Annotated in this window: 57 protein-coding genes and 1 pseudogene (1 of these 58 only partly in view); 25 read left to right on the top strand and 33 right to left on the bottom strand. The window is 71.0% G+C overall.

Translation table 11 applies throughout. From position 1 onward, the window contains the following. Positions 1–89: the beginning of an aspartate-semialdehyde dehydrogenase gene (locus MFF64_RS26225; protein ID WP_099904596.1), read on the bottom strand. 946 nt of this gene lie to the left of the window's left edge; the window shows 89 of its 1,035 coding nt (coding positions 1–89); the start codon lies at positions 87–89; its stop codon lies off the left edge, out of view. A gap of 440 nt (positions 90–529) precedes the next feature. On the opposite strand from MFF64_RS26225, the gene MFF64_RS26220 reads away from it, so the two are divergent. Both MFF64_RS26220 and MFF64_RS26215 read left to right on the top strand, forming a co-directional pair. After that, a complete protein-coding gene (locus tag MFF64_RS26220) occupies positions 530–1,426 on the top strand; it encodes a hypothetical protein (RefSeq protein ID WP_099904594.1) in 897 nt (298 codons plus the stop codon). A 97-nt stretch (positions 1,427–1,523) separates the two neighbouring features. Next, positions 1,524–1,937 carry a hypothetical protein gene (locus MFF64_RS26215; RefSeq protein ID WP_099904592.1) on the top strand — a complete coding sequence of 138 codons (414 nt, stop codon included), beginning with the start codon at positions 1,524–1,526 and terminating at the stop codon, positions 1,935–1,937. A 169-nt stretch (positions 1,938–2,106) separates the two neighbouring features. Here MFF64_RS26215 and MFF64_RS26210 read toward each other — a convergent pair whose 3' ends face one another. The 3 genes from MFF64_RS26210 to MFF64_RS26200 form a co-directional block, all read right to left on the bottom strand. Beyond that, on the bottom strand, positions 2,107–2,685 hold the full coding sequence (locus tag MFF64_RS26210; protein ID WP_099904590.1) for an LOG family protein: 579 nt from the start codon (positions 2,683–2,685) through the stop codon (positions 2,107–2,109). Positions 2,686–2,716: 31 nt separating this feature from the next. Beyond that, positions 2,717–3,823 carry a 3-isopropylmalate dehydrogenase gene (leuB, locus tag MFF64_RS26205; RefSeq protein ID WP_238192788.1) on the bottom strand — a complete coding sequence of 369 codons (1,107 nt, stop codon included), beginning with the start codon at positions 3,821–3,823 and terminating at the stop codon, positions 2,717–2,719. Positions 3,824–3,902: 79 nt separating this feature from the next. Then, entirely contained in the window at positions 3,903–4,844 is a 942-nt protein-coding gene (locus tag MFF64_RS26200; protein ID WP_099902497.1) for a polyprenyl synthetase family protein, read from the bottom strand. Between the two features lie 134 nt (positions 4,845–4,978). Between MFF64_RS26200 and mtgA the strand changes: the two genes are divergently transcribed. Beyond that, positions 4,979–5,698 (top strand): monofunctional biosynthetic peptidoglycan transglycosylase, encoded by a 720-nt coding sequence (mtgA, locus tag MFF64_RS26195; RefSeq protein WP_425324363.1) that lies wholly within the window; start codon positions 4,979–4,981, stop codon positions 5,696–5,698. A 963-nt stretch (positions 5,699–6,661) separates the two neighbouring features. On the opposite strand, the gene MFF64_RS37890 is transcribed toward mtgA, so the two are convergent. Beyond that, positions 6,662–6,796 carry a hypothetical protein gene (locus MFF64_RS37890; protein WP_269153918.1) on the bottom strand — a complete coding sequence of 45 codons (135 nt, stop codon included), beginning with the start codon at positions 6,794–6,796 and terminating at the stop codon, positions 6,662–6,664. Positions 6,797–6,888: 92 nt separating this feature from the next. Beyond that, a complete protein-coding gene (locus tag MFF64_RS26190; RefSeq protein WP_238192787.1) occupies positions 6,889–7,125 on the bottom strand; it encodes a hypothetical protein in 237 nt (78 codons plus the stop codon). 260 nt (positions 7,126–7,385) lie between these two features. Between MFF64_RS26190 and MFF64_RS26185 the strand changes: the two genes are divergently transcribed. Continuing rightward, complete coding sequence (locus MFF64_RS26185; protein ID WP_099906412.1) at positions 7,386–7,604, top strand: DUF6894 family protein; 219 nt, start codon at positions 7,386–7,388, stop codon at positions 7,602–7,604. Positions 7,605–8,056: 452 nt separating this feature from the next. Here MFF64_RS26185 and glyS read toward each other — a convergent pair whose 3' ends face one another. Together glyS and MFF64_RS26175 are read right to left on the bottom strand one after the other, a co-directional pair. After that, positions 8,057–10,171: a glycine--tRNA ligase subunit beta gene (gene glyS / locus MFF64_RS26180; RefSeq protein WP_099906399.1), complete on the bottom strand. Its 2,115-nt coding sequence runs from the start codon at positions 10,169–10,171 to the stop codon at positions 8,057–8,059. Positions 10,172–10,254: 83 nt separating this feature from the next. Next, the gene (locus MFF64_RS26175; protein ID WP_099906401.1) at positions 10,255–11,229 is read right to left on the bottom strand and encodes a glycine--tRNA ligase subunit alpha; all 975 of its coding nucleotides are present in this window, start codon (positions 11,227–11,229) and stop codon (positions 10,255–10,257) included. Positions 11,230–11,419: 190 nt separating this feature from the next. On the opposite strand from MFF64_RS26175, the gene MFF64_RS26170 reads away from it, so the two are divergent. After that, complete coding sequence (locus MFF64_RS26170; RefSeq protein WP_238192786.1) at positions 11,420–11,635, top strand: hypothetical protein; 216 nt, start codon at positions 11,420–11,422, stop codon at positions 11,633–11,635. A gap of 210 nt (positions 11,636–11,845) precedes the next feature. Here MFF64_RS26170 and MFF64_RS26165 read toward each other — a convergent pair whose 3' ends face one another. The 3 genes from MFF64_RS26165 to MFF64_RS26155 all read right to left on the bottom strand — a co-directional run bounded on the left by MFF64_RS26165 (position 11,846) and on the right by MFF64_RS26155 (position 13,694). Next, positions 11,846–12,730 (bottom strand): SDR family oxidoreductase, encoded by an 885-nt coding sequence (locus MFF64_RS26165; protein ID WP_099906403.1) that lies wholly within the window; start codon positions 12,728–12,730, stop codon positions 11,846–11,848. A 100-nt stretch (positions 12,731–12,830) separates the two neighbouring features. Next, on the bottom strand, positions 12,831–13,028 hold the full coding sequence (gene yacG / locus MFF64_RS26160; RefSeq protein WP_099906405.1) for a DNA gyrase inhibitor YacG: 198 nt from the start codon (positions 13,026–13,028) through the stop codon (positions 12,831–12,833). An 18-nt stretch (positions 13,029–13,046) separates the two neighbouring features. After that, complete coding sequence (locus MFF64_RS26155) at positions 13,047–13,694, bottom strand: Maf-like protein (RefSeq protein ID WP_099906408.1); 648 nt, start codon at positions 13,692–13,694, stop codon at positions 13,047–13,049. On the opposite strand from MFF64_RS26155, the gene MFF64_RS26150 reads away from it, so the two are divergent. Together MFF64_RS26150 and MFF64_RS26145 are read left to right on the top strand one after the other, a co-directional pair. Further along, positions 13,693–13,926 (top strand): hypothetical protein, encoded by a 234-nt coding sequence (locus tag MFF64_RS26150; protein WP_099906410.1) that lies wholly within the window; start codon positions 13,693–13,695, stop codon positions 13,924–13,926. The two genes, MFF64_RS26155 and MFF64_RS26150, sit on opposite strands and share 2 nt — an antisense overlap. A gap of 88 nt (positions 13,927–14,014) precedes the next feature. After that, entirely contained in the window at positions 14,015–14,911 is an 897-nt protein-coding gene (locus tag MFF64_RS26145; RefSeq protein ID WP_238192785.1) for a GGDEF domain-containing protein, read from the top strand. Between the two features lie 132 nt (positions 14,912–15,043). On the opposite strand, the gene MFF64_RS26140 is transcribed toward MFF64_RS26145, so the two are convergent. The 3 genes from MFF64_RS26140 to MFF64_RS26130 all read right to left on the bottom strand — a co-directional run bounded on the left by MFF64_RS26140 (position 15,044) and on the right by MFF64_RS26130 (position 18,529). Then, positions 15,044–16,426: an MFS transporter gene (locus MFF64_RS26140; RefSeq protein ID WP_238192784.1), complete on the bottom strand. Its 1,383-nt coding sequence runs from the start codon at positions 16,424–16,426 to the stop codon at positions 15,044–15,046. Positions 16,427–16,615: 189 nt separating this feature from the next. Beyond that, positions 16,616–17,485 (bottom strand): shikimate dehydrogenase, encoded by an 870-nt coding sequence (locus tag MFF64_RS26135; RefSeq protein WP_099907399.1) that lies wholly within the window; start codon positions 17,483–17,485, stop codon positions 16,616–16,618. A 111-nt stretch (positions 17,486–17,596) separates the two neighbouring features. Then, complete coding sequence (locus MFF64_RS26130) at positions 17,597–18,529, bottom strand: LysR family transcriptional regulator (RefSeq protein ID WP_099907401.1); 933 nt, start codon at positions 18,527–18,529, stop codon at positions 17,597–17,599. Positions 18,530–18,680: 151 nt separating this feature from the next. Between MFF64_RS26130 and MFF64_RS26125 the strand changes: the two genes are divergently transcribed. Further along, on the top strand, positions 18,681–19,907 hold the full coding sequence (locus MFF64_RS26125; RefSeq protein ID WP_099907402.1) for a glycosyltransferase family 4 protein: 1,227 nt from the start codon (positions 18,681–18,683) through the stop codon (positions 19,905–19,907). Positions 19,908–20,067: 160 nt separating this feature from the next. Further along, the gene (locus MFF64_RS26120) at positions 20,068–21,444 is read left to right on the top strand and encodes an HD-GYP domain-containing protein (protein WP_099907412.1); all 1,377 of its coding nucleotides are present in this window, start codon (positions 20,068–20,070) and stop codon (positions 21,442–21,444) included. A gap of 136 nt (positions 21,445–21,580) precedes the next feature. Here the strand turns inward: MFF64_RS26120 and MFF64_RS26115 are convergent, their stop codons facing one another. Beyond that, the gene (locus MFF64_RS26115; RefSeq protein ID WP_099907404.1) at positions 21,581–21,943 is read right to left on the bottom strand and encodes a hypothetical protein; all 363 of its coding nucleotides are present in this window, start codon (positions 21,941–21,943) and stop codon (positions 21,581–21,583) included. Positions 21,944–22,039: 96 nt separating this feature from the next. Between MFF64_RS26115 and MFF64_RS26110 the strand changes: the two genes are divergently transcribed. Next, positions 22,040–22,972 (top strand): LysR family transcriptional regulator, encoded by a 933-nt coding sequence (locus MFF64_RS26110; RefSeq protein ID WP_099907406.1) that lies wholly within the window; start codon positions 22,040–22,042, stop codon positions 22,970–22,972. Positions 22,973–23,084: 112 nt separating this feature from the next. Then, the gene (locus MFF64_RS26105) at positions 23,085–24,248 is read left to right on the top strand and encodes a dimethylmenaquinone methyltransferase (protein WP_099907408.1); all 1,164 of its coding nucleotides are present in this window, start codon (positions 23,085–23,087) and stop codon (positions 24,246–24,248) included. A 68-nt stretch (positions 24,249–24,316) separates the two neighbouring features. On the opposite strand, the gene MFF64_RS26100 is transcribed toward MFF64_RS26105, so the two are convergent. The 3 genes from MFF64_RS26100 to MFF64_RS26090 all read right to left on the bottom strand — a co-directional run bounded on the left by MFF64_RS26100 (position 24,317) and on the right by MFF64_RS26090 (position 26,602). Then, positions 24,317–24,547 carry a hypothetical protein gene (locus tag MFF64_RS26100; protein WP_099907410.1) on the bottom strand — a complete coding sequence of 77 codons (231 nt, stop codon included), beginning with the start codon at positions 24,545–24,547 and terminating at the stop codon, positions 24,317–24,319. 147 nt (positions 24,548–24,694) lie between these two features. Beyond that, a complete protein-coding gene (locus MFF64_RS26095; RefSeq protein WP_238192782.1) occupies positions 24,695–25,771 on the bottom strand; it encodes an AraC-like ligand-binding domain-containing protein in 1,077 nt (358 codons plus the stop codon). A gap of 126 nt (positions 25,772–25,897) precedes the next feature. Next, positions 25,898–26,602 (bottom strand): spermidine synthase, encoded by a 705-nt coding sequence (locus MFF64_RS26090; protein WP_238192781.1) that lies wholly within the window; start codon positions 26,600–26,602, stop codon positions 25,898–25,900. Between the two features lie 286 nt (positions 26,603–26,888). On the opposite strand from MFF64_RS26090, the gene MFF64_RS26085 reads away from it, so the two are divergent. The 4 genes from MFF64_RS26085 (at position 26,889) to MFF64_RS26070 (ending at position 29,043) form a co-directional block, all read left to right on the top strand. Beyond that, positions 26,889–27,092, top strand: coding sequence for a hypothetical protein (locus tag MFF64_RS26085; RefSeq protein ID WP_099955438.1), 204 nt, complete (start codon positions 26,889–26,891; stop codon positions 27,090–27,092). A gap of 392 nt (positions 27,093–27,484) precedes the next feature. Next, positions 27,485–27,682 (top strand): hypothetical protein, encoded by a 198-nt coding sequence (locus tag MFF64_RS26080; RefSeq protein WP_099903353.1) that lies wholly within the window; start codon positions 27,485–27,487, stop codon positions 27,680–27,682. 97 nt (positions 27,683–27,779) lie between these two features. After that, a complete protein-coding gene (locus tag MFF64_RS26075) occupies positions 27,780–28,616 on the top strand; it encodes an alpha/beta fold hydrolase (RefSeq protein WP_099903355.1) in 837 nt (278 codons plus the stop codon). Positions 28,617–28,644: 28 nt separating this feature from the next. Further along, positions 28,645–29,043 (top strand): nuclear transport factor 2 family protein, encoded by a 399-nt coding sequence (locus MFF64_RS26070; RefSeq protein WP_099903357.1) that lies wholly within the window; start codon positions 28,645–28,647, stop codon positions 29,041–29,043. Positions 29,044–29,063: 20 nt separating this feature from the next. On the opposite strand, the gene MFF64_RS26065 is transcribed toward MFF64_RS26070, so the two are convergent. After that, positions 29,064–30,005 (bottom strand): LysR family transcriptional regulator, encoded by a 942-nt coding sequence (locus MFF64_RS26065; protein ID WP_099903359.1) that lies wholly within the window; start codon positions 30,003–30,005, stop codon positions 29,064–29,066. Between the two features lie 95 nt (positions 30,006–30,100). Between MFF64_RS26065 and MFF64_RS26060 the strand changes: the two genes are divergently transcribed. Beyond that, a complete protein-coding gene (locus MFF64_RS26060; RefSeq protein WP_238192780.1) occupies positions 30,101–31,087 on the top strand; it encodes an aldo/keto reductase in 987 nt (328 codons plus the stop codon). A 140-nt stretch (positions 31,088–31,227) separates the two neighbouring features. Here the strand turns inward: MFF64_RS26060 and MFF64_RS26055 are convergent, their stop codons facing one another. The 3 genes and pseudogenes from MFF64_RS26055 to MFF64_RS26045 form a co-directional block, all read right to left on the bottom strand. Next, a complete protein-coding gene (locus MFF64_RS26055; protein ID WP_238192779.1) occupies positions 31,228–31,977 on the bottom strand; it encodes a YdcF family protein in 750 nt (249 codons plus the stop codon). A gap of 176 nt (positions 31,978–32,153) precedes the next feature. After that, a pseudogene (locus MFF64_RS26050) lies at positions 32,154–32,463 on the bottom strand (helicase-related protein); the annotation flags it as partial. Then, positions 32,448–32,672, bottom strand: a complete 225-nt coding sequence (locus MFF64_RS26045) for a DUF342 domain-containing protein (protein ID WP_165795506.1) — start codon at positions 32,670–32,672, stop codon at positions 32,448–32,450. The pseudogene MFF64_RS26050 and the gene MFF64_RS26045, both read right to left, overlap by 16 nt. A 161-nt stretch (positions 32,673–32,833) precedes the next feature. Here MFF64_RS26045 and MFF64_RS26040 point away from each other — a divergent pair, with 161 nt between their 5' ends. Next, positions 32,834–34,255, top strand: coding sequence for a phospholipase D-like domain-containing protein (locus MFF64_RS26040; RefSeq protein WP_238192778.1), 1,422 nt, complete (start codon positions 32,834–32,836; stop codon positions 34,253–34,255). On the opposite strand, the gene MFF64_RS26035 is transcribed toward MFF64_RS26040, so the two are convergent. After that, positions 34,209–35,234, bottom strand: a complete 1,026-nt coding sequence (locus tag MFF64_RS26035) for a lysylphosphatidylglycerol synthase transmembrane domain-containing protein (protein WP_238192777.1) — start codon at positions 35,232–35,234, stop codon at positions 34,209–34,211. The genes MFF64_RS26040 and MFF64_RS26035 overlap by 47 nt on opposite strands. Further along, on the bottom strand, positions 35,231–35,992 hold the full coding sequence (locus tag MFF64_RS26030) for an endonuclease/exonuclease/phosphatase family protein (protein ID WP_099899331.1): 762 nt from the start codon (positions 35,990–35,992) through the stop codon (positions 35,231–35,233). Before MFF64_RS26030 ends, MFF64_RS26035 begins: the two co-directional genes overlap by 4 nt. Positions 35,993–36,167: 175 nt before the next feature. Here MFF64_RS26030 and MFF64_RS26025 point away from each other — a divergent pair, with 175 nt between their 5' ends. Both MFF64_RS26025 and MFF64_RS26020 read left to right on the top strand, forming a co-directional pair. Continuing rightward, entirely contained in the window at positions 36,168–37,250 is a 1,083-nt protein-coding gene (locus MFF64_RS26025; protein ID WP_099899333.1) for a CgeB family protein, read from the top strand. A 6-nt stretch (positions 37,251–37,256) separates the two neighbouring features. After that, positions 37,257–38,051, top strand: a complete 795-nt coding sequence (locus MFF64_RS26020) for a nucleotidyltransferase family protein (protein ID WP_099899335.1) — start codon at positions 37,257–37,259, stop codon at positions 38,049–38,051. 2 nt (positions 38,052–38,053) lie between these two features. Here MFF64_RS26020 and MFF64_RS26015 read toward each other — a convergent pair whose 3' ends face one another. Further along, the gene (locus MFF64_RS26015; protein ID WP_099899337.1) at positions 38,054–38,848 is read right to left on the bottom strand and encodes an SDR family NAD(P)-dependent oxidoreductase; all 795 of its coding nucleotides are present in this window, start codon (positions 38,846–38,848) and stop codon (positions 38,054–38,056) included. 106 nt (positions 38,849–38,954) lie between these two features. Between MFF64_RS26015 and MFF64_RS26010 the strand changes: the two genes are divergently transcribed. Beyond that, complete coding sequence (locus MFF64_RS26010) at positions 38,955–39,851, top strand: LysR substrate-binding domain-containing protein (protein WP_099899339.1); 897 nt, start codon at positions 38,955–38,957, stop codon at positions 39,849–39,851. 306 nt (positions 39,852–40,157) lie between these two features. Here the strand turns inward: MFF64_RS26010 and gcvA are convergent, their stop codons facing one another. Further along, positions 40,158–41,084 (bottom strand): transcriptional regulator GcvA, encoded by a 927-nt coding sequence (gcvA, locus tag MFF64_RS26005; RefSeq protein WP_099899341.1) that lies wholly within the window; start codon positions 41,082–41,084, stop codon positions 40,158–40,160. A 129-nt stretch (positions 41,085–41,213) separates the two neighbouring features. On the opposite strand from gcvA, the gene MFF64_RS26000 reads away from it, so the two are divergent. The 3 genes from MFF64_RS26000 to MFF64_RS25990 all read left to right on the top strand — a co-directional run bounded on the left by MFF64_RS26000 (position 41,214) and on the right by MFF64_RS25990 (position 43,824). After that, positions 41,214–41,444 carry a DUF1127 domain-containing protein gene (locus MFF64_RS26000; protein ID WP_099899344.1) on the top strand — a complete coding sequence of 77 codons (231 nt, stop codon included), beginning with the start codon at positions 41,214–41,216 and terminating at the stop codon, positions 41,442–41,444. An 88-nt stretch (positions 41,445–41,532) separates the two neighbouring features. After that, positions 41,533–42,480, top strand: a complete 948-nt coding sequence (locus MFF64_RS25995; RefSeq protein WP_099899346.1) for a DMT family transporter — start codon at positions 41,533–41,535, stop codon at positions 42,478–42,480. A gap of 198 nt (positions 42,481–42,678) precedes the next feature. Continuing rightward, the gene (locus MFF64_RS25990; protein ID WP_238192776.1) at positions 42,679–43,824 is read left to right on the top strand and encodes a GGDEF domain-containing protein; all 1,146 of its coding nucleotides are present in this window, start codon (positions 42,679–42,681) and stop codon (positions 43,822–43,824) included. A gap of 63 nt (positions 43,825–43,887) precedes the next feature. Here MFF64_RS25990 and MFF64_RS25985 read toward each other — a convergent pair whose 3' ends face one another. From MFF64_RS25985 to MFF64_RS25955, 7 genes are all read right to left on the bottom strand, one after another. Then, positions 43,888–44,769, bottom strand: a complete 882-nt coding sequence (locus MFF64_RS25985) for an AraC family transcriptional regulator (RefSeq protein WP_238192775.1) — start codon at positions 44,767–44,769, stop codon at positions 43,888–43,890. 189 nt (positions 44,770–44,958) lie between these two features. Then, positions 44,959–45,795 (bottom strand): ABC transporter ATP-binding protein, encoded by an 837-nt coding sequence (locus MFF64_RS25980; RefSeq protein WP_099900111.1) that lies wholly within the window; start codon positions 45,793–45,795, stop codon positions 44,959–44,961. 222 nt (positions 45,796–46,017) lie between these two features. After that, positions 46,018–47,289, bottom strand: a complete 1,272-nt coding sequence (locus tag MFF64_RS25975; RefSeq protein ID WP_238192774.1) for an ABC transporter substrate-binding protein — start codon at positions 47,287–47,289, stop codon at positions 46,018–46,020. Between the two features lie 51 nt (positions 47,290–47,340). Continuing rightward, positions 47,341–48,414 (bottom strand): branched-chain amino acid ABC transporter permease, encoded by a 1,074-nt coding sequence (locus tag MFF64_RS25970; RefSeq protein ID WP_099900115.1) that lies wholly within the window; start codon positions 48,412–48,414, stop codon positions 47,341–47,343. After that, entirely contained in the window at positions 48,414–49,307 is an 894-nt protein-coding gene (locus tag MFF64_RS25965) for a branched-chain amino acid ABC transporter permease (RefSeq protein ID WP_099900117.1), read from the bottom strand. The genes MFF64_RS25970 and MFF64_RS25965 overlap by 1 nt, the downstream gene beginning before the upstream one ends. A 27-nt stretch (positions 49,308–49,334) precedes the next feature. After that, positions 49,335–51,266 (bottom strand): long-chain fatty acid--CoA ligase, encoded by a 1,932-nt coding sequence (locus MFF64_RS25960; protein WP_238192773.1) that lies wholly within the window; start codon positions 51,264–51,266, stop codon positions 49,335–49,337. Continuing rightward, positions 51,266–52,075, bottom strand: a complete 810-nt coding sequence (locus tag MFF64_RS25955) for an ABC transporter ATP-binding protein (protein WP_099903449.1) — start codon at positions 52,073–52,075, stop codon at positions 51,266–51,268. The genes MFF64_RS25960 and MFF64_RS25955 overlap by 1 nt, the downstream gene beginning before the upstream one ends. A 193-nt stretch (positions 52,076–52,268) precedes the next feature. Between MFF64_RS25955 and MFF64_RS25950 the strand changes: the two genes are divergently transcribed. Both MFF64_RS25950 and MFF64_RS25945 read left to right on the top strand, forming a co-directional pair. Beyond that, positions 52,269–52,922: a TetR/AcrR family transcriptional regulator gene (locus MFF64_RS25950; RefSeq protein ID WP_099903451.1), complete on the top strand. Its 654-nt coding sequence runs from the start codon at positions 52,269–52,271 to the stop codon at positions 52,920–52,922. 186 nt (positions 52,923–53,108) lie between these two features. Continuing rightward, the coding region (locus tag MFF64_RS25945) for a cache domain-containing protein (RefSeq protein WP_238192772.1) at positions 53,109–54,297 on the top strand (1,189 nt) is incomplete at its 3' end.

Raw genomic sequence — 54,297 nt, 5'->3', positions numbered from 1 at the left:
TCGGCCGGGAAGGCGCGCTCGGCCAGGATGTCGAGCATCTCGCGGCCCACATTGCCGGTGGCTCCGACGACGGCAACCTTGTAACCCATCTCAATCGCTCCAGTTCGGACTAACTCCTCCCCGGACGATCTCAGGCGGGCTCTCAAGGAGCCCGGCCTCCGTCCGCCACGGACGGGGAGGGATCCGAGGACGACGCGAGGCTTCAGCCGGCGGCGGTAATCGCCGTCGTGGCTTTGCGTTTCGTCGTGGTCGACACAGGCCGCATGGCGCGGTCAGTCCTCGGAAAAGGCGACACCCGAGATGGGGTGCGCGAGCGCGGGAAGCAACAGCCCGAACGCGCCTTGCTGTCAAGGGGCAGGCCAGGGGAGAGATCGCGAGCCGGCGACAGATTCCGCGTCGCGTCACTCGTTAGCACCTCGTTCACCCTGACTCGGTCCCGCAGGGGACAAGCCGGGGCAAATCAACGAAATCGCTAAAATGCGATGCGATTCCGGTGGCGACGTCCACGCGCGACCGGAGGAGCGCCCCCGTGCGGCAGAGGCCGGACTTCGACGATGCCGCCCTGGTGCGGGCCGCCCGGATTCTCGCCAGGGATCATGCCCTGGCGCAGGAGATCGGCCCGGTCGAGCCGCTGGTGCCGCGGCCGCTCCCGCGCGCTGCCCCGCGGCGGTCCTGGCGCCGGCGCGTCGCCGGGCGCACCGTCGGCGCCGCGGCGGTGATCGCGCTGCTCAGCGTGCTCGCCAGCGAGCGGCGCCTCGCCGACCCGCCGCTCGCCGACCAAGCCGCCTTCGTGCCGCGCTACGCCGCGCCCGCGGTGGCACCGCCCGTGTGGAGCGAGGTTGCCGCCGACCGCTACCGCCTCGGCGAAGCGACCGGCAGCGCCCGGACGCAGCCCGGCCTGCGGGAGGACACCCTAACCGCCGGCGCCTTCGCGGTGCAGGAGGCGCCGTTCCTGCGCCTCGTCGCCGTCGAGACGGCGGAGCCGGACGGGGAGGGGAGCCTGTTCGTCACCCTGGCGCGGCGGGCAGCGGAGGCCGGCGGCCTCTCGGTGGTGCGCACCGGGGAGCGCGGGCAGCTCGCGACGCGGTTCGGCGCGCTCGACACCGTCGACGCGACCCTCGCCGATGCGGAGGGACGGCGAGCCTGCACGGCGTTCCGCCTTGGGGCATCCTTGCGGCTCGAAGGCTGGTTCTGCGCGCCGCTCGGACAATTGCCCGAGCCGCAGGCCTTGGCCTGCACGGTGGAGCGCCTTAGCCCCGTGCCAGGGGCGGGGCTCTCCCCGGCGATCGCCGCGATGCTCGCTCAAGCCCGGACGGCGTCCTGCCCGCCGGAGGAGCCCACCACCACCGCGGCGGTGCCGACCCCCCGCAAGCCGGCCCGGACGAATGCGGCGAGAGTGCGGCATTCGCGACCAGCTTCGCCGTGAGCGGGAACCTCGGCCGCGCTCGCACGTCTATTTCCACAACGGCGTCGTTTCTTAACGAGTGCGGCGCTACCCTGGCGACGTTCATCAAAGGTGCGTCATGCGCTTCCAGACTCTCGCCCTGACCGGGCTTCTTTCCCTCGCGACCCTGGGCGCCGGCACCGCCGCCTCGCAGGCGCAGGACAGCTACGTCATCCGCAGCTACCGGGACGGCCAGGGCCTGGCGATCCGCGTGCGCCCGCGCAGCTGGCTCGATGCCGGCAATGTGGTCGAGGCCAATTCGGGTGCGGTGAGCAACCCGGCCACCAACCCGCACTTCATTACCGCCTCCTACCTGAACTCGCCGCCCTACATCGCCAACCGCGAGCGCTTCGGCGGCGCCGGCATCCTGCCCGACCCGATCACCAACGGCCCGTTCATCGGTGCCCGCCGCAGCGCCGTCACGGTGGATCTGTCGGCGGTCGACTACCTCGACCCGACCTCGCCGCTGTCGCGGGCGCGCTACGGGTACTGAGCGGACCGGATCAGCTGGATGTGCGACGGGCCCCGCGAGGGGCCCGTTTCGTTTGCGGAGCGTACGATCTTGTCGATGCTCCACGTCGGATTTTTAAACCGCCCCCGTTTCCCGGACGACTGGAACGAAGTGAAAGGAGATCCGGTAAACGGGGGTGGATGAGAAGTGCTTACCGCTCCTCCGACTTCACCCACTTGATGACCCGGGGCGGCTCGTAGGCCCGGATACGCGCCACGAGGTCCGCCGGCTCGGTGCCGACGATCAGCATCGCCCGGTGCGGCTCGCGCACGAAGCCCTCGGCCACGACGCTGTCGAGGAAGCTCAGCAGCCCGTCGAAGAAGCCGCCGGCGTTGAACACCGCGAGGGGCTTCCTGTGGTAGCCGAGCTGGGCCCAGGTCCAGACCTCGAACATCTCCTCGAAGGTGCCCAAACCCCCGGGGAGCGCCACGAAGCCGTCGGCGAGGTCGGCCATCAGGGCCTTGCGCTCGTGCATCGAGGCGACGACGCGCAAATCGGTCAGCCCGAGATGCGCGGTCTCCTTCTCGACGAGGGCCTTCGGCATGATGCCGGTCACCCGGCCGCCAGCGGCGAGCGCGCCGTCCGCGACCGCGCCCATCAGCCCGACCTTGCCGCCGCCGTAGACCAGCTCGATCCCGTCCTGAGCGAAGTGGCGCCCGAGCGCGGTCGCCGCCTCGCGGTAGAGCGGGCGAGCCCCGTCGCTGGAGCCGCAGAACACGCACAGGCGCATGGTTCGTCTCCCCGAGTTCAACCCGTCCGACTCAGTTCGCTCCGGCCTGCAGCTCGCGCACGATCGCGTCACCCATCTCGGCGGTGCCGACCGCGTTCGCGCCCGGCGCGGCGATGTCGCGGGTACGGGTGCCGCTGGCGAGGGTGCGGGTGATGGCGCTCTCGAGCTGGTCGGCGGCCTTGAGGAGGCCGAAGGAGTAGCGGAGCGCCATCGCCAGCGAGCCGATCATGGCGATCGGGTTGGCGAGGTTCTGGCCGGCGATGTCCGGGGCGGAACCGTGGACCGGCTCGTAGAGGGCGCGCCGGGTGCCGTTCTCGACCGCGCCGAGGGAGGCGGAGGGCAGCATCCCGAGGGAGCCGGTCAGCATCGCGGCCACGTCCGACAGGATGTCGCCGAACAGGTTGTCGGTGACGAGCACGTCGTACTGCTTGGGGTTGCGCACCAGCTGCATGGCGCAGTTGTCGGCCAGCACGTGCTCCAGGCCGACATCGGAGTACTGCTCGGCATGGAGGCGGGTGACGGTCTCCTTCCACAGCACGCCGGACTTCATCACGTTGTGCTTCTCGGCCGAGGCGACCTTGTTGCGGCGCTTGCGGGCGAGGTCGAAGGCGACCGCCGCGATGCGCTCGATCTCGCCGGTGGTGTAGACCTGCGTGTCGACCGCGCGCTTCTGGCCGTCCTCCAGCGTCACGATCTCCTTCGGCTCGCCGAAATAGACGCCGCCGGTGAGCTCGCGCACGATGACGATGTCGAGGCCCTCGACCAGCTCGCGCTTGAGCGCCGAGGCGTCGGCCAGCGCCGGGTAGCAGATCGCCGGACGGAGGTTGGCGAACAGGCCGAGGTCCTTGCGCAGGCGCAGCAGACCCGCTTCGGGGCGCTTGGCGTAAGACACGCCGGCCCATTTCGGCCCGCCCACGGCGCCGAACAGAACCGCGTCGGCGGCCTTGGCGCGGTTCATCGCGGCTTCCGAGAGCGGCACGCCGTGGGCGTCGATGGCCGCGCCGCCGACGAGGTCGGTCTCGGTCTCGAACTGGGCGATGCCGGCGCGGGTGAACCAGGCCAGCACCTTGGAGACTTCCTGCGCCACCTCGGGGCCGATGCCGTCGCCGGGCAGGAGCAGGATCTTGTACGTGGCCATGGCGTGACCTTCTTCGTCTGGGATTCCGGGTGGGCAGAGGGACAGTCCCTCTGCCGGGATCGGGGCGGAGCCCCTGGGATCAGGACTTGCGCGCGACGGTGAAGCGGGCGGCCTCGCACAGGGTGGCGGCGGCGTCGCCCCAGGGCTTGAGCGCGCTCTCGCATTCGGCGACCAGGCGCTCGCACTCGGCGCGGGCGCCGTCGAGGCCGAGGCGGTCGACGAGGGTGGCCTTGCCGGCCTCCTTGTCCTTGCCGGTGCGCTTGCCCATCGCCTCGGAGGAGGCCTCACGGTCGAGGATGTCGTCGGCGACCTGGAACGCCTGGCCCAGCGCCCGGCCGTAGGCCAGGAGCGCGCGGCGCTCGTCCTTCGATGCGCCGCCGACCAGCGCCCCGGCATCGACCGAGAAGGCCAGGATGGCGCCGGTCTTCATCGCCTGGAGCTGGAGCGTGGCATCCACGTCGAGGTTGGCCGGGCCGAAGCGCCCCTCCGCCCCGAGGTCGAGGAGCTGGCCGCCGACCATGCCGCCGAGGCCCGAGGCCCGGGCGAGGCCAAGCACCAGCTCGGAGCGGATCAGCGGATCGGCCTGCCAGGCCGGATCGGCGACGATCTCGAAGGCGAGGGTCTGGAGGGCGTCGCCGACCAGGATCGCGGTGGCCTCGTCGTATTTCTTGTGCACGGTCGGCTGGCCGCGGCGCAGGTCGTCGTCGTCCATCGCCGGCAGGTCGTCGTGGACGAGCGAGTAGCAATGCACCAGCTCGACGCCGGCCCCGGCGGCCATCGCGCCCTCGAACGGTCCGCCGAGCATCCGGGCGGTCTCGATGGCGAGGAACGGGCGCAGGCGCTTGCCGCCGTTGAGCACGGCGTGGCGCATCGCCTCCATCAGCCGGGGCGGCCGGGCGATCTCGCCAGGCTGTACGCTGTCGCCGAGGCGCTCGGCGAGGAAGCCTTCGACGCTCTTGGCGACGGCCGAGAGCCGCGCCGTGAAATCGCCTGCCTGCGGGTATCCTGTGGTGCCGGCCATCGTATTTTCCTGGGGACGGCCCGGCGTCGTGTCCTGCGGGGCCCGCGTTGACGTCATGGTGGCCTCGCAGACGGGCACGCCGAGAGGAGGGTCGAATTCAGGAGCCGCGCGTCACGGCGGACAGCCACGGAGGCGTGCCGCAACCGCTGCGCGGGCTGGTCCCGGCGAGCGCACCGCCAGCCCGGGCCCGGGGGCGGCGGATCTTGCGCGCCGTGCTCCTGGTGCCCGTCATGGCGGTCGCCCTCGTCCTGGTCCTGGCGCTCGTCTATCGCGCGCTGACCCCGCCCTCAACCCTGATGCTCGGCCGCTGGGCCACGCTGCAGCCGGTCACCCGCGAGGTCGTGCCGCTGGAGGCGATGTCTCCGGCCCTGGTCCAGGGCGTCGTCGCTTCCGAGGACCAGCGCTTCTGCCTGCATGGCGGCGTCGACTGGGATGCCCTGTGGAGCGTGGTCGACGATGAGGACGGCCCGAGCCGCGGCGCCTCGACGGTAACGATGCAGACGGTGAAGAACGTCTTCCTGTGGCCGGGCCGCTCCTACCTGCGCAAGGCGCTGGAGATCCCGCTGGCGCTGATGGTCGACCTCGTCTGGGGCAAGCGCCGGACGATGGAGATCTACCTCAACGTCGCCGAGTGGGGGGAGGGGATCTTTGGCGCCGAGGCCGCCGCCCGGCACTGGTTCGGCAAGTCGGCCCGCGACCTCACCAAGGGCGAGGCCGCTTTGCTCGTCGCCTCCCTGCCGAACCCGATCGCCCGCAACCCGCGCCGGCCGACCCGGGCGCTGCGGGCGCTCGCCGGGCGGATCCAGGGGCGGACTGCGGGGATCGGGGCGTTGAGCCAGTGCGTGCGGCCGTGAGGCGATCGTCCTCAAGACCCTGAGAATACGGCGCGCTTCCCCTCTTCCGTGTGGGCGTGCGGATCGGAGGGCGCGGTAGCACCCGGTCGGGGACTGGCGCTCGAGCGCTGCCGGGCGATCGACAACGGCGTACGCGCGCACGAAGCGCTCGGCCGGGCGGTGCCGGCCAGCCGCTGGCGCTGGGCCCGACCCTCACGGACGGGCGCGTCGAGATGGTGTTCATCAACCGGCGGTCGGGACGGATCGACCTGACCCGATCCGGCTACCGGGTGCAACCGGTCACCCTTGTCTCCGAACACCCGTCGCCCTTGTTCCCGGTCGGTCCCGTGGGAGAGGGACCGGGGGTTGGGTCCAGGGTTCCCGGTCAAGCTCGAACCGTCGTGCTGACAGCGGAATCGTTCGGAGCCTTGTCCGGACCTGCCGCCGCCCTCGCGCGATCTCCGATCACCCCTCCTTCTTTCCCGGACGGGAGCGGGGATCCGGCGCTTCATTTCACAGAAAAATTAGGAGTAATTCGTATAATGCGACGGTCGCAGTCGCTATCTTTAATAAATATCAATTCTATCCCTGTTTCGTCTCCCCTTCAGCTTTGTGGGCACTGAAAGGGGCCCGGCTCATGGCGATCTTGATGGATGGCAAAGGGCCATGCGACACGTGCCGGTGCAGTCTGGCGCCATTGTATGATATAATCTGAGATTCGATGAACGATTATAGTCTAATCCGCAGGGGTCTTGCTGCCTGTGTCGAGTTGGGTTCGGAGGATGACGCGTCCGTCGGATGCATCGTCGCGACGCAGAAATTGTCGCTTTCACGCCGAGCACGCGCGGGACGTCGTGGATGCTTTTCACGAACCGGTGAATGACTCCGTCATGGCTGGTACTCGTATCGCCAAGACACTCGGGGGCGCCTGTCCGACGCCAGCAACGGCGGGGCGCTGTAAGAGCCACCCCGCCGCCCGGCCGCTCAGATCAGCATCGTGTTGAGCGCGACCGTCAGGGCCGCGCCGACGACGGCGAAGCCGAGCAGCGTGACGCTGCTGACCTGATCGACGGAATCGACGTCGTGGCCGGTGCGGTGCTCGGGGGAGTTGGCGTTCATGGGGCTCTCCTGCTGGGGAATTCCCAAGCCAACGTCCCTCGGGGGCGCCGGATCGATCGATCCTGGGCCGCGTTTTGCCGCAGGAGCCGCGATCACCCGACCTGCGACGGGCCGCCATCGTGCCCGTGGCTGGTGCCGATCACGCAGAGGGCCAGGCCGGCGATGCCGCCGAGGGTGCCGATCGGGGTCTGGAAGCGCCAGGAGGCGTAGTAGCCGGCGCTGCCGATCACCACGCCGAGGAGGGTGAGCACGATGCTGCGGGCGGAGGCCGCCGGCTTCTCCGGATGTCCCCGTTTCTCGGGATGCGCTCGGGCGGAATCGTGCTGCATCGTCGGCCTGCCTTCACCGCACCGTGGACCGTCGCCCGCGGGCGGCGGGAGCAGGGGGGCGGCCGCCCTCTCCCTTCGGAGGAACGCGGCAGGCGCGGAATCGCTCACGCTTAGCGCGCAACTCGCCTTTTCCCTGACATGCCAGGCTGGAACCGGGCTGGTAACGTCCGGGGATCGCACCGCTCACAACCGACCGGGCGCGGGCCGATCGGCGACGCCCGAGCCGCGCCCGTCCCCGTTCCCCGACCGTGGTCAGCCTCATGACGCAGCGCTACTTCTTCAACCTGGTCGGCCCGGCGCGTGCGATCGAGGACCCGACGGGCGTCGAGGCCGATACGCCGGACCAGGCTGAGGCCGAAGCGCGGGCGGTCATCGCCGAGATGCGGGCGAGCGGCGACCTCCCGCTTCTCGGGGAGGATTGGCACCTCGAGATCCGCGACGGGACCGGCCGGCTGGTGCGATCAATTTCCCTCGCCTGAGGCGCGGGAGCCCGCCTGTTGCAGAACCTGCCGCACATGGGCGCGGATCTGAGCGCCCACATGTGCATCACCCTCATGTGCGTCACCCTGGATACGTGCCTCGTCCCGGCCGCCCGCATGCGGCGCGGAAGTGTCCGGCGTCAGGGGAGCCGCCTGCTCCTTGGGTCGAACCTTACCGCCGAGCGACATCGTGGCTGTCTCCTGCCTGGGTCCCCGGTCCGGCTGCTAGGCATCCGCGCGAGAGGGAACGGCCGGCCGCAGCACCTCGCGGTGCGCTGCGACACGGCCCGTCACTCCCTGCCGACGCCCCGCGCCGAACTTGTCCTGTTGATGAGAATCGAACCGGCTCAGGTGTACCGGTTCTCGGCGCCGACAAACAATGAAAAAGTCGTTAAACCGTTCCCTGGCGAAGTGCTGAGACTCTTCTGCAACGCATCTTATGTTAATGAATCTCAGCGGCCCTCGCCGCCGATGCGGGAGAAATCGGCCACCTCCCGGGTCGCCGCCCGCAGGGCATTGAGCAAGGCGAGGCGATTGGCGCGAAGACCCGCCTCGTCGGCATTCACCGTCACCTTGTCGAAGAAGGCATCGACGGGCGCGCGCAGGGCCGAGAGCGCCCGCATCGCGCCCTCGAAATCCTCGGCCGCGACTGCCTTGCCCGCCTCGGCGCCGTTACTCCGCAGTGCCTCCGCGAGGGCCGATTCCTCGGGCAGGCTCAAGAGGGCTGGGTCCGGCGCCGCATCGTAGGCGCGGCCGTCCTTCTTCTCCTCGATGCGCAGGATGTTGGCGGCACGGCGATAGCCGGCGAGCAGGTTCTTGCCGTCCTCGGTGTCGAGGAAGCGGCCGAGCGCCTCGACCCGGCGCACCACCATCAGCAGGTCGTCCTGGCCGGGCAGGGCGAAGACGGCGTCGATGAGGTCGTGGCGCGCGCCCTGGTCGCGCAGGTAAACCTTCAGGCGGTCGGCGAAGAACGCCAGCAGGTCGCCCGCGAAAGCGTCCGACTTCTGCCCGTGGCCGGCCGCAGCGGCGGCGATCTGTGCCCGCAGGGGCAGTCGCGCCTCGCTGGCGAGAATCAGCCGGATCACCCCGAGCGCCGCGCGGCGCAGGGCATAAGGGTCCTTGCTCCCCGTCGGCGTCTCGCCGATCGCCCAGAAGCCCACCAGCGTGTCGAGCTTGTCGGCGAGCGCCACCGCCACCGAGACCGGCTCGGACGGCACCCGGTCGCCGGGGCCGAGCGGCTTGTAGTGCTCCTCGATCGCGGCGGCGACTGCTGGATCCTCGCCCTGCTCGGCCGCGTAGTAGCGGCCCATCAGGCCCTGCAATTCGGGAAACTCGCCGACCATCTCGGTGACGAGGTCGGCCTTGGCGAGACGGGCCGCCCGCTCGGCGAGGTCGGGGTCGGCCCCGACCACCGGCGCCAGGGCCCGGGCGAGGCCGGCGATGCGCTCGACCCGCGCGGCCTGCGTGCCGAGCTTCTCGTGGAACACGATGCTCTCGAGTTTGCTCAGCCGGTCCTCCAGCCGCACCTTGCGGTCGGTCTCCCAGAAGAAGGCCGCGTCGGAGAGCCGCGCGCGCACCACCCGCTCGTTGCCGGCGACGATCGCCGCGCCGCCGTCGGAGGCGACGAGGTTCGAGACCAGGATGAAGGCGTTGGCCAGGCGCTCGCGCCCGTCCGGGCCGGGGGCCCCGCGCAGCACGAAGCACTTCTGGTTCGCCCGGATCGTGGCGCGGATCACCTCCGGGGGGATCGCGAGGAAGCGCTCGTCGAAGGCGCCCATCAGGGTCACCGGCCACTCGACGAGGCCCGCGACCTCCTCCAGCAGGCCCTCGTCCTCGACGAGGTCGAGGCCGCGCGCGAAGGCGAGGTCGCGGGCGTCGTGCAGGATGATGTCCTTGCGCCGCTCGGAATCGAGCACCACGAAGGCCCGCTCGAGGGCCGGCAGGTAATCGGCGAAGCGGCGCACCTCGATGGCTTTCGGCGCCAGGAAGCGGTGGCCGCGCGTCATCAGCCCGGCCTCGATCCCGTCGACGGAGAACGGCACCACCTCGGGCGTCTCGGTCTCGGGGCCGAAGCTCGCGACGATCGAGTGCAGCGGCCGCACCCAACGCAAGCTACCGGGCTCGCGGGAGGCGGCGCCCCAGCGCATCGATTTCGGCCAGGGGAAGCTCCTGACGATCGCCGGTAGGATCTCGGCCAGGACCTCGATCGTCTCGCGGCCGGGCCGCTCGATCACCGCGACGTAGAACTCGCCCTTCTTCGGGTCGGAGACGATTCTGGCCTCGTCGAGGCTCGCGAGACCGGCGCTCTTCAGGAAGCCCTGCACCGCGCCCTCGGGGGCGCCGACACGGGGGCCTTTGCGCTCCTCGCGCACGTCCTGGCCGCGGGGCGGCAGGCCGGCGACGTGGAGGGCGAGGCGGCGGGGCGTCGCGAAGGCCTTGGCGCCCTCGTAGAGGAAGCCGCGCTCGACCAGCGCGTCGGTGACGAGCTTGCGCAGATCCTCGGCGGCGCGCCGCTGCATGCGGGCGGGGATTTCCTCGGAGAAGAGTTCGAGCAGCAGGTCGGGCATCGGGCGGCCTCAAGGCTCTGCTTCAGCGGAGCCCAGGATCGAGAAAGGGCGTGGCGGGGGTGTAGCGCCGGGCGGCGCGGATGTCAGGCGGTCGGCGCGTCGCCGGCGAGGCCGCCCGCCTCGGTGCGCCGCCAGGCCTCGCCGCAGGCCTTGGCGAGCTCGCGCACCCGCAGGATGTAGCTCTGGCGCTCGGTCACCGAGATCACCCCGCGCGCGTCGAGCAGGTTGAAGACGTGGCTGGCCTTGATGCACTGGTCGTAGGCTGGCTGCGCCATGCGGTGGCGGGTGTCGTTGCCGCGTCGGTCGGCTTCGCCGCCCGGCCCGGGCTCGCCGGCCTGGAGGTAGGCCCGGCAGGCGGCCTCGGCGTCGCGGAACTGCCGGAACAGCATCTCGGTGTCGGCGGCCTCGAAGTTGTGGCGCGAATATTCCTGCTCGGCCTGCAGGAAGACGTCGCCGTAGGTGACCTTCTCGTCGCCCTCGCGGCCGTTGAAGTTGAGGTCGTAGACGTTCTCCACGCCCTGGACGTACATCGCCAGGCGCTCGAGGCCGTAGGTCAGCTCGCCTGCGACCGGGGCGCATTCGAAGCCGGCGACCTGCTGGAAGTAGGTGAACTGGCTCACCTCCATCCCGTCGCACCAGCATTCCCAGCCGAGCCCCCAGGCGCCGAGCGTCGGGCTCTCCCAGTCGTCCTCGACGAAGCGGATGTCGTGCAGGCCGAGATCGACCCCGATCGCCTTCAACGAATCGAGGTAGAGTTCCTGGAGGTTCGGCGGGTTCGGCTTCAGGATCACCTGGAACTGGTAATAGTGCTGCAGCCGGTTCGGGTTCTCGCCGTAGCGCCCGTCCTTCGGCCGGCGCGAGGGCTGGACGTAGGCGGCCTTCCAGGGCTTGGGGCCCAGCGCCCGCAGGGTGGTGGCCGGATGGAACGTGCCCGCCCCGACCTCCATGTCGTAGGGCTGCAGGATCACGCAGCCTTGCGCGGCCCAGAACCGCTGGAGCGTCAGGATCAGCCCCTGGAACGAGCGGGTCGGCTGGAGGTCGGCGTCGGTGGCGGTCATCTGCTCGCGGTATCCGCTCGGGCTGTGCATGGCGCGGACCCTTAGAACCGGCGCCTGCTGAGTCAAGCGCGGGTGCGCCGCCGCACCCGCCCACCGGGGCGCCGGAACCAGATCACGGCCAAGCTCGTTGACAGTACAGATCAGAGCATCACGACGCCCACTGGGGCGCAAGACTTGCGGGAGACTGTCCGTGACCCACCGCCTGACCTTGGTCGCCGCCGCCGCGCTCCTGTCCCTGGTCGCGACCCCGCTGGTGGTGCGGGCGGGTTCGGACGCGCCGAAGGCCGAGCCGGCGCCCGTCGCCGTCGAAGCTGCCCGGCCTGCCGCCGCCGAGGCGTCGGCCCCCGCCTGCCGGTCGGTGCGGGTGGTCTATGCGGGCTATGGGGCGCCGGCCTGCGGGCGGTAAGGATTGCCCTGTCGTCTCGTTATTCCGGGGCCGCGCGGCGGAGCCCAGGATCCAGAACCGCTGAGGGTTCAGGATGAAGCAAGGGACATTTTGCTTCGTTCCGCATCACCTGCACTTCTGGATCCCGGGCTCTCGCTCGCGGCGAGCCCCGGGATGACTCTGTGTGTTGGTAATCGTCAGCTCATCTTACAGAGATCGGAAGCCCAGGGCTCACAGCACCGGCATAGCCCCCGCCACCGTCACCAGCGCCCCGGAGGTGTAGCTGCTCTCGTCCGAGGCCAGCATGACGTAGGCCGAGGCGAGCTCCGCCGGCTGGCCCGGGCGACCGAACGGGACTTGGCTGCCGAACGACTTCACCGAATCCTCCTCCATCCCGGACGGGATGAACGGCGTCCAGATCGGGCCCGGGAGCACCCCGTTCACCCGCACGCCCTTCTCGGCCAGCAACTGCGCGAGGCTCAGCACCAGGTTGCTCAAGGCGCCCTTGGTGGCGCTGTAGGCGAGCAGCGACGGCATCGGGTGCTTGGAGTTCACGGATGATGTGAAGATCACCGAGGCACCGGGCTTGAGATGCGCCATCGCCGCCTTGGTCACATAGAAGGACCCGAAGACGTTGGTGCGGAAATGGTCCTCGAACACCTGATCGTCGATCGCGTCGAGATCCTGGTTCGGCTGCTGGAAGGCGCCGTTGTTCACCACCACGTCGAGACGGCCGAAGGCCTCGATGGTGCGGGCGACGATCTCGCGACCGTAAGACCGCTCCTTGAGGTCGCCCGGCAGCAGCAGGGCGCGGCGCCCGGCCTTCTCCACCCATTGCGCGACGGCCTCGGCGTCGCCCTGCTCGGAGGGCAGGTAGGAGATCGCCACGTCGGCGCCCTCGCGGGCATACGCGATGGCGACCGCGCGGCCGATGCCGGAATCGCCCCCGGTGATCAGGGCCGCCCGGCCGGTGAGCTTGCCGGAGCCCTTGTAGCTCGCCTCGCCGTGGTCGGGCTCCGGTCTCATCCGGCCGGTGAGGCCGGGGAAGCTCTGCGGCTGGCCCTCGAAGGGCGGGCGGGGATGCTTGGTGAGCGGGTTCGGAAAATCGGACGACATGAGGGACGGCCTCCGGCTGTCGGGGGTCAGGCCGCCGTCAACCGGGGAGGCCCCCGGCCGTTCCCTGCTCTCCCTCGGGATCTCCCTCGCGCCTCCTCCCTCACTCCTCCCGCGAGCCGTCATCCTGGCCCAGGGCATCCTCCTCACGACCGGGGATGGCGTAGCGCCCGCTGAGCCAGCGCTGCAGATCCACGTCGGCGCAGCGCTTGGAGCAGAACGGCTTGAATTCCGGCACCGCCGGCTTGCCGCAGATCGGGCAGGGGGCAGGTGCCGGGGTGTCGTCGTCGGGCGTCGTCACGCGCGCCTCCTGTCGCCGTCAGGCCGCGTCGCGCCAGGCGCCGCGGACCGGGTAACCCTCGCCCTCGAGCAGCCCGACCGTCTCGTAGAGCGGCAGGCCGACCACGGCGCTGTAGGAGCCGACGAGCTTGACCACGAAGGAGCCGGCGAGCCCCTGGATCGCGTAGCCCCCGGCCTTGCCGCGCCACTCGCCGCTGGCGAGGTAGGCGTCGATCTCCCGGGCCGACAGGCGCTTGAACCGTACCCGGGTCTCGACCAGGCGCTCCCGCGGCCGGTCCTTCGGGCCGACGACGCAGACCGCGGTGTAGACCCGGTGGGCCCGGCCGGAGAGCAGCCGCAGGCAGGCCGCCGCCTCGTCGGTCACCTCGGCCTTCGGCAGGATGCGCCGGCCCACCGCCACCACGGTGTCGGCCGCCACCACGTAGCCCTGGCGCAGCTCCTCGGTGCCGCGCGCCGCCGCCACCGCCACGTCGAGCTTGGCCCGGGCGAGCCGGCGCACCAGGTCGCGGGGCTTCTCGGATTTCAGCGGCGCCTCGTCGAGGTCGGCCGGCAGCAGGGCGTCCGGCTCCAGCCCCGCCTGCTGCAGCAGGGCGAGGCGCCGGGGCGAGGCCGAGGCGAGGACGAGCTTCGGGCGCGCGGCCTGCGGGATCGGGGAGGTCTCGGTCATGAAGCGCCGTGTCTCGGAGGGGATGCCATGCCCGATGCCCTATCTGGCCGATGAAATCCAGCATCGCGGGTTCGAGCTGCGGCGCAGCGGCGTCGCCGGGTCCTGCGGGATGCGGGCCGGCGCCGCGGCGCTTTCCGGTATTCGCCAGGCCTGTTTCGAGGATGATCGGGATGGCCTCATCCGGTCGGGCGTCGGTGACTCGAAGGGTGCCAACGTCCGTGCCAGTTTTTAACAACGTTTTATGCTTTGTGCCTTACGTTGGGTCACAGAGATGTCCTCGTTGGCCGGGCGCGAGCGCGGCCGGATCCCCGCAAGGTCCGATGCGTGTCGTCCTCGTCGAGCCCGGCTCGATCCTCCGCAAGACTGTCACCCGCCTCCTCGAGGATGGCGGGCACCGGGTCGATGGCTTCTCCGATTCGGAGCGGGTGCTCGCCCATGTCGCGGCCCACGAGGACGTGGCCTGCGTCATCACCAGCCTCGAGGTCGCCCCGCTCTGCGGCCTGGAACTGTGCTGGAGCCTGCGCTCGCTCGCCGGCACGACGCGGCCGCTCGCGGTGATCGCGATGTCGGCGGACCGGGCCGGACGGCGCCTCGGCGAGGTGCTCGACAGTGGCGCCGACGATTTCATCGTGAAGCCGCCGGAGGCGATCGCGCTGCATGCCCGCCTGCGGGTGGTCGAGCGCGCCCTGACCCTTCAGCGCCGGCTGATCCACGAGGCCGACACCGATTCGTTGACCCAGCTCCTCAGCCGCGGCGGCTTCACGCGCCGGGCGCGGGCCTGCCTCGCGACGCTCGGACTCCACGATCCGCTCACCGCCCTGATGATCGACATCGACCGCTTCAAGGCGATCAACGACCGGCACGGCCATGACGGCGGCGACCGGGTGATCCGCGCCGTCGCCGACGTGCTCAAGGAGACGGGAGCGCTCTCTGGCCGGATCGGCGGCGAGGAATTCGCCGTGCTGATGCCCAGCCACGGCCTCGGCAGCGCCGGGGTGGTGGCGGAGCGGATCCGCAAGGGCTGCGCCCGCCTGCGGGTGCCGGGCCGCCACGGCCCGATCCCCGTGACCTGCAGTCTCGGGCTCACCGCCTGGGTCGCGGGCGACACGCTCGAGACCCTGCTCGCCCGTGCCGACGGGGCGCTCTACGCCGCGAAGGCGGGCGGGCGCGACCAGGTGGTGTCGGCGGCGGGGAGGCAGCTCGAGCGGGTGAGCTGAGGCATCGCCTCGATCCGAACATGGATCGTCGGCCGCGCCTCGCCCTCCGGAATGGAGCGAGCCGGACACGATCGCGCCCGGCCCCCCTCGCCATGCCGGGTCGGCCCGGGGAAGTCCGGGCCGATCCCATCCTCAGGCCATCGCCTCGTTGCGCAACCGGTCGTAATCCGGCTTCGGCAGCGGCACCGCGCGGGGCTGGCCGAGATCCTTCATCGGGATGCGGTAGGTCTCCCGGGCGCTGAAGGCCGCGACCGCCGCCACTGCGGTGATCGCCAGCGTGATGGCGCCGATGGTGAGCGGGATGTTGGCCGAGCCGGGTGGCGCCACGGTGGCGAACAGGGCCGGCAGCATCGCGGTCACGGCGGTGCCGAGGTTCTGCGAGATCGCCATCGCGGAGACCCGGGTGCGGGTCGGGAACAGCTCGGGGTAGAAGCTCGGGAAGACCGCATTGTAGCCCTGGTAGACCACGCCCCACATCAGCAGCGACATCACGATCGCCAGCGGCACGTTGGCGATGCTGATCGCGTAGAGGTAGCCGAAGGACAGCAGGCCCGAGCCCAGCGCCCCGACGATGATCGGCGGGCGCCGGCCGATCTTGTCCGACAGGTTGCCGACGAACGGGATCACGATCACCGCCAGGATGTTCCCGAGCACCGGGATCCAGAGGTAGACGTCCTTGTGGAAGCCGACACCGTAGGCCGCCTGGACCGCGTAGGCCGCGCCGAAGATCGTGGTGACCACCGGGATCACGTTCATCAGCGCCATGCACACCACCCGCAGCATGTCGGGCCAGGAGGTCGAGAACGCCTCGACGATCGGCGCGCGGGCGACCTCGCCCTGCTTCTCCTCCTCGGCGAAGGCCGGGGTCTCGTCGACCTCGCGGCGGATGATGTAGCCGGCGATGATGACGAGGAAGCTCAGGAGGAACGGGATGCGCCAGCCCCAGGAGTTGAAGGCCTCGGTCGGCATGTAGTGGGCGAGCGGCAGGAACACCGCGGCGGCGAGGATCTGGCCGGCCTGGACGCCCTGCAGGGTGAAGCTGGCGAAGAAGCCGCGGCGGCCGAACGGCGCGTGCTCCATCGTCATCGAACTCGCGCCCGAGATCTCGCCGGCGACGGCGAAGCCCTGGATCAGGCGCAGGATGACGAGCAGGATCGGGGCGAGGATGCCGACCTGGTTGTAGGTGGGCAGGAGGCCGACCGCGATGGTCGAGAAGCCCATCAGGAACATGCACACGATGAGCACGTGCTTGCGCCCGTGGGTGTCGCCCCAGTGGCCGAGCACGAAGGCGCCGATCGGCCGGCTGACATAGCCGACGCCGTAGGTGGCGAGCGAGGCCACGATCGCCACGGTCGGGTTGTTGGATGGGAAGAACAGCTGCGGGAAGATCAGCGAGGCCGCCGTCGCGTAGATGAAGAAGTCGTAATACTCCAGCGCCGATCCGATCCAGCCGCTCGCGGCGGCTTTCTTCGATTGCTGTCGGTCGTGGACGTGGTCGCCTGGTATCGCACTCATCGGGTGTTCCTCCATTGTTTGACAGGATCCGTGCCGCCTTCGGGATCCGGGCGGCATCGCGTCGTCCCGGGTATTCTTCGAGTGTAGCGAGACGAATGGCGTAAAGTAATCTTCAATCAAAACCTGGTGCGCGCAATTCCATATTGGGCCCCGAAAAGCAAGGGTAAGGCCGAGCTTGCGTGCGCACTATCAGGCGGCGAGGGGCGCCACCGCGCGGTCGAAGGCCCGCTCCATCGCGCAGGCCGGTGCCTCGCGGCCCGTGAACAGCGCGAAGGCGTCGAGAGCCTGGTGGATGGCGAGCTCGCGCCCGGTCATGGTGCGGGCGCCGATCCGGGCCGCCTCCGTCAGCAATGGCGTCCAGAGCGGGGAATAGACCGCGTCCGTCACCCACATCCCGGGGCGGAGCCGATCGAGGGGGACCGGGGTGCCGCGGTCCGGCAGCATGCCGACCGGCGTGCCGTTGACGATGCCCTTCGCGCCCTCGACCGCCTCCTCGACCCGGCGGCACACCCGCAACCGCGCGTTGCCGGCACATGGGCCTTCGAGGGCGGCCGCCACCGCCTCGGCCTTGGCCGGGTCGGCATCGACCAGCCGGACCTCGAGGCCGGGAAAGCCGGCGAGCGCCACCGCGACCGCCTTGCCGACGCCACCGGCGCCGATCAGCGCCACCGGACCCTCAGGCGTCGACCCGAAGGCCTGCTTCAGGGCGCGGGCGAAGCCCGTCATGTCGGTGTTGTGCCCGAAGAGCCGCCCGTCCCGGACCACGATCGTGTTGACGGCGCCGACGGCGCGCGCGCCCGGCGATAGCTCGTCGAGGAGCGGCAGGACCGTCTCCTTGTAGGGATACGTGACGTTGACGCCTGAGAAGCCGATCGGGGTGAGGGCGGCCAGCAGGCCGCGCAAGCGTGCGGCATCGGTCCCCGGGACGTCGATGAGCTGGTAATGGGCCCGCAGGCCGACCGCCTCGGCCGCGGCCTCGTGCATCGCCGGCGAGGCGGAATGGGCGATCGGCGATCCGATCAGCCCGAGCAGGATGGGTCTGGCATGTCCATGAGCCATGATCCGACGGCCCTTGTTCGTTGCGCCCGCTCGTGGCGGGCTCTTCCTGGACCGCAAATTACTCCCGTCGCGCCCGCATCCTGAGTACCAATTTGCGCGAGGATCGTAACATCATGTTACGGTATGCCGGGCCGTACGGCCCGGAAGGCTGACCTGTCCCGGCCGCGCCATCTCCTGGCGCAGGTCGCGCACGAAGCTCGCGGCGAACATGCTGAGCGCGGTTCCGGCCTTCATGGCGATCCAGGTCTCGAAGACCGGCGCCTCGTCGATCGGCAGCACGCGGATGCCCGGGAAGGCGTCGTACGCGATGGTGAACTGGTCGATCACCGCGATGCCGAGGCCGGCCCGCACCAGCGAGCACACCGTCGAGCCGAATCGGGCGCGGATCGTGATCCCGTAGGACAGGCCGCGCTCGCGGAAGATGTCGGACATGATCCGGCCGTAGGGATCGTTCGGGTCGATGCCGATCAGCGGATGGCGGACGATCTCATCGGCCGAGATCGAGGATCGCGATGCCAGCGGATGGTCGAGCGGCACGATGCAGAACAGGCCGCCGCGGGCGAGGGGCTCGAAGGTCAGAGCCGGATGGTCGAAGCGGTAGCTCATCGCCACCACCTCGCCCTTGCCGAGGAGCAGGTAGTCGATCGCCTCCTCGAGCTTGAGGATGTTGATGTCGATGACGAGGTGGGGATAGGCCGCGCGCACCCGCTCGATCGCCCGCGGCACCATCACGTGCGAGATCGACGGCACCGAGCCGATCAGCAGGTCCTGCCCCGCCCCCCCTTGCGTGCGCTCGAGGACGAAGCGCAGGTCCTCGACCTTGTCGAACACGGCGTTGATCTGCTCGAAGACGTGGCGCGCCTGCTCGGAAGGCACCAGGCGCCCGGCCCGCCGGTCGAACAGGCGGAAGCCGAGCGACGTCTCGGTGTACTTCATCAGCCGGCTGATGCCCGGCGCCGAGACGTTGAGGAGCCGGGCCGCACCCGCGATGGTCCCGGTCACCATCACGGCGCGGGCGACCTCGATCTGGCGCAGCGTCAGCATCCGATGTCCTTCGCGTGGGTCGGCCTCGGCTCAGATGTGCGAGAATGCCGGCCCGAGGCAAATGCCACGCGGGCTCGTTCCATGGCGGCCTTGGTCGGTGCTACACACGGGATGGCGCAGTCCACCCGCCCGAGGACCGACCCGAGACTCCATGCGCGTCCTCTTCGTCCACCAGAACTTCCCCGGTCAGTACCGCCACGTCGCCCCGGCTCTCGCCGCGCGGCCCGGTACCGAGGTCGTGGCGCTCGGCATCAATCCCGCGCCCGCCCTGCCGGGGGTGCGCCATCTCCGCTACGCGGTCGCCGGCCGCTCCAGCCCCGGGATCCATCCGCTGGCGGCAAATTTCGAGACCGCGACCCTGCGGGCCGAGGCCGCGGCGCGGGCAGCGCTCGCGCTCAAGGCCGAAGGCTTCGTGCCGGACGTGATCTGCGGCCATTCGGGCTGGGGCGAGACCCTGTTCCTCAAGGATGTCTGGCCGCAGGCCCGGCTCCTGACCTTCGCGGAGTTCTACTATAGTGCGTCCGGAGCCGATTCCGGCTTCGATCCCGAATTTCCGGCGCCAGAGGACGACGCCTTCCGCACCCGCGCCCGCAATGCCGGGCAGCTCGTCGCGTTCGAGGCCTCGGACCGGCTCGTCAGCCCCACCGCCTGGCAGGCGAGCCGCATCCCGGCCGCGTTCCGCGACCGGATCAGCGTCATCCACGACGGCATCAACACGGATCTCCTGCGGCCCGACCCGGGCGCCCGCATCACGCTGGGCCGCGACCGGCTGTCCCTCGGCGCTCGCGACGAGATCGTCACCTTCGTCAACCGCAACCTCGAACCCTATCGCGGCTATCACAGCTTCATGCGGGCGCTGCCCGAGATCCTGCGCCGGCGGCCGAAGGCCCGGGCAGTGATCGTCGGCGGCAGCGACACGAGCTACGGCGCCAGGCCCCCCGCCGGACGGACCTGGCGCGAGATCTTCCTCGACGAGGTCCGGCCGGAGCTCGACCTGTCCCGGGTCCACTTCGTCGGCAAGATTCCCTACCGCGACTACGTCGACCTGCTGCGGGTCTCGGCGGTCCACGTCTACCTGACCTACCCGTTCGTCCTGTCCTGGTCGATGCTGGAGGCGATGGCACTCGGCGCCTGCATCGTCGGCTCGGCGACGCCGCCGGTCGAGGAGGTGATCCGCCACGGCGAGAACGGGCTCCTGGTCGACTTCTTCTCGGGAACCCAGATCGCCGAGGCGGTGGTCTCGGTCCTGTCCGATCCCGGAGCCGTCGCCCCCTTGCGGGCTGCGGCGCGGCAGACCGCGCTCGCCTATGATCTCAAGCGGGTCTGCCTGCCGGCACACTTGCGCCTGATCGAAGCGGTCGCTGCCGGTGGCGGCTGACGCAGGTGCGCGACGGGGACCCGCGGCACCGCCGGACCTCACCCGCCATTTGCCGAGAACGCGAATCAGTGGCACGCCAATGCTTCGCGCGCTTGGAAAATGTTAGTGTTATGGCGCCCATCTGTCTGGAGGAGAGGAGGGGCCTTTGACGACGCCGAGTCTGCACATCGTCGGGGAAACGCCGGCGGGGGGCATCCCGCTGTCCGAACTCCTCGGGGCCCTGAGCCACGCCCTCGATCTTACCGAGGGCCAGCCGCCCGGCCACTGCGTCCGCGCCACCTGGATCGGCATGCATGTCGGCCGGGAGATGGGCCTGGATGCCGACCGGCTCTGGGAACTCTACTACACGGTGATGCTGAAGGACCTCGGCTGCTCCAGCAACGCGGCGCGGATCTGCGAGCTGTACCTATCCGACGACCTCGGCTTCAAGCGCGACTTCAAGACGGTGAGCGACAGCCTGCCCCAGGTGCTGGGCTTCGTCTTCTCGCATACCGGGCTCAAGGCGGGCCTGGCCGAGCGCTTCCGGGCGGTCCTCAACATCCTGCAGAATGGCGGCGAGATCGTCGATGACCTGATCCAGACCCGCTGCCAGCGCGGGGCCGAGATCGCCGCCCGGCTGCGCTTCCCGCCGAGCGTCTGCGCGGCGATCCACGCCCTCGACGAGCACTGGAACGGCAAGGGCCGGCCCGACCGTCGCGTCGGGCCCGAGATTCCGCTCTACGCCCGCGTCGCGCTGCTCGCGCAGGTCGTCGACGTCTTCCATACCAGCGCCGGGCCGGCGGCGGCGCTCGCCGAGGCGCGGGCCCGGGCCGGCACCTGGTTCGATCCCGCCGCGGTCACGGCCCTTGAACGGGCGACGGAAATGCCGGGCTTCTGGGACGTCCTGGCCTCCGGGACGGTCGCGGACGCCGTCGCGGCCCTGGAGCCGGCGCGCGCCGGCCACATCGTCGACGAGGAGTACCTCGACGACATCGCCCGCGCCTTCGCGCAGGTGATCGACGCCAAGAGCCCGTTCACCTCCGGCCATTCCGAGCGGGTCGCGGTCTATGCCGACCTGATCGCGGCCGAACTCGGCTACGATCCACAAGCCCGGCGCTGGTTGCGCCGGGCGGCTTTGCTGCACGATGTCGGCAAGCTCGGGGTCTCGAACGCGATCCTCGACAAGAACGGCAAGCTCGACGAGGCCGAGTGGCGCGACATGCGCAACCACGCTCTCCTGTCGGAGACGATCCTCGCCCGGGTCGCCGCCTTCCACGCCATCGCCCGGATCGGCGGCGCCCATCACGAGCGCCTCGACGGCAAGGGCTATCCCCGCGGCCTGAAGGGCGACGCCATCGCGCCGGAGACGCGGATCGTCTCGGTGGCGGACGTGTTCGACGCGCTCACCGCGAACCGTCCCTACCGCGCCGCGATGCCGGTCCCGAAGGCGCTCGGCATCATGCGCGAAGAGGTCGGCACCGCCTTCGACCCGGCCTGCTTCGCGGCGCTGGAGCGGGTGATCGCCGGGCTCGACGGCGACCTGTCCCGGGCGGCCTGACGGCCGCCCGCGGAGGCTTATACCCTCGCGCCGTCGCATCGCCGTGTCGATGCGACGGCGACCGGCGCATCAGCGCCGGCGCCCGTTCGGGCTTGCCTGGCCCCTTCGAACGCGTCCGTTCGAAGGGGCGGCGGTCTTACTCGATCGAGGCCGTCGCTTCGACGATCTCCCGCGCCCGGACCGGGATCACCGTGACGGCGTCGCCGGTGCGGGTGATGGTGACGGCCCGGGCCGCGGCGCCGGCCTCGCGCGGTGTCGAGACCGTGACGCTCTGCCCGGAGGCCAGCACCGCCTCGAACCGGGCGGCGGGGGCGGCGGCGCGGGGCGCCAGGGTCACGGTCACCCGGTAGCCCGCGGGCTCGGGCGTATAGTAGGCCACCCCGGCGAGCGTGCCGAGATCGAGGCTGGCCGCCCCGGCCGGGCGCAGTTCCCCGGCGGAGGCCGCGCCGGCGGCGAGCGTCCCGGCGACCGCCAGGATGAGGGTGCGAAGGGTCGTCATGATCGTCGTCCTGTCCGTGGCGGGGTCCAGCGGCCCCGCATCCATGGACGTGATATGCGCTGCGGTGCAGCATGGATCAAACAGATCGCATCGATAATGGCTATTGATCATATCGATCTCTCCCGGGTCGATCTCAACCTCCTGGTGGCCCTCGACGCGCTGCTCGCCGAGCGCAGCGTGACCCGGGCGGCGGCGCGCATCGGCATCGGCCAGTCGGCGATGAGCAGCGCGCTCGGGCGCCTGCGGACCCTGTTCGACGACGAGCTTCTCACCCGTGCCCCCGAGGGAATGCGTCCGACGCCGCGGGCGCTCGCCCTCGCCGAGCCGCTGCGGATCGTGCTGCGCCAGGTCCAGGTCCTGGTGCGCCGCGACGAGGCTTTCGATCCCCGCACGGTGGCGCGCACCTTCACGATCAGCCTGCCCGACAGCACCGAGGTCCTGCTCGGCACGCGGCTGCTCGCCTATCTCCGCCAGGAGGCGCCGGGGGTCAGCCTGCTGCTGCGCTCCGTCGACCGGGCGCATGTCCTCCAGGAGATCGACGCAGACCGGCTCGACCTCGCCATCGACCTGTCGTTCCGCGGGCAGATGCACCACAAGCAGCGCCTGCTCTACCGCGACAGCTACGTCTGCCTGTTCAACGCCGCCCTGGTGGGGCTGACGCCGCCGATCTCGCTCGACGACTACCTGCGCTTCCCCCACGTGCTGACGAGCCTGCGCGAGACCGCCCACGGGGTGGTGGACGATGCGCTGGCCAGGATCGGCCGCAGCCGCACCCTCGCGGTCACCTCGCCGCGCTTCCTGGCGGTGCCGTTCCTGGTGCGCAGCGCGCCGGTGCTCACCACCATGCATGCCCGCCTGGCGCATCTCTTCGCCGAGACCCTCGGGCTGACGGTGAGCCCGACCCCGGTGCCCCTCGACGACGTGGCGGTCGGCATGCTCTGGCACGCCTCCTACGACGACGACCCGGCTCATCGCTGGCTGCGCGACCTGCTGCGGCGCCTGGCGAGTGAAGCGCCGGCGACTCGCTGACTTCGGCGAGGCGCCGGTCGTTTCCTGGCACCCAGGCCCTGCCGGTGCGGCGCGCGAGCCGCTATGCTGGCGGGATTCACCTTCGACCCGAACCGACCCTGGACCTTTTCCCGTGCGCCTGACCCAGATCACCCACCACGACCTCGACGGCTACGGCGCCGCGACCCTCGTCGCGGCCTATGCCGAGCCGGCCCGGATCGTGCACGTGCCGCGCTACGGCGATGTCGGCCCGGTCGTCGACGACGAATTGAAGCGCCTCGGCAAGACCAAGGCGGCGGAGATGGTGCTGATCACCGATCTCGGCATCGAGGAGCCGACGATCGCCTTCCTGCGCCGCTTCGCCGCCATGAACCGCAAGCGCGACCCGGAGGCGCCGCACCGGCTGGTGGTGCTCGACCACCACACCTCCTCGATCGACCAGATGCGCCGCCAGGGCCTGGAGCCGAAGGCCGAGGCGGACAACCCGCGCCTGTCGCGCTTCGATCTCGGCGACCCCTCCGTCACCGTCCTGGTCGACGAGGCGTCGAGCGCGACGAAGATGGTCCAGACCCACCGCGCCCTGTTCGCTACCCGCGAGGCCGACCCGGCCCGCGCCGAGGACCTGGCGCTCCTCGTCGCCTCCGTCGACGCCCTCGACCTCTGGCGCAAGGACGATCCGCATTTCCCCGGCGGCTTCGCCCTCGACGAGATCTTCTGGGACAATGTCGGCACCCTGGTGCCGGTCGGGCATCCGGCGCACGACCCGTTCGTGGCCCGCCTGCTCATCGAGGCGACCGCGCGCTTGCGCGCCGGCGCCACCCCGGCCGAGCTGGAGCGCGCCGTGCCGGCGATCCGCGGCGCCATCGTCGACGAGCTGATGCGCGACGAGCCCGGCGACGATGCGAGCCTGACCACCCGGCAGCGGATGGCCCGGGCGCTCGCCCGCTCCGACGCGCTGTTCCACGCGCTCCCGGACGGCACGCTCCTGTCCTTCGCCCTCGATGCCGGCACCTTCCAGCGGGTCTCGGACCTGGTGATGGCGAGCGGGCGCGCGAAGCGCCTGGTCAACGTGCAGCGCGCCGGCACCCTGTCGTTCCGCTCGATCGACGGCACCGCCCTCGATGGCGCCCGCCTCTTCCGCGGCGGCGGCCACCAGGACGCCGCCGGCGGCAAGCTCCCGAGCGGCACCGCCTTCTCCCTCGCCGACGCCGTGGCCCAGGTCGAGCCGGTGCTGACCCCGCAAAAGAGCGCGGCCGCCGACAGCCCGTTCGCGGCGTTGAAGAACTGGAAGGGATAGCGCGGGGGGCCGGCTCTCTCGCCCGCGCCTCGCGCTGTCCCCGGGCAGCCCTGCGGCGCCCGGGCGCCTCAGGAGCTCGTCCGCCCGTCGCCGAGAACGACGATCCGGCCGGCTTTGTCGGTCTCCACCCCATCGGGCCTTTGGGACGCCGTCCCCCGGCCGAACGTCTGGGCCCAGGTCAGCGTGATGACCTCGGCTCCCGCATCGCGCGCGTCCTGGCTCTCCCGGGACGCACGGCGGCGCCCGGCCCCGATCCAGCGCCTGACGAGAGGCTCGCCGGCGCGCGGCATCCCCGGCATGCCGACGGATCTCCATCGCCGCCCGCTCCCTCGCCGCACCCGCCTGCCTCCCCTTCAACGAAGATGGGGCAGCATGTCGGGCGCGGACGGCGCCGGGACGATCGCCATCCGTCTCAATTGCTTCAGCCGGCGTCCCAATCGGCCGGGTCAGGCGTCGAGCGTCAGGACCCAGTCGTAGAAGCCGTCCCAGCCGCCGGCCGTCCGATTCGGCGGTGGGCGCCGCTCGGGCGACGCGCCCTCGGCCCGCGCCGCGGCCTTCACGTCGGCGGGGCTCGCGTCGAACTCGGCGCGAAAGGCGGTGGTGAAGCTCGCCGGGCTGCCGTAGCCGTAGCGATAGGCGATCTCGGAGACCCGCGCGGCGTGCCCGCTCCCCTCGGCGAGATCCCGGTAGGCGCGGGCGAGCCGGCGGCGGCGGATATACTCGACCACGCCGCCCAAGGGCGCGAACAGGCGGTAGAGCGCGCTGCGCGAGACGCCGAAGCGGCGGCAGATCTGCTCCACGCTCAGGTCGGCGGACCCGATCTCGGCGTCGATGTGGCTGCGGATGGCGAGGAGAACCGGCGCGCGCTCCGAGAGCCGCTCGGTCGGGCCGGTCCCAGTGATCGTGCGCGCCGCCGCGGACAGGAGGCAGGCCGTGGCCTGCGCGGCGACGCGCGCCTCCGCGGGGCTGAAATGCGGCACGTTCCGGCCGAGCGAGCGCAGATGGTCGCTGACCAGCGCCCCGAACGGGTCGGAGCCGCGCAGGACCGTCCCGTGCGCCTCGCCCAGCCGGGCCCCGCCTTCCGGGAACAGGCCGCGCGGGATGATGACGGTAATGGCGCGGTAATCGGTCGAATCCAGGGAGAGGGGCTGCGCCAGGTCGAGCAGGGCGACGTCCCCGGGACCGATCGGCACCTCCTCCCCGGCGACCCGGATCGTCGCCCGCCCGTCCATCCGGAGCTGCGCCGCCACGTGGTCGACGCCCATGCGGGCGACGAGGCCGCGCGACCGCTCGTTGCGCAGCTCCGAAGCCGCGGTCAAGCCGATGATCGCGTTGCCGAGGTGATAGACCTCCGACCGGCCGCGGAAATCCGGGGTGTCCTCCTTGCGGATCTCGACGTCCCAGAACGGCGCCACGGCCTCGCGCCAGGCCGAGATCTTGCGCGGCCCGAAAGTCGAGCCTTCCAGACTCAGGTTGGGGCCGCGCAGGGTCATCTCAGGCTCGAAGCTGGGGTGGCGCGCCACCCCTGGTGGCATCAGGCTCGCATGCCGACCAAGCTCGTGCAAATCGATTTGTCGCGAGGGATCGGTCCCCCCTCGGCCCGTCGGTGCGGCACCCGCCGGACCACCGGCGCGGAGGCCGCCCGGCCGCTACCGCCAGCCCGCGCCTACGCCCGCAGCCGCCCCGTCCGTCCTCTCCCCGATCCAGACCACGTGCCGCCCGCCGCTCCCGGCCGAGCGGACCTTGTGCTCCTCGACCGCGAAGCCGCCGCGCTGCAGGCGGGACTTGAACTTGCGGTCGGGGCTCTCCGACCACACGCCGAGCAGCCCGCCCGGCCGCAAGGCCCGGTGGGCGCGGCCGAGGCCCGCGACGTCGTAGAGACGGTCGTTGGTGCGCTGGACCAGCCCCTCCGGTCCGTTGTCGACGTCGAGCAGGATGGCGTCGTAGCCGCCGGGACTCGCCGCGATGAGGTGGTGGACGTCGGTCTCGTGCAGGGCCACCCGGGGATCGTCGAGGCTGCCGGCGAACAGGTGCGCGAGCGGTCCCCGGGCCCAGGCGGCGACGGCCGGAATCAGCTCGGCGACGACGATCTCGGCGCCCGGCCCGAGCTCGCCCAGGGCCGCCCGCAGGGTGAAGCCCATGCCGAGCCCGCCGATCAGCACCCGCGGCGCCTGTCGGTCGCGCAGGCGCGCGCAGGCGAGGCTGGCGAGCGCCCGCTCCGAGCCGCTGCGGCGGCTGTTCATCAGCTCGATCGAGTCGACCACGATCGCGAACTCGTCGCCCCGGCGCATCAGCCGCAAGGACGCGGTCTCGCCGGGGATGGCGCTGGTGTCGAGGTGAACCCAGGGAATCAAGAATCGAACTCCATCGGGACCGCGCCGTGCCGGGGGGAGTGGCGACGGTCCGCGATCAGGGACAGGACAAGGGGGACGCAACACGGGCGGGAGCCGTTCCGGGGCGGAACCGCCGGGCATCGGCCGGCGGCCGCCACGGCCTGCCGGAACCGTGCCGGCTATCGCACGCGCAAGGGAGCTACGTCGAGGGAGCCACGTCGAGGGAGCCGCCGAGGGCAGCATGAGCGGGGGACGCGGGCGGGAGGACGTCTGTCCTCGGTGGGCGTTCCGTGCCATAGTTCCGAGGATGAGCGACAACGAATTCTATCCCTTCACCATCGAGGTGGCCCCGCTGAGCAGCCCGAAAGGAAAATTCGGCTGGGCGATCCGCAAGCACGGCAAGCTGCTCGAGCGGTCGGACCGGCCGCACGACAGCGAGGAGCGGGCCTATGCCAGCGCCACCGCCGCCGTGGAGCGCGCCTTCCGCCCGGCCGATCCGCGCCGACGCTGAGCGGCGCCGGTCGCGGCACGATCGGGTCGGCCTTCGTCGAACTCCCGCCCCCGCCCCCGTCGAGCCGGCCCGCGGTTCGGCGGAGGGCTCCTGCCTCGATCGCCGCACGCGATTGCCGCCACGGCCCGCCCGTCGTCCGCACGGAGGGCTCCGCGCCGATAATCAAATGTGAAGAGGAATCCGCCTTGCCGGCGGCGGCAAAACCGTTCATCATCGAACAAACGATCATTGGTTGATTTTCCTGGACCTCGTCGCCCGACAGCTTGGCCCGACAGCTTGGGCAACGGGTCCGAAATATCCTTCCGATATGATCGCGAAATCTGTCCAGCGGCACCGATCGCGGGCAGAAGCGCCTCCGGCGGGTCCGCCAATCCCGCATGAGAGGATCGGCCATGGCCAAGATGTTCATCACCGGCTCGGCCCGCAGCCCGTCGAACGAGGAGTTCAAGGCGCGCGTCGCGCGTCTGGCGGAGATGCCGGCCCACACGGCGTCGCCCGTGGCGGCGCGCAGGAACAAGCCCCCGAAATCCTCGTTCACGCAGCCGCCGCTCAAGCCGTCGTCGGACGGGGCTGCGGAGGAGATGGACTGAGCGCGTCCGTCCGCTTCCGCCCCGTGCCGAAGCGCTGATATGTTAGGCCCTGCTCGCCGGCGCGTCGCGCGCCGGCCCCGCGGCAGGAGAGCCCCCGATGAGCTTCGTGACCACCGGCGACGGCGTTCAGATCTTCACCAAGGATTGGGGGCCGCGCGAGGCGCAGGCCATCGTGTTCCATCACGGCTGGCCGCTCTCCTCCGACGACTGGGACGCGCAGATGCTGTTCTTCTTAGCGAACGGCTACCGGGTCGTGGCGCATGACCGGCGCGGCCACGGCCGCTCGTCGCAAGTCGCTGACGGGCACGACATGGACCATTACGCGGCGGATGCGGCGGCGGTGGTGCACCAACTCGGCCTCATCAATGCGATCCATATCGGCCATTCGACCGGCGGCGGCGAGGTCGCCCGCTACGTCGCGCGCCACGGCGAGCCGCAGGGGCGGGTCGCCAAGGCGATCCTCGTCAGCGCCGTGCCGCCCCTGATGCTCAAGACCGAGGCCAATCCGGGCGGCCTGCCGATCGAGGTCTTCGACGGGTTTCGCGCCGCGCTGGCGGCCAACCGGGCGCAGTTCTTCCTCGATGTCCCGACCGGGCCGTTCTACGGCTTCAACCGGCCGGGCGCGCAGGTCCAGGAGGGCGTGATCCGCAACTGGTGGCGCCAGGGGATGATGGGCGGCGCCAAGGCGCATTACGACGGCATCAAGGCCTTCTCCGAGACCGACCAGACCGAGGACCTGCGGGCGATCTCGGTGCCGACCCTCGTGCTGCACGGCGAGGACGACCAGATCGTCCCGATCGAGGCCGCCGGCCGCAAATCGGTGACGCTTCTGCGCAACGGCACGCTCAAGACCTATCCGGGCTACAGCCACGGCATGCTGACGGTGAATGCCGAGGCGCTCAACGCCGACCTTCTCGCCTTCGTGAAGGCGTGAACCCCGCCCGCGGAAAGACGACGAAGCCATGCCGGACACGGAAACGGGCTCCGCCGCGGGCGAACCCGACTACGACTGCCTGCTGCGATCGAACCTCGCGCGCGTCTTCAACGAGCGTGATGCCGCGACGCGGGCGGCTGCCCTCGCTGACCTCTTCGTCGACGACCCGGTGATGTTCGAGCCGACGGGCATCGTCCGGGGCCGGGCGGCCATCTCGGCGGTGGCGGGCGGGCTTCTGGAGCAGTTCGGGCCGGATTTCCGGTTCGTCCCGGAGGGCGATGCTCTCGGCCATCACGGCCTCGGGACCTTGCACTGGAGGGCCGGACCGGAGGGCGGCCCCGTCGCGGTGACCGGGATAGACGCGGCCGAGATCGTCGACGGGCGGATCGCGCGGCTCTGGGTCCTGCTGGACCCGCCGCACCCGTAGCGGCCCCGGCAGCCTTCCGGTCACGGGCGGGCGGGAGGCGGTGACCCCGGACCGGGTCCGGGCGACGCGGGCCGTCCCGCCTCCCGCACCACCTCGAGGAAGGCCCTGAGCGGCGCCGGCACCTGCCGACGGCCCGGATAGTAGAGGTGGAAGCCCGGGAAGGGCGGGCACCACGGTGCCAGGAGCCGCACCAGGCGGCCGGCGGCGATGTCGTCGGCCACGTAGCCCTCGAAGACGAGGCCGATCCCGAGCCCGTCGAGGGCGGCGAGCCGGATCAGGTCCTGGTCGCCGAGGATCAGCGGGCCGTCGACCGCGATGGGCGCCGGGATCCCGTCGCGCTCCAGCTCCCAGGGAAAAAGGCTCCCGCCGGGAAAGCGCTGGCGCAGGCAGGCATGGTCCGCGAGATCTGCCGGCGCGTCCGGACTGCCCCTGTGCGCCAGGTAGGCGGGCGCGGCGACGACGGCGAAGCGCTGCGGCCCGCTCAACGGCACGGCCACCATGTCGAGAGCGAGGCGTTCGCCGAAGCGCACCCCGGCATCGAAGCCCTCGCCGACGATGTCGGTGAGGGCGTCGTCGCTCGCCACCTCGACGCGGATCTCCGGATACAGGGAGAGGAAGCGGGCGAGGAGCGGCATCAGCACCAGCCGGCAGGCGCTGCGCGGTGCGTTGAGCCGCAAGGTCCCGGCGGGCCGCGCGGCGGCGGCTGAGGCCGTCGCCATGGCGGCGGCGATGTCGTCGAGGGCGGGCTTGAGCCGCAGCAGCAGGGCGGCGCCGGCCTCGGTCGGGGCGACGCTGCGGGTGGTGCGGTTGAGGAGCCGCACGCCCATGCGCGCCTCCAGCCCGCGCAGGGCGTGGCTCAGCGCCGAGGGCGACAGGCCGAGCTCGGCCGCGGCGCGCCGGAAGCTGCGGTGCCGGGCCACCGCCGCGAAGGCCGCGAGGTCGGGGAGGTCGTCGCGGACCATTGGTGAGCTTGGTTCATCAGTTCATGCGGGACGGCGCAGCTTATCCGGCGGGCGCCGGAACGCCAGATCCGGGCCGTCCGCTCAGGAGTGCTTCGATGCAGCGACGTTCCCTCGGCCGCTCCGGCCTCACCGTCTCCGCCCCCGGCCTCGGCTGCATGGGCTTCTCGGAATTCTACGGCCCGACCGACGAGGCGACGGCGCCCACCGCCCTCGAGGAAGCGCTGGTCCTCGGCTACGACTTCCTCGACACCGCCGACATGTACGGCCAGGGCCGCAACGAGGAGCTGATCGGGCGGGTGCTGAAGGGGCGCCGCGACCGGGTCGTGGTGGCGACGAAGTTCGGCATCGTGCGCGAGGGAGGCACGCGGCGAATCGACAACAGCCCGGCCTACCTCGAAGCCGCCTGCGAGGCCTCGCTGCGCCGCCTCGGCATCGAGACCATCGACCTCTATTACTGCCACCGCCGCGACCCGTCGGTGCCGGTGCCCGAGATGGTCGGCGCGATGGCGCGCCTCGTCGAGGCCGGCAAGGTGCGGGCGCTCGGCCTGTCGGAGGTCTCCCCCGAGACCCTGCGGGCGGCCCATGCGGTCCACCCGATCGCCGCGGTGCAGACCGAGTATTCCCTGTGGAGCCGGGAGCCCGAAGCCGGCCTGCTCGCGGCCTGCCGGGACCTCGATGTCGCCCTCGTCGCCTACTCGCCGCTCGGCCGCGGCTTCCTGACCGGGGCGGTCGATGTCGACAGCCTCGCGCCGGACGACTTTCGCCGCGGTAACCCGCGCTTCCAGGGCGAGGCGCTGGCGCAGAACCGCCGGCTCGCGGAGGCCCTGGGCGCCTTCGCGCGCGAGCGCGGCGCCACGCCCGGCCAGGTCGCGCTGGCCTGGCTGCTGGCCCGCAGCCCGCACGTGATCCCGATCCCGGGCACCCGCCGGCCCGAACGCCTGGCGGAGAACGCAGCCGCCGCCGACCTCGCCCTCACCCCCGCCGACATCGCGGCCCTCGACGCACTGTTCGCCCCGGGCACGGCGGCGGGCGCACGCTACGCCCCGGGCGGCATGGCGGGCATCGAGAGCGCGGCCGGGTAGGGACGACCCTCACGCCGGCAGGCACGCCCGGGCAACCCGGAGGTCGTCGCCGCCGAGGATGCCGGCCACCTCCTCGAGCGTGAACCGGTCTGACGCGACGTCTCGCGATCGAGGCGTCGCGCGCAGGATCGTCCAGACTTTCACCGCACCAGCGGCTCGGCCACCATCTTCACGGGGTGGCCGCGGCTGACCAGCACCGCCGCGCTCGAATGCTCGGGGTCGCTCTCGAACCGGGTGCGAACCCAGGCGACCAGGAACTTCGCGTATTCTGAGGCGAGGAGCCGCGCCGAGGCCGGGTGGCGCCACCACTGGTCGGGGTCGACCCCCTCCGGGACGACCGGGTGCGGCACCACCTGGTGGCCCTCCGCGAGTGCGTGGTCGAGCTCCACCAGCGTGCGTGGCATGTGGTAGTTCGAGGTGACCACCGCGACGCTCCGGAACCCGTTCTCGCGCATCCAGCGCCGGATCTCGATCGCGTTGCCGATGGTGTTGCGCGCCCGGTAGTCGAGATCGACGCAGCAGGCGATCAGGTGCTGCTGGCCCGGGTTGAGCCGGGCGATCTCGTCGCGGCTGGTGCGCTCGTTGACCCCGGTGATGAGCAACCGCCGGCCGTAGCCGCCTGCGAGCAAGTCCATCGCATCCTCGATGCGCTGGGCGCCGCCGGTGAGCGCCACGATGCCGTCGGAGGGGCCGAGCGGCATCCGCTCGGAGCGGGCGAGGCCGGCCACGAAGGCGAGGAAGCCGAGGCCGAGGGCGAGCCCGGCGGCGAGGCCGAGGCCGGCAAGGCCGAGGGCGAGGCGGCGGCGCAGGCTCCACCGGGACGGGGGCGGTCCCTCGGATCCGCCGCCCGACCAGGACCAGCCCACCACGTCGCCGGTTCGCGTTGTCATTCCGCGCTGCATCCGCGAGGTCATCTCAACCGTGTCGAGCATAGTGCCGATTGCGGCGGCCGAGAGGCAACCGTCCCGGAGGCCGATTCGTTCACTCGCGCCGGTCCCTGTGAAGAGCGGGCAAGGACCGAGGCTAGCCGCCCTATCTGGCGTCAGGCTGGCCTCGGGGACGCGCATCACCCCTCCGGCAGCGCGTCGAGATCCGCCGGCGTCAGCACGCCGGTCGGCGCGCCCTCGTGGTCGAAGAGGGACTCGGCCAGCGCGCTCTTGCGCGCCTTCAGGTCCTCCATCTCCTCCTCGATGCTGCGCGCCGCCACGAGCTTGTGGACGAAGACCGGCCTGTCCTGGCCGATGCGGTGGGCGCAGTCGACGGCCTTGGGCCTTCACCGCCGGGTTCCACCACGGGTCGTCGAGGATCACCGTGTCGGCGGCGACGAGGTCGAGCCCGGTGCCGCCGGCCTTCGGGCTGATCAGGAACACCTGGGCCTCGCCGGCCTCGAAGCACCGCCCCACACCATCCGCCCGCTGCGGCCGGCGACGTTCCCCTCGATGGTGTCATCCCCGTCGGCCTCGATCTCGAGCACCCGGCCCGTCGCCAGATCGCTCATCCCGGCATCGGCGTTGCCGCGTCCGCAGTTGCGCAGGATGTCGCGTTCGGCGAATGAGTGCGTCCTGCGCATCGAAACGGGATCCACCTCCGGCCTGTCCAGGCCAAGGTAGGGGCCGGCCCGGCGTTGGAAACCGCGACGGCAGCCGGTCGGGCGAAGCGCCTGGTGCGTTTTCCGTCGGCCCGGAACGGACGGCCCCGCCTGTCGTTCCGGCCCTCGACAGGACGACAGGAGTGTACGAGCGCCCCATGACCATCGATCCCGCGCGCGACGAGACCGAGACCCTGTTCCAGCCCGGCCGCACCTGCTGGTGCGTCGCGCAGGCCGAGCGGGTCGCGGTGATGATCGATTCCGCCGAGTACTTCGCCCGGCTGGAGGACGCGCTGCGCCAGGCGCAGGATTCGATCCTGATCGTCGGCTGGGATTTCGACGGGCGCATCCGCCTGCGCCACGACGCGAGCCCCGAGGACTCGCCGCCCCTCGGGCCCCTGCTGCGCGACCTCGCGGCGCGGCGGCCCGGGCTCACGGTGCGGGTGCTGGTCTGGAGCGTCGCGACGCTGCACGGGCCGGGCGCGGCGCTGCCGCTCCTGTTCGGGGCCGAGTGGGAGGCGCATCCGCGTGTCGAGGTGCGCCTCGACACCCATCACCCGCTCTACGCCGCCCATCACCAGAAGCTCGTCTGCATCGACGACCGGATCGCGTTCTGCGGCGGCATCGACCTCACGGTCGGGCGCTGGGATACCGCCGCCCATACGGCCGGCGACCCCTTGCGCACCAACCCCGACGGCGAGCTCTACCCGCCGGTGCACGACCTGCAGATGGCGGTGGACGGCGAGGCGGCCGCGCGCTTGAGCGACCTCGCCCGCGAGCGCTGGCGCGCCGCCACCGGCGAGGCGCTGGCGCCGGCGACGGCCACCCGCCCGATCTGGCCGCAGGATTTGGGCCCGCTCCTCACCGACATCCCGGTCGCCATCGCCCGTACCATGCCGCTCCAGGGCGGCGAGCCCTCGGTCGAGGAGGCGGCGGCGCTCACCGCCGCGTCCCTGGCGGCCGCCAAGGAGACGATCTACCTCGAGGCGCAGTACCTCACGGCCAATTTCGTCGCCGACGCCCTCGCCGCCCATCTCGCGGCGGAGGAGGGGCCGGAGATCGTGGTGGTGCTCACGCGCCGCTCGCACAACTTCACCGAGCGCGTCGCCATGGGCACGCCGCGCGACCGGGTCCTGCGCCGGTTGCGCGCCGCCGACCGCCATGGACGCCTGTTCGTGGCCTACCCCGTCGTGCCCGGGCCGGAGGGCGATTGCGAGATCGAGGTCCACGCCAAGCTCGTCCTCATCGACGATGCCTTCCTGCGCATCGGCTCCTCGAACCTCAACAACCGCTCGGTCGCCCTCGACACCGAGTGCGACCTCGCGGTCGAGGCCCGCACCCCGGAGGAGCGCGCCGCGATCCGTGGCCTGCGCGACCGCCTGGTGGCCGAGCACCTGGGCGTTGCCCCGGCCGCGATGGCCGAGGCGATCGCGCAGGACGGGCTCATCGCGGCGATCCGGCGCCACATGGGCGGGCCGCGCAGCTTGCGGGTCTGCGAGGTGCCGGAGGAGGAAGGCCTGCTCGATCCGCTCATCAGCTCCGAGCTGCTGGACCCGGAGCGGCCGTTCGGGACGGCCTAGCCGCCCCACCCGCATCGCGCCACCGGAACACCGCCTCGGTCGCCGCGAAGGCGACGAGGCCGAGCGCCAGGGGCCCCAGGAAGTACAGGCACCGGAAGGCGATGAGCGGGCCGATGACGTCGGTCTTCGGCAGGAGGTGGACGACCACGCTCTCGATCACCCCGACGCCGCCGGGCACGTGGGTGACGAGCACCGCCGCGTTGGCGATGACGAAGACCGAGGCGACGGCGAGGAAGCCGACGTCGGAGACCGCCGCCAGCACTTGGTGCAGGCAGGCCGAGACCAGGGCGAAGTTGACCGCGCCCAGACCCACCTGCGCCGCCGCGAGCGGCAGCGGCGGCATCTCGATCGACCAGCGCCGGAAGGTCACAGGCTTGCGCCACCAGGCGGCCAGCCCGAGATAGACCGCCACGCCGCCCGCGCAGGCGAGGCCCGCCGCCAGCACGGCGCCCGTCCCCAAGCCCGTCACCTCCCGGGCGAGATCGGGATGGACCAGGACCGCCACGGCGCCGAGCGCCATCAATCCGACCGCGACGGTGACGCCGCAGAACAGCACCGCCTTGGCGACGTCCGCCGTGCCGAGACCCCAGCGGGTGTAGAAGCGGTAGCGGATCGCCCCGCTGCTCAAGCCCGCGAACCCGATGCTGTGGCCGAGCGACAGGCTGATGAAGGCCGCGAGCGCCACCCTCGGGTATGGCAGGGGCTTTCCGGCGGCGCGCAGGGCCAGCCAGTCGATCCCGGTGAGGCAGAGATAGCTCGCGGCGGCGAACCCCCCGGCGGCGGCGAGCCGGCCGGCGGGGAGCGTCCGCACCGACTCGATCAGCTGGTTCAGGCTGTAGCCGGCGAGCGTCCGGTAGAGCAGGTAGCCGCCGAGCGCGACGCTGAGAACGGTGAGGAGGATGGTCCAGAACCGGCGGCGCGCGGAGGTCTCCTCCCTGGCTTTGGCTTGTTCTTGGGCCTGTTCTTGGGCCTGCGTCACGCGGGTTCCTCTCGGGGCACGGGGATGTGGGGGGCGAAGACCGGCGCGAGGTCGAGGTCGGCGACGAGGGCCAAGTGGTCGGAGGCGACCCGTGCGAGCCTGCCGCCAAGGGTGCGCACCTCCCGCACCGCGATGCCGCGGCTGACGAAGACGTGGTCGATGCGCAGGAGCGGCAGGCGGGCCGGGAAGGTCGGCCGCAGCCAGGCCCCCTTCCCTTGTGCGTCCGGCAGCCGGGCGGCGAGGCGGCGATGGACGCTCGATCCCGGCAGGGTGTTGAAGTCGCCGAGCAGCACCACCGGGTCGCGGCAGGCCGGATCGGCGAGGAAGGCGGGCCCGAGCAGCGCTTCGGCCTGCGCCCGCCGCTCGCGCCGGTCGAGGCCGAGATGGGTCGTGACGACCTGCACCTCGGTGTCGCCGGCGGTGATGGCCGCCCAGAGCGCGCCGCGGGGCTCGCACCCGGCCCGGCCCGGCAGCGCCCCGGCGCGCACCAGCCGGGAGGGAAGGGCGGTCAGGATCGCGTCGCCGTAGAGTTCCTCCATCACCCGCATCGCCGGATGGAAGTGGGAGCGCATGCCGAGATGGGCGGCGATCGCCTCCGCCTGGTCGATCCCGCCGCTGCGGGCGCGACCGACATCGAGCTCCTGCAACGCCACCACGTCCGCCCGACACGCGGCAATCACCGCGGCGATGCGCTCCGGGGCGAGCCGGCCATCGGCGCCGAGGCAGCGGCGCACATTGTAGGTGAGGACGCGGAGCAACCGGGCGGGGCCTTCCGAAGGGGCGGACCTCCCTCAACGGCCGAGCCTGCCGGTGGTTCGGATCCTCCGCCACGCTTGCCGCGAAAGCGAAATGTTAGATCCTGAACGGATCAAGCCGGCGCGCGTTCTCTCCCGGCGCCGGAGGGGACGGGATGCTTGATGCGGGGGGAGCCGGATGAGGATCGTGGTCTTCGGGCTGACGATCAGCTCGTCCTGGGGCAACGGCCATGCGACCCTGTGGCGGGGCCTGTGCCGGGCGCTCGCCCGCCGCGGCCACAGCGTCGTGTTCTACGAGCGCGACCTGCCGTTCTACGCTCCCCACCGCGACCTGTCCGCGATCCCGAACGGGCGCCTCGTGCTGTTCTCCGGCTGGGAGGAGATCAGAGCCCAGGCCGCCCGCGACGTGGCGGGGGCCAACGTCGCGATGGTGACCTCCTACTGCCCCGATGCGCGCGCCGCCACCGACCTCGTCCTGGGGTCCAAGGCGCTGCGCGTGTTCTACGACCTCGATACCCCCGTCACCCTCGACGCCTTGCGCCGCGGCGAGGCGGTGGACTATGTCGGCCCGAAGGGGTTTTCCGGCTTCGACCTCGTCCTCAGCTATACCGGCGGACCGGCCCTCGACGCGCTGCGGAGCGAACTCGGCGCGCAGCGCGTGGCGCCGCTCTACGGCCATGTCGATCCGGAGGTGCACCGGCCGGCGGCAGCCCAGGCGCCATACGCCGCCGACCTCTCCTATCTCGGCACCTACGCGGCCGACCGGCAGGCCAAGGTCGTGTCCTGCCTCGTCGAGCCGGCACGGCGGCGGCCGGACCGGCGCTTCCTGATCGGCGGGGCGCAGTACCCGCAGGACTTTCCCTGGACCGACAATATCTTCTTCGTGCGCCATCTGGGCCCGCAGGAGCACCCGGCCTTCTACGCCTCCTCGCGCCTGACCCTCAACGTCACCCGGGCGGCGATGGCCGCCATGGGCTGGTGCCCGTCGGGCCGGCTGTTCGAGGCCACCGCCTGCGGCGCCGCCGTGCTGAGCGACACGTTCGACGGGCTCGACGCCTTCTATCGGCCGGGCGAGGAGATCCTGCTCGCCGAGACGCCCGACGCCGTGCTCGCCGCCCTTGACCGGAGCGACGCGGAATTGCGCCGCATCGCGCAGGCCGGTCGCGCCCGCACCCTCGACCACCACACCTCCGCGCACCGGGCGGCGGAGCTGGAGGCCATCCTCGACAATGCCCGGCAGCCGATCGCGATGGAGGCGTAAGACCGCATGTGGGGCATCGTTCCGGCCGCGGGCCGCGGCAGCCGCATCCAGCCGCTCGCCTTCTCCAAGGAATTGCTGCCGGTCGGCAGCCGCCTGCGCGACGGGGCCGAGCGGCCCTGCGCGGTGAGCGAGTACGTCGTCGAGCGGATGATCCGCGGCGGGGCGGACAAGATCTGCTTCGTGATCGCCCCGGGCAAGTCCGACATCGTCGAGTATTACGGCTCGGGCTACGGGCCGGCCCCGATCGCCTACGTGGTGCAGCCGCGTCCCGAGGGCCTGTGCGACGCGCTCTTCCGCGCCCTGCCGCTGATCGCCCCGGACGAGCCGGTGCTGGTGGGGCTGCCCGACACGGTGTGGTTCCCGGATGACGGGCTCGCGCGCCTGCCGGCGGACGGCCTGTCCTTCCTGCTCTTCCCGGTCGAGCGGCCGGAGCTGTTCGACGCCGTGGTGCTCGACGGCGACGCGGTGCGGGAGATCCAGGTGAAGCGCAAGGATGCCGCCTCGTCCTGGGTCTGGGGGGCGTTCAAGCTCACGGGTCGCATTCTCGCCGAGCTGCACGCCCTCTGGCAGGCGCGGCGCTGCCGCGACGAATATCTCGGCACCCTCGTCAATGCCTGGCTCGAAGCGGGTGGCCGGGCAGTCGGCGTGCGCGCCGGCAGCGCCTACGTCGATACCGGCACGCTGCACGGCTATCGCGCCGCCATGGCGCTCCTCGGGACGGAGGAGTCCGGGGAAGCGGTCGCCGGGCGGCGCCTGTCGCTGGGAGGACCGGGGGCGCAGGGCGCGGAGGCGGTGCCGTAAGTTTAGGCGATGGTCGGCACGATGCCGCCCTCGACCCGGAGGCTCGCCCCGTTGGTCGCCGCCGCGAGCGGGCTCGCGAGATAGGCCACCAAGCCGGCGATCTCGTCGGGCTCGATCATCCGGGCGAGCAGCGACAGTGGGCGGTGGACCCGGAAGAATTCCGCCTCCAGCTCGGCCGCCGGGGCATTCGGATCGGAGGCGACGCTCTTCAAGAAGTCCACGATGCCCTCCGAGCGGGTCGGGCCGGGCAGCACCGCGTTCACCGTCACGCCGGTGCCGCGGGTGCGCTGGGCGAGGCCGCGGGCGATGGTGAGCTGCGCCGTCTTCGACACCGCGTAGTGCAGCATGTCGGTCGGCGGCACGATCCCCGATTCGCTCGACACGAACACGATCCGCCCGGACTTCTTCGCCAGCATGCCGGGGAAATAGGCCTGGGCCAGCCGGGCGCCCGAGACCACGTTGACCTCGAACAGGCGGTGCCAGTCCGCGTCGGTGATCTCCTCGAACGCCTTCGATTCGTAGATGCCGAGGTTGTTGACCAGGATGTCGACCGCCGGCAGCGCCGCGATCAAGGCCGCGGCCCCCTCCGCCGTCGCCGGGTCGGCCAGGATCGTGCGGGGCGCCCGCGCACCAGGCTCGGCGGTGATCGCTCCCGCTGCCGCATCGAGCTTCGCCTGGTTGCGGCCCGGGAGCACCACCTCGGCGCCCTCTGCCGCGAGGCGGCGGGCGATGGCGAGGCCGATGCCGGCGGTGGCGCCGGTGACGAGGGCGGTCTTGCCGCCGAGCTTGAGGTCCATCGTGGGGCTCCGTCTGTGGAGCCCCCGAGATGACGATGCCGGCGATTGATGACCAGCGCGCGGGCCGGCACGATGATCGTGCATCGGACGCAACAATGGACCGCCCATGGACAACCGCCTCGGCGAAATGGAGGCCTTCGTGCAGGTGGCGCGCCGCGGCAGCTTCGCGTCCGCCGCCAAGGCCCTGCGCTGCACGCCGTCGGCGGTGAGCCGGGCGGTGGCGCGGCTGGAATCGCGCCTCGGCGTCGGCTTGATCCGGCGCACCACCCGGGCGATGACCCTGACGCCGGAGGGAGAACTCTATGTCGCCCGCGCGGGCGAGCTGATCGCCGAGTTCGACGCCATCGAGGACAGTTTCGGCCGCGACGCCGCCCAGCCGAGCGGATTGCTGCGGGTGAACGCCTCGGTGCCGTTCGGCATCAAGGTGATCCTGCCGGTGCTGCCGCGCTTCCTCGTCGAGCAGCCGCGGATGCGCGTCGACCTCGCGCTCACCGACGACGTGGTCGATCTCGTCGAGGCCAGGGCCGACGTGGCGATCCGCATCGGGCCCCTGCGCGACACCCGCCTGCGGGCGAAGCTTCTGGGCCGCAGCCGCCTCGCTGTGGTGGCGACGCCCGACTACCTCGCACGCTGCGGCACGCCCGCCCATCCGGACGCGCTCTCCGACCACAACTGCCTCAACTTCAGCTTCCGCCGCTCCCTCGACACCTGGCCGTTCCTGGTCGACGGGGTGGTGTCGCAGCGCCCGGTGCACGGCAACTTCTTCGGCAATTCCGGCGAGGTGGTGCGGATGATGGCGCTCGGGGGCGCCGGCCTCGCCCGGCTCGCCCGCTTCCACGTCGACGAGGACATCGCTGCGGGCCGCCTCGTCCCGGTGCTGGAGACGTTCAGCCCGGGCGACGCGGAGGACATCCACGCCCTCTATGCCGGGCACGAGCGGCTGTCGTCGCGCATCCGCTGCTTCGTCGATTTCCTCGCTGCCCATGCGGTGGTCCGGGGGTGAGACCGTCCGGTGAGCCGGTGCGGTTCCTCAGCAGGGGCCTGGACGCACAGCCAATTATTCGGAACGCTCGGTCATGGAGGCCGCGGTCGGGATCGGGCACAGTCATGCTCTCACCGGAGCGCGTGCCGACCGCGCCCGGCCGTCCCGGAGTCTCGTGGTCCCTCATGTCATCCTGGTTCTCGCGGCTCGTCGCCGTCCTCCTCGGCCTGCGGCCGGGCCGTCCCTCATCCGATCCAGGCGCCTGGATCCTGCTCGGCGACGGGCGTGGCGTCTCATGGTGCGGCGGCGAGGCGGCCGGCCCGTCGCTCAACGGTCCCACGCCGCCGCCTGCGCGGTGATCCACTCCCGGAAGCGTGCGACTTTCGGGGCATCGGTCTCGGTCGGGGTGACCAGGAAGAAGCTGTAGGGGCTCGCCACCTCGTCCGGGAAGGGACGGACCAGGCCGGTGCCCGAGACGAGATCGCCCCCCAGCACCCGCGTGGCGAGGCCGACCCCGCCGCCGGCGGTGGCGACCTGCAGCACCATGAAGGTGTGGGTGAAGCGAGGTCCGCGGGAGGCGTCGACCCCGGCGACGCCCGCCGCCGCAAGCCATTGCGGCCAGCCCACGGCCTCGAGGTCGATCGGGTCGTCGTCGTGGAGGAGCGTGTGGCGGGCGAGATCCCGGGGTGAGCGCAGCGGCGGCTCGCCGTCGCGCAGGGACGGGCTGCAGACCGGGAAGACGACGTCGTGCATCAGGAGGTCGGAGCGCAGGCCCGGATAGCGCCCGCGCCCGTGCCGGATCGCCAAGTCCGCATCGTCGCGGGCGAAATCCACCAGGCGGTTGTTGGCCACCACCCGCACGTCGAGGTCGGGGTACTGCGCACGGAAGCTGCCGATGCGCGGGATCAGCCACAGGCTGGCGAAGGAATGGGTGGTGCTCACCGTCAGCACGTGGTCCTGGCCCTGACGGCGCAGCCGGGCGGTCGCCTCGGCGAGGTGGTCCAGCACCTCGCCGGCGGCGGCCGCGAAGCGCTGGCCCGCCGGGGTCAGGGCGACGCCGCGGCTCGGCAGGCGGCGGAACAGGGCTAAGCCGAACCACCCTTCCAGGATCTTCACCTGCTGCGCCACCGCGCCGGCGCTGACCCCGAGCTCGTCCCCGGCCTCGTGGAAGGTGGCGTGGCGCGAAGCGGCCTCGAAGGCCCGCACGGCGTTGAGCGGCGGCAGGCGGCGGCGGGGATTCCGGTCGAGTGCCATGGCATGATCCAGACGGGACGTGACCCAGATTTCCTGCGGCGACGGACGAGGCGATCTGGTTTGATCGTGGCGGCTCCGAAAGGCAATCTCCCCCCATCGAGCAACCATCCGTCCCACCCGGAGAGAGCCATGACGAGCCTCGTCGCTGGCCGAGGAAACCTGCGCCTCGTTCCCGCCATCCGTCTCAGTCCGCCGCGCCCGCGCCCCGCCGCATCGCTCGTCCAGCGGCTCGAATTGTGGGCCGACCGCCGGCGCGAGCGCCGCGCCCTGCTGGCCTGCCCCGACGGGCTGCTCAAGGATGTCGGCCTGTCGCGGGCCGATGCACTGCGCGAGGCGGAGAAGCCGTTCTGGCGGGATTGATCCGCCGGGATTGCGCCGCAAGGAACGGGATGCCGCAGGAGTGCCCGTTCGTCATGGTGCGGCTCCCTCCCGACGGAGCCCGACCCCGATGCAGCCTGCCGCCAACCGCCCCATGACCCCCTCGGAATGGGGCCTGCTCCTCGGCCTCTCGGTCCTGTGGGGCGGCTCGTTCTTCTTCGTCGGCATCGGCTTGCGGGCGCTGCCGCCGCTCACCCTGGTGTTGCTGCGGGTCGGTCTCGCGGCCGCGATCCTCGCCCTGGTGCTCCGGGTGCGGGGCATCCCGATGCCGCGGGGCGCCTCGGTCTGGCTCGCCTTCCTCGGCGCGGCCTTCCTCAACAACGCGGTGCCGTTCTGCCTCATCGCCTGGGGGCAGACCCACATCGCCTCCGGCCTCGCCGCGATCCTCAACGCCACCACGCCGCTCTTCGGCGTGCTGGTGGCGCATGGGCTCACCGACGACGAGCGCCTGACGGGCCATCGCCTCGCCGGCGTGCTGGCGGGCCTTGCGGGCGTTGCCGTGATGGTCGGCCCTTCGGTCCTCGCCGGGCTCGGGGGCGAGGCGCTGGCGCAGGGCGCGATCCTGCTCGCCGCGCTCTCCTACGCCTTCGCCGGGATCTACGGGCGGCGCTTCAAGCGCATGGGCATCCCGCCGCTCTCGGCCGCCGCCGGGCAGGTCACCGCCGCAACCATGCTGCTCCTGCCGGTCGCCCTCGCGGTCGACCGGCCCTGGACCCTGGCGCCGCCTCCCGCCGCGGCCATAGCGGCCGTCCTCGGCCTCGCGGCGCTCTCGACGGCGCTCGCCTACGTGATCTTCTTCCGCCTGCTGGCGAGCGCCGGGGCGACGAACCTGATGCTCGTCACCTTCCTGATCCCGGTCTCGGCGCTCCTCCTCGGCGCCCTGGTGCTGGGCGAGCCGGTGGTGCCCCGCCAGCTCCTCGGCATGGCGCTGATCGGGATGGGGCTGGTGGCGATCGACGGGCGGTTGCTGCGGCGGCGGGCCGGCAGGTCCGAGGCTGCGGCGCAGGGGAAGTCGTGATCGCGCGGCGGACCCGATCCGCCCGATCGCCGGGAGGGGCGATGGGAGGGGACGACGCATCCATCAATGTCCGGGCATAGGCCGCGATTCGATTTTACCCAAGGTCAATGATATTCTGGTACACGTGTCGTCGCAACGCGTCGCGGCCATGCGGAGCAGGCTTGGTGCGCCATGTCGGTGGTGATGCGAGGAGACGACATGGTCGAGGCGTTGAAGAAACAGCTTCTGCGCTGGCTTCCCTCACCGCAGTTGAACGATCCGAACGGCGCCTCGACATATGGCCGACGCCTGGATGGGCTGTCCGCCCTGGCATGTATCGCCGTCCCGAGCTTCACGGGTCTGTTCGCCTGGTATGCGATGTGGCCGCTCTTCCTGGCCATGGCCGGATCGGGCGTCCTTCTCGTCACCGCCTCGCTCATCTATCGGTGGAGCGGAAGCCTCGTCCTCGGCCGGGAAATCTATCTCGTCTCTCTGTTCGCGTTCAATGTCTACGAGGTCGCCTATTTCGGAACCATCCTGGCGCCGGGGAGCGCGTGGCTGGTCGCGGTCCCCGTCCTGGCGATCATGGTCGGCGGTCGTGCCTCCGGGCTGGCCTGGGTCCTCGTCACGGTGGCGGCAATCGTCGCCCTGGGCCTGCTCGGCCACCTCGTGATGGAGCCGGCATCGTTCTCTGCCATAGATATGCAAATCATCAACAGCATTGGCATGATTTATCTCGTCACATGTCTCGCGATGTTCGTGTATTTTGTGGAGTACGAGCGCTCGCTGGCCATCGTCGGCCTCATCGACATGAACGAGACCGTGCGCAAGCTCGTCGTCAGCGATCCCCTGACCGGGGTGTTCAATCGCCGTCACCTCGGCGATCTGATCGCCGCGGACGATGCGCGACCGATCGAGGCCCGCCTCATCCGGGCCGTGGTGATGATCGACATCGATCACTTCAAATCGATCAACGACAGGTTCGGCCACCTCGCGGGCGACAGCGTGATCAAATGCGTCGTCGAGGCGATCGCCACGGAAGCCGGCCCCGACAATCCCGTCGGACGCTTCGGGGGCGAGGAGTTCGTCTGCCTCGTCCAGCGGTGGCCGGGCGCGCGGAACGGGCTCGGCGCGCAGCGGCTCGCCGAGGCCATCCGCTGCCGGGTGTCGGGGACCGTCCTCGACGGCGTTCCGGCGCTCGAGCGCGTGACGGTCTCGATCGGCTTCGCCGACTGCGCGCGGTTCGGCAGCACGCAGGCGGCCCTGCCCGAGGCGGATTTCGCGCTCTACGCCGCCAAGGAGGCGGGGCGCAACTGCGTGCGCGAAGCCCGGCCCGAGCCGAGGCCCGTCGCCCGGGCGAGCTGAGGCGTCCTGCCCGGGACCGGACGCGGTCCCGGCGGACGGAGCGTTCCTCGCGAGATCGCGGGCTCACACCGTGACGGGCACGTGCACGTCGATGACGGTACCCGGCCGGTCGGGGGTGAAGCGGCCGTCATAGAGCTCGAAATCGGGGCTGCCGGCCATCGTGAGGCCGGAAGCCGGGATCAGCTCGCCCCAGATGGTCGCCATGGCGCGCTTCACCTGCGGGTGCAGGGCCGTCCCGTCCAGGGTGATGCGGAACACCGCGTAGGTCGCGGCCGGGATCGTCTTGCGCACGAAGCCGGCGGGCAGGCTGCCCTCCGGCCGCACGCCCACGCCGGCCATGTAGTCGAAGCGGCCCTCCACCTTGTCGGCGCTCCAGACGACGCCGTACGTGGCCCAGCTCGGCACCTGCCCGTCGACGAACGGCAGGCCTCGGATCATGGCGGACCAGAGATCCGGAATGGTGGAGGCGGTCGCCTGGTCGAAGCGCCGCGTCGGGCCGGCGACGGTGAACGCGTCGAGGGTCACGAGATCGGGCAGGTGAGCGACGGCGCGGGACATCTCGGTGGATGTCGACATGGCGGGATCTCCGTCCGGGGGGAGGGTTGCGAGGCCGCGGCGGAAGCGGCCGGGGGTGACGCCGAAGCGGCGCCCGAAGGCGCGGGTGAAGGCTTCCTGTGATTCGAAGCCGGCCTCGAAGGCGAGATCGACGAGCCGCAGGTCGGGCTCGGCGGCGAGGCGCCGTGCCGCCCGCACGAGCCGGCGTCCGCGCACATGCGCCATGGGCGCGAGGCCCATCCGGGCAGTGAACAGGCGCGAGAAATGGTAGGGCGACAGCCCCGCCCGGTCGGCGAGGCGGGCGAGGGTCAGACGCTCGTCGAGCCGCTGCTCGATCCAGGCGAGCGTATCGGCGACGAGGTCGGGTCCGGGGGAGGGGGCTCGATCCATGCCGTCATCATGACGGAGGGAAGCGGCGGGCGTCCTGACCGGTCTTGCTGTGGGCGGAGTCTGGCCGATGCCGTCGCCAGGATCGATACCCACCGGGTCGTTCCGGGGCCGCGAAAGCGGCGCCCGGACTCCAGACACACAGGTGGATAAAGAACAGGCGACAAGCCGGCCGCTTTGGGCTTCTGCTCCTCAAATCCAGCGCTTGCGCCGCTTGAAGCTCTTCAGGTTGCGAAAGCTCTTGCGCTGGTCGCCGGCGCCGCCGAGGTAGAATTCCTTCACGTCCTCGTTGGTGCGCAGCTCCTCGACGGTGCCGTCGAGCACCACCTTGCCCTGCTCCATGATGTAGCCGCGGTCGGCCACCGAGAGGGCGGCGCGGGCGTTCTGCTCGACGAGCAGGATGGTGACGCCGAGATCGCGGTTGATCTGGCGGATGATGCCGAAGACCTCCTTCACCAGGAGGGGCGAGAGGCCCATCGAGGGCTCGTCCATCAGGATCAGGCGGGGCCGGGCCATCAGCGCGCGGCCGATCGCCAGCATCTGCTGCTCGCCGCCCGAGAGATAGCCCGCCGCCCCCGTGCGCTCCTTGAGGCGCGGGAAGTAGGTCAGCACCCGCTCGAGGTCCTGGCCGATCTCGCGGTCGCGGCGCGAGAACGCGCCGAGGCGCAGATTCTCCATCGGCGTCATGTCGGCGACGATGCGGCGGCCCTCCATCACCTGGAAGATGCCGCGGCGCACGATCCGGTCTGGCTCGATGCCGTCGATGCGGGCGCCGTCGAACACGATCTCGCCGCGGGTGACCTCGCCGTCCTCCGAGCGCAGGAGGCCCGAGATGGCTTTCAGCGTCGTCGACTTGCCGGCACCGTTGGCGCCGAGCAACGCCGTGATCGAGCCCGCCGGCACGTCGAGGCTCAGGCCGCGAAGGACGAGGATCACGTCGTCGTAAACGACCTCGACGTTGCGCAAGGAGAGGAGAGGGGCGGGCGCCGCGTCGGCGGTCGGGCGTTCCAGGGTCATCACCTGCGACATCGGGCGGCTCCAGGCATGGCATCTCCCTCCCCCCTCTGCGGGGGAGGGTGCCCCACGGAGTGGGGTGGGAGAGGGGACGCCGTTTCCGGAAAGGTCGCGAGCGCAATGACGGGCTCCACAGCCGGCTCCGTCGCGCTGCCCCTCTCCCGGCTCACTGCGTTCGCCACCCTCCCCCGCAGAGGGGGGGAGGGCAAGTCAGGGTTCAGCCGGCAAGCCTGCGGCTCACCACCCCTGCCACTCGCTCTTCCTCGGCAGCGTCACGGTCTTGACCGGCTCGAGCTTGATCGTGCCGGCCTTGATCAGGTCGGGCAGCGCCCCGTCGGTGGGCCCCGAGACCTTGGCGCGGTAGATGTTGACCTCCATCATCCCGCGATGGTCGGTGGGCGACCAGGTCGAGGGGACGCAGACGCCCTCCATGCCGGCGGGCACCCAGTCCTTCTTCTGGTAGAAGCCCTTGCGGACGTTGGGGCCGGCGAGCCCGCCATTGTCCTTGGCCCAGGCCAGGGCCTCGGTCATGTAGAGGGCGGCGCAGATGCCGGTGTAGTAGTGCACCGGCCGGTAGGCGGTGCCGGCAGGGTCCGAGACCTTCGAGATCTCGGCCGCCATCGCCATGCCCGGCGCGGTGCTGCCGCTCACCGCCGCGGTGCGGACCGGGAACACGACGCCGTTCGCCGCCTCGCCCGCCGCCTTGGCGGCGTTCTCGTCCATGCCCCAGACATTGCCCATGAACTGGATGTCGGTGCCGACCGACTTGCAGGATTTGAGCAGCGAGATGTTCGAGCCGCCGGTATTGCCGAGATAGGCGTAGTTCGCGCCGGCATTCTTGGCGGTGAGGCACTGCGCCGTGTAATCGCCGGGCGCGAGCGCGAAGACGATCGCCGGCAGCACCTCGAAGCCCAGGTCCTTCGCCATCGCCTCGCCGGCTTCCTTGGGCGAGTTCGGGTAGGGGTGGTTGCCGCCCATATGGACGTATTTCGGCTTGCCGGTCTTGCCCTTGGCCTTCCAGTCGTCGGCCGCCCACATCAGCATGGCGCGCAAGGCGTCCGAGTAGCTCGGCCCGTAGAAGAAGTTGTAGGGCGCGGCCTTGGCCTTGCCGCTGGCGCCGGTCGGGTCGCTCACCTGCGCGGCGTAGGAGCCGGAGATGTACGGGATCTCGTCCTTGGTAACGAAGGCCGAGAGCGCCTCGGTATCGGCTGTGCCCCAGCCCTGGATCGCCGCGACCTTGTCGCGCCCGCCGGTCCACTTCTTGTAGAGCGCGACGGCGCGCGGCACCTGGTAGCCGTAATCGACCGATTCGACGGCCATCTTCTCGCCCTTGATGCCGCCCTTGCGGTTCACGTAGGCGAGCGCGTCGGCGACGCCTTGGGCGTAGGGCACGCCGACGTCGGAGGTGGCGCCGCTCTGGTCGGCGAGGTGGCCGATCGGGATCTCGGCGGCGAGCGCTGGGACGGCCAGGACGAGGGCGGCGGCCGAGGCGAGGGACAGGCGAAGCATCGGTTTGGTTTCCTCCAGGTTGCGGGCTGTTCTCAGCCTCGTTCGTTCATGTCAGTGCGAGAAGGGATAGAGCTTCCAGTACGCCTTGATCTGGCGCCAGCGGTGGGCGAGCCCGTCGGGCTCGAACATCAGGAAGAGCACGATCACGAGGCCGATCGCCATCTCGCGCAGGAAGGACAGGTTGTCCTTGAGCGACAGGGCCCGGTCGAGGGCGGAGCCGCGGACCGCGTCGGTGATCCAGCCCATCGCTTCCGGCACCAGAACCATGAAGGCGGTGCCCATCAGGGTGCCCATGATCGAGCCGAGGCCCCCGATGATGATCATGCCGAGGAACTGGATCGAGAGCAGGATGCCGAAGCCCTCGACCGAGACGAATTGCAGGTAATGCGCGTAGAGCGCGCCGCCGATGCCGGCATAGAAGGCCGAGAGACCGAAGGACAGGGTGCGGTAGCGGGTGAGGTTGATCCCCATCATCTCCGCCGAGAGATAGTGGTCGCGCACCGCCACCAGCGCCCGGCCGTCGCGGGAGCGCATCAGGTTGGTGGCGAGCACGAAGGTCAGCACCAGGTAGGCCAGCACGACGTAGAAGTAGCGGTGGTCGGTGTCGAAGGCGAAGCCGAAGATCGAGAACGCCTCGGCGTGGGTGCCGGCGACGCCACCGGTGAACCAGTTCGCCCGGGCGAAGAAATCCTGGAGGATGTACTGCGCGGCGAGCGTTGCGATGGCGAGGTAGAGGCCCTTCAGCCGGGCCGCCGGCAGGCCGAAGACGAGGCCGACCGCGGTGGTGACGACGCCCGCGAGCGGGATCGCGAAGAAGACCGGGATGCCGAGATTGTTCGACAGCCAGGCCGAGGCGAAGGCGCCGAAGCCGAAGAAGGCGGCGTGGCCGATCGAGATCTGCCCGGTGAAGCCGACCAGGATGTTGAGGCCGAGCGCCGCCACCGCGAAGTAGCCGATCTGGATCAGCAGGCTGAGCCAGTAGCGGTCGAGCACCAGGGGGGCGAAGCACAAAACCGCTAGCCCCGCCCAGACCGCGTAGCGGCTGCCGGCGGTCGGGAAGATGGTGGTGTCGGCGGCATACGTCGTGCGGTAGTCGCCGGCGGGGATCAGGCTCTGGGTCGCCATCAGACGCGCTCGATGTCGCGGGTGCCGAACAGGCCGTAGGGCTTGATCATCAGGATCACCACCAGGACGTAGAAGGGAACGATCTCGTAGAGGTTGCCCCAGTGCAGGTACTGGCCGTCGACGTATTGCGCGACGTTCTCCAGCACCCCGATCACGAGGCCGCCGATCACCGCGCCGACGACCGAATCGAGCCCGCCGAGGATCACCGCCGGGAAGACCTTGATGCCGTAGAGCGAGAGCGCCGAGGACACGCCGTTGACGATGCCGACCACGATTCCGGCGACGGACGAGACCACCGCCGAGATCGCCCAGGCCAGCGCGAAGACGTTGCGGACCGAGATGCCGAGCGACTGGGCCACCTGCTGGTTGAACGCGGTGGCCCGCATGGCCAGCCCGTGCTTCGAGTAGCGGAAGAACCAGGCGAAGCCCGCCATCATGGCGACCGAGATGCCGAGGCTCATCAGGTACACGGTCTGGATCTCGAGCCCGAGGATCGAGACCGACTGGGTCTGGAAGATCGGCGGGAAGGGCTGGGCGAAGACGCCGAACAGCCACTTGCACAGGGCCTGGAAGAAGATCGACAGGCCGATCGTCACCATGATGACCGAGATGATCGGCTCGCCGATCAGCGGCCGCAGCACCACCACCTGCAGGGCGATGCCGAAGACCAGCATGAACGCGAAGGTGACGGCCATGCCGACCAGGAACGGCAGCTGGTAGGTGGTGAGCAGCCACCAGCACACCCAGGCGCCGATGAGCAGGAACTCGCCCTGCGCGAAGTTCACGACCTGGCTCGCCTTGTAGATCAGGACGAAGCTCATCGCCACCACGCCGTAGAGGGCGCCGACGATCAGCCCGTTGACGACGAGCTGGAGCAGGAGATGGGTGTTCATGGGCGCGAGACCCTTCTCAGGAAGGCCCTATTCGGCGGCGGCGAGGGTGGTGGGGGCCGCCGTGAGGTCGATCACCGGCAGGGTGGTGCGGATGCGCTGGGTGGTGCCGTCCTGGAACCGGATCACCGTATCGACCCGGTAGCTCGGCGCGCCGGCATAGATCGTGTCGATCAGGTCGGCATATTTCTCGTTGATGACGCCGCGGCGGACCTTGCGGGTGCGGGTCAATTCGCCGTCGTCGGCGTCGAGCTCCTTGTAGAGCAGCACGAACTTGGCGACGCGCTGCACGTGGGTCAGCCCGGCATTCACCCGCTCGACCTCTTTGCGGATCAGCTCGATCACCGCCGGCTTCGCGGCGAGGTCCGAGTAGGTCGTGAAGGCGATGCGGTTCTTCTCGGCCCACTTCGCCACCACCGCGTAGCGGATGCAGATCAGCGCCGCCAGGACCTCGCGCCCGGCGCCGAGGATCACGGCTTCCGCCACGTAGGGCGAGAACTTCAGCTTGTTCTCGATGTATTGCGGCGAGAAGCGCTCACCGTGGGCGTTGACGGCGAGGTCCTTGATCCGGTCGATGACGACCAGCTCGCCCTTCTTGTCGACGTAGCCGGCGTCGCCGGTGTGCATCCAGCCGTCGCGCACGTCGCTCGGGGCGTTCGGATCGGCCTTGTAGTAGCCGTGGAACATGTTGGCGTGGCGCGCCAGCACCTCGCCGATGCCGTTGCGGTCGGGATCGAGCACCCGGATCTCAATGCTGTCGTCGAAGGGCACGCCGACCGTGTCGAAATCGACCGTCTCGCCTCGGTGCAGGGTGTAGGCGCCCAGCGTCTCGGTCTGGCCGTAGAGCTGGCGCAGGGGCACGCCCATGGCACGGAAGAACCGGAACGTGTCGGGCCCGAGGGCCGCGCCGCCGGTCGCCGCCGAGGTGAGCCGCGTGAAGCCGAGCCGGTCGCGAAGCGCCCGGAACAGCAGGGCGTCGGCCGCAGTGGAGCGCGTGCCCTTGTCGAGGGCGTCGAGCCCCATCGTCATTCCGCGCTCGTAGAGGGCGCGCTTGAACGGCGAGGCGTCCATCATCCGGGCGCGCACGTCGGCGGCGACCGCCTCCCAGACCCGGGGGGCGAAGAGCACGAAGGTCGGGGCGATCTCCCGGAAATCGTGCATCAGGGTGTCGGCATCCTCGACGAAGTTGACCTTCATGCGAGAGAGGAGCGCCTGGCCGAGCGCGTAGACCTGCTCCATGATCCAGGGCAGGGGCAGCACCGAGACGTAATCGTCCTGCGGCCCCTTCGGGTCGGCGGCGAGGTAGCGGGCGCAGTGGCGCAGCACCCGGCCGCCGCTCAGCATCGCGAGCTTCGGCCGCGCCGTGGTGCCGGACGTGGTGCAGAGGATCGCCACCGCCTCGCCGTCGGTCGCGTCGACCATCCGGTCGTAGAGGCCGGGATCGCTCGCGTGCAGGGCCTCGCCCCTGGCGGCGAGGGCGTCCGCCGAGATCAGCCGCGGGTCGTCGTATTTGCGCATCCCGCGGGGGTCGCAGAACACGATGTGGCGCAAGCTCGGCACGCCGTCGGCGAGGTTGAGGAGCTTGTCGACCTGCTCCTCGTCCTCGGCGATCACCGCCTTCACCTCGGCGAAGGCGAGGAGGTACTGGACCTCGTCCTCCAGCGCGTCGCGGTAGAGGCCGAGCGACAGGGCGCCGAGCGCATGGGCGGCGATCTCGCCGGCCACCCAGTCGGGCCGGTTGTCGCCGATGAGCCCGACCACGTCGCCGCCGTCGATGCCGAGGTCGGAGAGGCCGAGCGCGAAGGCGCGGGTGCGGGCGTGGTACTCGGCCCAGGTCGTCGGCCGCCATAACCCGAAGATCTTTTCCCGCAGGGCCACCTCGTCCGGGTGCTCGGCGGCGTTGCGGCGCAGGAGCTTCGGGAAGGTGTCGGCCTGGTCGGCAAGCGCGGTGAAATCGGTCATCACGACACCGCCCTCACGGGTTCGGGAGCGGCCGGCGCGTCGTCCTCCTCGCCGAGATAGGCCTTGCGCACGTGGGGATCGGCCAGGACCGCCTCGGGGCGGCCCAGCGCGATGCGGCGGCCGAAATCGAGCACCATCACCCGGTGCGAGATGTCCATGACCACGCCCATGTCGTGCTCGATCATCACGACGGTCATGCCGAACTCCTCGTTGAGATCGACGATGTAGCGGGCCATGTCCTCCTTCTCCTCGAGGTTCATGCCGGCCATCGGCTCGTCGAGGAGGATCAGCTTCGGCTCGAGCGCCATGGCGCGGGCGAGCTCGACCCGCTTGCGCAACCCGTAGGAGAGGGTGCCGGCCGGCGCCTTGCGGTAGGCCTGGAGATCGAGGAAATCGATGATCTCCTCGACCCGGCGGCGATGCGCCAGCTCCTCGCTCCGCACCCCCGGCAGCCAGTACAGCGAGCCGGTGACGAAGTTGTTGCGCATCAGGTGGTGGCGCCCGACGAGGATGTTGTCGAGCACGCTCATGTGGTGGAACAGCGCGAGGTTCTGGAAGGTCCGGCCGATGCCGAGCTTCGGGCGCTGGTTCGGCGTGGCTTTGGTGATGTCGCGGCCGTCAAGCAGGATCTGGCCCTCGGACGGCCGGTAGCGGCCCGAGATGCAGTTGATCATCGAGGTCTTGCCGGCGCCGTTGGGGCCGATGATCGAGAAAAGCTCGCCCTTCTCGACCGCGAAGCTGACATCCGTCAGCGCCTTGACGCCGCCGAAGCGCAACGAGATCTGGCGAACCGCGAGGGTCTCCGCCACGCCTGATCCTCCCTGGGGATGGCGGCCGCGCTCGTGTCCGGCGCCGCTCTGCCAATCGCGGATACCGGGTATGCGTCCCCGTCATCCGCCATGAAAATACGTTCGACTGTTTTTTTCCGAGCGTCAAGTGCTACACTGGCGCGACGAAAGTCGAGGGGGCGGGAGCCCCGCGAGGGCAGGGTTAGGGGCCAGCATGGCGCGTATCGCAGGCTCGTCGGGACCGCGGACCGAGGAGGCCATCCGGCGGGCGGGGCTCAGCCTCATCGCCACCCACGGCTACGCCGCCATGAGCCTGCGCCAGCTCGCGGCCGAGGTCGGCATTCAGCAGGGCTCGCTCTACAACTACTTCCGTAACAAGCAGGAATTCCTGTTCGACCTCATCCGCGGGCACATGCTCGACCTGCACGCGGCCCTCGACGCGGCCTTGCTGCCGGAGGGGAGCGCCGAGGCGCGGCTGACCCGGTTCACCGAGTTCCACGTCGCCTACCACGTCGCCCGGGCGCAGGAGGTGTTCATCTGCTACTCGGAGCTGCGCAGCCTCGAGCCGGACAACCTCGCCGCGGTGGTGGCGATGCGGCGCGACTACGAGCGCAAGCTCGGCGACATCCTCGACCACGGCTGTGCCACCGGCGAGTTCCGCCTGGCCGACACGCGGATGGCGACGCTCGCCATCCTCGCCATGCTGTCGGGCATCTGCACCTGGTACAGGCCGGACGGGCGCCTCTCGCGGGAGGCGATGCAGGAGATCTTCACCGGCATGGTGCTGGCGCTCGCCCGCGGCGAGGCGGCGGAGGCCGTCGCGGTGCCGCCGCGGCGGCGCGGGGCCCTGCGGGCCGGAATCGGGTAGGGCGCGGCCTCGCGGGACGCGGTGGACCGCCGATGATACCGCCGCGGGTCAGATGCCGTACGGGCAAGACCTTGTCGCGCCTGCCCAAATCGCTCCATGAGCTAACGAAATAAACCGACTGTTCACGACCCGGCATCTATTTCCGGAGCGTCATCCGGCAAGGTCCGGATCCGGAGTGGCCGCTTCATGTTCGTGCTCACCCTTCCCCGCAAGTTCGCGTTGCTGATCGCGCTCGCCGGCCTCAGCCTGGTCGGCTTAGGCGGGGTCGCGCTCAACTACCAATACGAGACGATGATGGCGCAGCGCATCGAGCGCCTCTCGCTCATCACCGAGGCGGCGGCCAACATCGTCGAGCACTACCGCCAGAAGGCCGGCAGGGGCGAGATGGGCGAGGCAGCCGCCCGCGAGGCGGCGCTCGCCGACATCGCGGCGATGCGGCACGGGCGCGACAACTACCTGTTCGTCAATGACGGCACCGGCACCGTGGTCGCCCACCCCGCCGTGAAGGTGGTCGGCCGCAACCTGATGGGCGTGACCGATCCGACCGGATTCCGCTACGTCGCCGACGTCATGCCCCGCGCCAAGCGCGACGGCGCGGCGACCTTCCGCTACACCTGGGTCCCGGAAGGCGAGACGGCGGCCGTGCCGAAGATCGGTCTGTTCCGCTACCATGCTCCGTGGGACATCTACATCGGCGTCAGCGAGTATGTCAGCGACCTGCGGGCGATGATCGTCGCCCAGGTCGAACGCCTGGCGGTCGCAGGCCTCGTCATCCTGCTCGTCCTTGGCGGCGTCTCGCTCCTGATCGTCCGCTCGGTGGTGCGGCCGATGGAGCGCCTGCGCGCCGCGATGACCGGTCTCTCGGAAGGGCGCACCGACCTCGCGGTGCCGGAGGCGGGACGGCGCGACGAGGTCGGGGCGATGGCCCGCGCCGTCCTGGTCTTCCGCGACAATGCGATCGAGCGCGAACGGCTGCGGGGCGAGAGCGAGGCCGAGGAGCTGCGCCGGATGCGCCGCGCAGCGTCGCTGAACGAGCTGATCCAGGGCTTCGAGACCGCGATCACCGGGGTCATCGCCACCGTCGCCGCCGCCTCCGGCGAGCTGCGCGGCACCGCCCAGGCCATGACCGCCACCGCGACGCAGACCGCCGCGCAATCGACCGCCGTGGCCGCTGCCGCCGAGGAGGCCGCCTCCAACGTCGAGACCGTCGCGGTGGCTGCCGAGGAACTCGGCGCCTCGGTGGCGGAGATCGGCCGCCAGGTCGACGGCTCGGCGCGGCTGGCACAGGCTGCCGTGGCCGAGGCCGGGCAGACCGCCGGGCAGGTCCGGGCGCTGACCGAGGCGACGGCCCGCATCGGCGACGTGGTCGGGCTGA

The sequence above is a fragment of the Methylobacterium frigidaeris genome, from assembly GCF_022179185.1.
Taxonomy (GTDB): domain Bacteria; phylum Pseudomonadota; class Alphaproteobacteria; order Rhizobiales; family Beijerinckiaceae; genus Methylobacterium; species Methylobacterium frigidaeris.
Note: the sequence above shows the minus strand (reverse complement) of the source record. Positions and strands in the feature narration are given on the sequence as shown.

Excerpts from the sequence above, each read along its gene's own strand:
- MFF64_RS25970 (WP_099900115.1), bottom strand. The coding sequence starts at position 48,414 with ATGGCGACCCAGAGCCTGATCCCCGCCGGCGACTACCGCACGACGTAT.
- MFF64_RS25980 (WP_099900111.1), bottom strand. The coding sequence starts at position 45,795 with ATGTCGCAGGTGATGACCCTGGAACGCCCGACCGCCGACGCGGCGCCC.
- MFF64_RS26000 (WP_099899344.1), top strand. The coding sequence starts at position 41,214 with ATGACGAGCCTCGTCGCTGGCCGAGGAAACCTGCGCCTCGTTCCCGCC.
- MFF64_RS26085 (WP_099955438.1), top strand. The coding sequence starts at position 26,889 with ATGAGCGACAACGAATTCTATCCCTTCACCATCGAGGTGGCCCCGCTG.
- MFF64_RS26100 (WP_099907410.1), bottom strand. The coding sequence starts at position 24,547 with ATGCCGGGGATGCCGCGCGCCGGCGAGCCTCTCGTCAGGCGCTGGATC.
- gcvA (WP_099899341.1), bottom strand. The coding sequence starts at position 41,084 with ATGGCACTCGACCGGAATCCCCGCCGCCGCCTGCCGCCGCTCAACGCC.
- MFF64_RS37890 (WP_269153918.1), bottom strand. The coding sequence starts at position 6,796 with ATGAACGCCAACTCCCCCGAGCACCGCACCGGCCACGACGTCGATTCC.
- MFF64_RS25990 (WP_238192776.1), top strand. The coding sequence starts at position 42,679 with ATGGTCGAGGCGTTGAAGAAACAGCTTCTGCGCTGGCTTCCCTCACCG.
- MFF64_RS26150 (WP_099906410.1), top strand. The coding sequence starts at position 13,693 with ATGAAGCGCCGTGTCTCGGAGGGGATGCCATGCCCGATGCCCTATCTG.
- MFF64_RS26215 (WP_099904592.1), top strand. The coding sequence starts at position 1,524 with ATGCGCTTCCAGACTCTCGCCCTGACCGGGCTTCTTTCCCTCGCGACC.
- MFF64_RS26015 (WP_099899337.1), bottom strand. The coding sequence starts at position 38,848 with ATGGACCTCAAGCTCGGCGGCAAGACCGCCCTCGTCACCGGCGCCACC.
- MFF64_RS26135 (WP_099907399.1), bottom strand. The coding sequence starts at position 17,485 with ATGGCTCATGGACATGCCAGACCCATCCTGCTCGGGCTGATCGGATCG.
- MFF64_RS26065 (WP_099903359.1), bottom strand. The coding sequence starts at position 30,005 with ATGGTCCGCGACGACCTCCCCGACCTCGCGGCCTTCGCGGCGGTGGCC.
- MFF64_RS26055 (WP_238192779.1), bottom strand. The coding sequence starts at position 31,977 with ATGACAACGCGAACCGGCGACGTGGTGGGCTGGTCCTGGTCGGGCGGC.
- MFF64_RS25965 (WP_099900117.1), bottom strand. The coding sequence starts at position 49,307 with ATGAACACCCATCTCCTGCTCCAGCTCGTCGTCAACGGGCTGATCGTC.
- MFF64_RS26020 (WP_099899335.1), top strand. The coding sequence starts at position 37,257 with ATGTGGGGCATCGTTCCGGCCGCGGGCCGCGGCAGCCGCATCCAGCCG.
- MFF64_RS26010 (WP_099899339.1), top strand. The coding sequence starts at position 38,955 with ATGGACAACCGCCTCGGCGAAATGGAGGCCTTCGTGCAGGTGGCGCGC.
- MFF64_RS26165 (WP_099906403.1), bottom strand. The coding sequence starts at position 12,730 with ATGTCGTCCGATTTTCCGAACCCGCTCACCAAGCATCCCCGCCCGCCC.
- MFF64_RS25960 (WP_238192773.1), bottom strand. The coding sequence starts at position 51,266 with ATGACCGATTTCACCGCGCTTGCCGACCAGGCCGACACCTTCCCGAAG.
- MFF64_RS26190 (WP_238192787.1), bottom strand. The coding sequence starts at position 7,125 with ATGCAGCACGATTCCGCCCGAGCGCATCCCGAGAAACGGGGACATCCG.
- MFF64_RS26075 (WP_099903355.1), top strand. The coding sequence starts at position 27,780 with ATGAGCTTCGTGACCACCGGCGACGGCGTTCAGATCTTCACCAAGGAT.
- MFF64_RS26025 (WP_099899333.1), top strand. The coding sequence starts at position 36,168 with ATGAGGATCGTGGTCTTCGGGCTGACGATCAGCTCGTCCTGGGGCAAC.
- MFF64_RS26040 (WP_238192778.1), top strand. The coding sequence starts at position 32,834 with ATGACCATCGATCCCGCGCGCGACGAGACCGAGACCCTGTTCCAGCCC.
- MFF64_RS26210 (WP_099904590.1), bottom strand. The coding sequence starts at position 2,685 with ATGCGCCTGTGCGTGTTCTGCGGCTCCAGCGACGGGGCTCGCCCGCTC.
- MFF64_RS26140 (WP_238192784.1), bottom strand. The coding sequence starts at position 16,426 with ATGAGTGCGATACCAGGCGACCACGTCCACGACCGACAGCAATCGAAG.
- MFF64_RS26200 (WP_099902497.1), bottom strand. The coding sequence starts at position 4,844 with ATGGCCGGCACCACAGGATACCCGCAGGCAGGCGATTTCACGGCGCGG.
- MFF64_RS25975 (WP_238192774.1), bottom strand. The coding sequence starts at position 47,289 with ATGCTTCGCCTGTCCCTCGCCTCGGCCGCCGCCCTCGTCCTGGCCGTC.
- MFF64_RS26110 (WP_099907406.1), top strand. The coding sequence starts at position 22,040 with ATGGCTATTGATCATATCGATCTCTCCCGGGTCGATCTCAACCTCCTG.
- MFF64_RS25995 (WP_099899346.1), top strand. The coding sequence starts at position 41,533 with ATGCAGCCTGCCGCCAACCGCCCCATGACCCCCTCGGAATGGGGCCTG.
- MFF64_RS25985 (WP_238192775.1), bottom strand. The coding sequence starts at position 44,769 with ATGGATCGAGCCCCCTCCCCCGGACCCGACCTCGTCGCCGATACGCTC.
- MFF64_RS26130 (WP_099907401.1), bottom strand. The coding sequence starts at position 18,529 with ATGCTGACGCTGCGCCAGATCGAGGTCGCCCGCGCCGTGATGGTGACC.
- MFF64_RS26145 (WP_238192785.1), top strand. The coding sequence starts at position 14,015 with ATGCGTGTCGTCCTCGTCGAGCCCGGCTCGATCCTCCGCAAGACTGTC.
- MFF64_RS26125 (WP_099907402.1), top strand. The coding sequence starts at position 18,681 with ATGCGCGTCCTCTTCGTCCACCAGAACTTCCCCGGTCAGTACCGCCAC.
- MFF64_RS26115 (WP_099907404.1), bottom strand. The coding sequence starts at position 21,943 with ATGACGACCCTTCGCACCCTCATCCTGGCGGTCGCCGGGACGCTCGCC.
- leuB (WP_238192788.1), bottom strand. The coding sequence starts at position 3,823 with ATGGCCACGTACAAGATCCTGCTCCTGCCCGGCGACGGCATCGGCCCC.
- MFF64_RS26155 (WP_099906408.1), bottom strand. The coding sequence starts at position 13,694 with ATGACCGAGACCTCCCCGATCCCGCAGGCCGCGCGCCCGAAGCTCGTC.
- glyS (WP_099906399.1), bottom strand. The coding sequence starts at position 10,171 with ATGCCCGACCTGCTGCTCGAACTCTTCTCCGAGGAAATCCCCGCCCGC.
- MFF64_RS26060 (WP_238192780.1), top strand. The coding sequence starts at position 30,101 with ATGCAGCGACGTTCCCTCGGCCGCTCCGGCCTCACCGTCTCCGCCCCC.
- MFF64_RS25950 (WP_099903451.1), top strand. The coding sequence starts at position 52,269 with ATGGCGCGTATCGCAGGCTCGTCGGGACCGCGGACCGAGGAGGCCATC.
- MFF64_RS26175 (WP_099906401.1), bottom strand. The coding sequence starts at position 11,229 with ATGACCGCCACCGACGCCGACCTCCAGCCGACCCGCTCGTTCCAGGGG.
- MFF64_RS26080 (WP_099903353.1), top strand. The coding sequence starts at position 27,485 with ATGGCCAAGATGTTCATCACCGGCTCGGCCCGCAGCCCGTCGAACGAG.
- MFF64_RS26185 (WP_099906412.1), top strand. The coding sequence starts at position 7,386 with ATGACGCAGCGCTACTTCTTCAACCTGGTCGGCCCGGCGCGTGCGATC.
- MFF64_RS26070 (WP_099903357.1), top strand. The coding sequence starts at position 28,645 with ATGCCGGACACGGAAACGGGCTCCGCCGCGGGCGAACCCGACTACGAC.